This window comes from Micromonospora sp. NPDC126480 (assembly GCF_040302465.1).
Classification (GTDB): Bacteria; Actinomycetota; Actinomycetes; order Mycobacteriales; family Micromonosporaceae; genus Micromonospora.
The window spans coordinates 57,007-113,677 of sequence record NZ_JBEORU010000011.1 but is presented as its reverse complement, the minus strand read 5'-3'; the positions used below and the strand labels follow the sequence as shown (position 1 = coordinate 113,677).

General features: G+C 72.7%; 49 protein-coding genes and 3 pseudogenes (2 of these 52 running past the window's edge). 23 read left to right on the top strand and 29 right to left on the bottom strand.

The genetic code is table 11. The annotated features are described in order from the left end of the window. The 6 genes from ABTW87_RS13030 to ABTW87_RS13005 all read left to right on the top strand — a co-directional run. Positions 1 to 1,484, top strand: partial view of a Re/Si-specific NAD(P)(+) transhydrogenase subunit alpha gene (locus tag ABTW87_RS13030; RefSeq protein ID WP_350651018.1) — the 3' portion only. 67 nt of this gene lie to the left of the window's left edge; 1,484 of the gene's 1,551 nt are visible here — the last part of the coding sequence; its start codon lies beyond the left edge, outside the window; it ends in the stop codon at positions 1,482 to 1,484. 29 nt (positions 1,485 to 1,513) lie between these two features. Further along, positions 1,514 to 2,974 carry a Re/Si-specific NAD(P)(+) transhydrogenase subunit beta gene (gene pntB, locus ABTW87_RS13025; RefSeq protein WP_350651017.1) on the top strand — a complete coding sequence of 487 codons (1,461 nt, stop codon included), beginning with the start codon at positions 1,514 to 1,516 and terminating at the stop codon, positions 2,972 to 2,974. 26 nt (positions 2,975 to 3,000) lie between these two features. After that, entirely contained in the window at positions 3,001 to 5,625 is a 2,625-nt protein-coding gene (locus ABTW87_RS13020) for an ATP-binding protein (RefSeq protein WP_350651016.1), read from the top strand. 90 nt (positions 5,626 to 5,715) lie between these two features. Then, positions 5,716 to 6,528 carry a class I SAM-dependent methyltransferase gene (locus tag ABTW87_RS13015; protein WP_350651015.1) on the top strand — a complete coding sequence of 271 codons (813 nt, stop codon included), beginning with the start codon at positions 5,716 to 5,718 and terminating at the stop codon, positions 6,526 to 6,528. After that, positions 6,521 to 7,513, top strand: coding sequence for a carbon-nitrogen hydrolase family protein (locus ABTW87_RS13010; protein ID WP_350651014.1), 993 nt, complete (start codon positions 6,521 to 6,523; stop codon positions 7,511 to 7,513). Before ABTW87_RS13015 ends, ABTW87_RS13010 begins: the two co-directional genes overlap by 8 nt. 4 nt (positions 7,514 to 7,517) lie before the next feature. Further along, positions 7,518 to 7,868 carry a hypothetical protein gene (locus ABTW87_RS13005; RefSeq protein ID WP_350651013.1) on the top strand — a complete coding sequence of 117 codons (351 nt, stop codon included), beginning with the start codon at positions 7,518 to 7,520 and terminating at the stop codon, positions 7,866 to 7,868. A gap of 57 nt (positions 7,869 to 7,925) precedes the next feature. Here the strand turns inward: ABTW87_RS13005 and ABTW87_RS13000 are convergent, their stop codons facing one another. From ABTW87_RS13000 to ABTW87_RS12990, 3 genes are all read right to left on the bottom strand, one after another. Next, complete coding sequence (locus ABTW87_RS13000; protein WP_350651012.1) at positions 7,926 to 8,510, bottom strand: TIGR03086 family metal-binding protein; 585 nt, start codon at positions 8,508 to 8,510, stop codon at positions 7,926 to 7,928. Between the two features lie 80 nt (positions 8,511 to 8,590). Next, complete coding sequence (locus tag ABTW87_RS12995) at positions 8,591 to 9,499, bottom strand: DUF2470 domain-containing protein (RefSeq protein WP_350651011.1); 909 nt, start codon at positions 9,497 to 9,499, stop codon at positions 8,591 to 8,593. Positions 9,500 to 9,602: 103 nt separating this feature from the next. Further along, the gene (locus tag ABTW87_RS12990) at positions 9,603 to 9,899 is read right to left on the bottom strand and encodes a DUF1540 domain-containing protein (RefSeq protein WP_350651010.1); all 297 of its coding nucleotides are present in this window, start codon (positions 9,897 to 9,899) and stop codon (positions 9,603 to 9,605) included. A 427-nt stretch (positions 9,900 to 10,326) separates the two neighbouring features. On the opposite strand from ABTW87_RS12990, the gene ABTW87_RS12985 reads away from it, so the two are divergent. Continuing rightward, positions 10,327 to 10,902, top strand: a complete 576-nt coding sequence (locus ABTW87_RS12985) for a dihydrofolate reductase family protein (protein WP_350651009.1) — start codon at positions 10,327 to 10,329, stop codon at positions 10,900 to 10,902. Here ABTW87_RS12985 and ABTW87_RS12980 read toward each other — a convergent pair. The 8 genes from ABTW87_RS12980 to ABTW87_RS12945 form a co-directional block, all read right to left on the bottom strand. Next, complete coding sequence (locus ABTW87_RS12980) at positions 10,884 to 11,594, bottom strand: helix-turn-helix domain-containing protein (protein WP_350651008.1); 711 nt, start codon at positions 11,592 to 11,594, stop codon at positions 10,884 to 10,886. The genes ABTW87_RS12985 and ABTW87_RS12980 overlap by 19 nt on opposite strands. A 25-nt stretch (positions 11,595 to 11,619) precedes the next feature. Next, on the bottom strand, positions 11,620 to 13,272 hold the full coding sequence (locus ABTW87_RS12975; protein WP_350651007.1) for a hypothetical protein: 1,653 nt from the start codon (positions 13,270 to 13,272) through the stop codon (positions 11,620 to 11,622). Between the two features lie 46 nt (positions 13,273 to 13,318). Next, a complete protein-coding gene (locus ABTW87_RS12970) occupies positions 13,319 to 17,497 on the bottom strand; it encodes a hypothetical protein (RefSeq protein ID WP_350651006.1) in 4,179 nt (1,392 codons plus the stop codon). After that, entirely contained in the window at positions 17,494 to 20,280 is a 2,787-nt protein-coding gene (locus ABTW87_RS12965; protein WP_350651005.1) for a hypothetical protein, read from the bottom strand. The genes ABTW87_RS12970 and ABTW87_RS12965 overlap by 4 nt, the downstream gene beginning before the upstream one ends. Continuing rightward, complete coding sequence (locus ABTW87_RS12960; RefSeq protein WP_350651004.1) at positions 20,277 to 23,516, bottom strand: DUF6603 domain-containing protein; 3,240 nt, start codon at positions 23,514 to 23,516, stop codon at positions 20,277 to 20,279. Before ABTW87_RS12960 ends, ABTW87_RS12965 begins: the two co-directional genes overlap by 4 nt. Beyond that, positions 23,513 to 24,844 (bottom strand): hypothetical protein, encoded by a 1,332-nt coding sequence (locus ABTW87_RS12955; RefSeq protein WP_350651003.1) that lies wholly within the window; start codon positions 24,842 to 24,844, stop codon positions 23,513 to 23,515. The genes ABTW87_RS12960 and ABTW87_RS12955 overlap by 4 nt, the downstream gene beginning before the upstream one ends. After that, entirely contained in the window at positions 24,841 to 27,453 is a 2,613-nt protein-coding gene (locus tag ABTW87_RS12950) for a hypothetical protein (protein ID WP_350651002.1), read from the bottom strand. Before ABTW87_RS12950 ends, ABTW87_RS12955 begins: the two co-directional genes overlap by 4 nt. Before the next feature lie 122 nt (positions 27,454 to 27,575). Continuing rightward, positions 27,576 to 28,373 (bottom strand): pyridoxamine 5'-phosphate oxidase family protein, encoded by a 798-nt coding sequence (locus ABTW87_RS12945; protein WP_350651001.1) that lies wholly within the window; start codon positions 28,371 to 28,373, stop codon positions 27,576 to 27,578. Positions 28,374 to 28,487: 114 nt separating this feature from the next. Here ABTW87_RS12945 and ABTW87_RS12940 point away from each other — a divergent pair, with 114 nt between their 5' ends. The 3 genes from ABTW87_RS12940 to ABTW87_RS12930 all read left to right on the top strand — a co-directional run bounded on the left by ABTW87_RS12940 (position 28,488) and on the right by ABTW87_RS12930 (position 31,906). Then, positions 28,488 to 30,287: a carbon starvation CstA family protein gene (locus ABTW87_RS12940; protein WP_350651000.1), complete on the top strand. Its 1,800-nt coding sequence runs from the start codon at positions 28,488 to 28,490 to the stop codon at positions 30,285 to 30,287. Beyond that, positions 30,287 to 30,721, top strand: coding sequence for a hypothetical protein (locus ABTW87_RS12935; RefSeq protein ID WP_350650999.1), 435 nt, complete (start codon positions 30,287 to 30,289; stop codon positions 30,719 to 30,721). Before ABTW87_RS12940 ends, ABTW87_RS12935 begins: the two co-directional genes overlap by 1 nt. A 93-nt stretch (positions 30,722 to 30,814) precedes the next feature. After that, positions 30,815 to 31,906: a CapA family protein gene (locus tag ABTW87_RS12930; protein WP_350650998.1), complete on the top strand. Its 1,092-nt coding sequence runs from the start codon at positions 30,815 to 30,817 to the stop codon at positions 31,904 to 31,906. Positions 31,907 to 31,913: 7 nt separating this feature from the next. Here the strand turns inward: ABTW87_RS12930 and ABTW87_RS12925 are convergent, their stop codons facing one another. Next, entirely contained in the window at positions 31,914 to 32,477 is a 564-nt protein-coding gene (locus tag ABTW87_RS12925) for a PadR family transcriptional regulator (RefSeq protein WP_350650997.1), read from the bottom strand. Positions 32,478 to 32,555: 78 nt separating this feature from the next. On the opposite strand from ABTW87_RS12925, the gene ABTW87_RS12920 reads away from it, so the two are divergent. Both ABTW87_RS12920 and ABTW87_RS12915 read left to right on the top strand, forming a co-directional pair. Beyond that, complete coding sequence (locus tag ABTW87_RS12920) at positions 32,556 to 32,972, top strand: nuclear transport factor 2 family protein (protein ID WP_350650996.1); 417 nt, start codon at positions 32,556 to 32,558, stop codon at positions 32,970 to 32,972. A 16-nt stretch (positions 32,973 to 32,988) separates the two neighbouring features. After that, positions 32,989 to 34,014: an LLM class F420-dependent oxidoreductase gene (locus ABTW87_RS12915; protein ID WP_350650995.1), complete on the top strand. Its 1,026-nt coding sequence runs from the start codon at positions 32,989 to 32,991 to the stop codon at positions 34,012 to 34,014. Between the two features lie 62 nt (positions 34,015 to 34,076). Here the strand turns inward: ABTW87_RS12915 and ABTW87_RS12910 are convergent, their stop codons facing one another. Then, positions 34,077 to 35,156, bottom strand: coding sequence for an endonuclease/exonuclease/phosphatase family protein (locus tag ABTW87_RS12910; protein ID WP_350650994.1), 1,080 nt, complete (start codon positions 35,154 to 35,156; stop codon positions 34,077 to 34,079). 281 nt (positions 35,157 to 35,437) lie between these two features. Then, positions 35,438 to 36,100, bottom strand: a complete 663-nt coding sequence (locus tag ABTW87_RS12905) for a DUF4097 family beta strand repeat-containing protein (protein ID WP_350650993.1) — start codon at positions 36,098 to 36,100, stop codon at positions 35,438 to 35,440. A 223-nt stretch (positions 36,101 to 36,323) separates the two neighbouring features. Here ABTW87_RS12905 and ABTW87_RS12900 point away from each other — a divergent pair, with 223 nt between their 5' ends. Beyond that, entirely contained in the window at positions 36,324 to 37,079 is a 756-nt protein-coding gene (locus ABTW87_RS12900) for a helix-turn-helix domain-containing protein (RefSeq protein WP_350651096.1), read from the top strand. Positions 37,080 to 37,145: 66 nt separating this feature from the next. Here the strand turns inward: ABTW87_RS12900 and ABTW87_RS12895 are convergent, their stop codons facing one another. From ABTW87_RS12895 to ABTW87_RS12885, 3 genes are all read right to left on the bottom strand, one after another. Further along, positions 37,146 to 38,288, bottom strand: coding sequence for an RNA polymerase sigma factor (locus tag ABTW87_RS12895; protein ID WP_350650992.1), 1,143 nt, complete (start codon positions 38,286 to 38,288; stop codon positions 37,146 to 37,148). Between the two features lie 4 nt (positions 38,289 to 38,292). After that, positions 38,293 to 38,700, bottom strand: a complete 408-nt coding sequence (locus ABTW87_RS12890) for a YciI family protein (protein ID WP_350650991.1) — start codon at positions 38,698 to 38,700, stop codon at positions 38,293 to 38,295. 168 nt (positions 38,701 to 38,868) lie between these two features. Next, positions 38,869 to 39,540, bottom strand: a complete 672-nt coding sequence (locus ABTW87_RS12885) for a DNA alkylation repair protein (protein ID WP_350650990.1) — start codon at positions 39,538 to 39,540, stop codon at positions 38,869 to 38,871. A gap of 87 nt (positions 39,541 to 39,627) precedes the next feature. On the opposite strand from ABTW87_RS12885, the gene ABTW87_RS12880 reads away from it, so the two are divergent. Beyond that, positions 39,628 to 40,083: a pyridoxamine 5'-phosphate oxidase family protein gene (locus tag ABTW87_RS12880; RefSeq protein ID WP_350650989.1), complete on the top strand. Its 456-nt coding sequence runs from the start codon at positions 39,628 to 39,630 to the stop codon at positions 40,081 to 40,083. A 63-nt stretch (positions 40,084 to 40,146) separates the two neighbouring features. Here ABTW87_RS12880 and ABTW87_RS12875 read toward each other — a convergent pair whose 3' ends face one another. Beyond that, complete coding sequence (locus tag ABTW87_RS12875; RefSeq protein ID WP_350650988.1) at positions 40,147 to 41,031, bottom strand: sulfotransferase domain-containing protein; 885 nt, start codon at positions 41,029 to 41,031, stop codon at positions 40,147 to 40,149. Between the two features lie 358 nt (positions 41,032 to 41,389). On the opposite strand from ABTW87_RS12875, the gene ABTW87_RS12870 reads away from it, so the two are divergent. The 3 genes from ABTW87_RS12870 to ABTW87_RS12860 all read left to right on the top strand — a co-directional run bounded on the left by ABTW87_RS12870 (position 41,390) and on the right by ABTW87_RS12860 (position 43,411). Beyond that, the gene (locus ABTW87_RS12870) at positions 41,390 to 41,881 is read left to right on the top strand and encodes a levansucrase (RefSeq protein WP_350650987.1); all 492 of its coding nucleotides are present in this window, start codon (positions 41,390 to 41,392) and stop codon (positions 41,879 to 41,881) included. Between the two features lie 83 nt (positions 41,882 to 41,964). Beyond that, positions 41,965 to 42,612 carry a phosphotransferase gene (locus ABTW87_RS12865; RefSeq protein WP_350651095.1) on the top strand — a complete coding sequence of 216 codons (648 nt, stop codon included), beginning with the start codon at positions 41,965 to 41,967 and terminating at the stop codon, positions 42,610 to 42,612. A gap of 13 nt (positions 42,613 to 42,625) precedes the next feature. Continuing rightward, positions 42,626 to 43,411 carry an SIR2 family NAD-dependent protein deacylase gene (locus ABTW87_RS12860; RefSeq protein ID WP_350650986.1) on the top strand — a complete coding sequence of 262 codons (786 nt, stop codon included), beginning with the start codon at positions 42,626 to 42,628 and terminating at the stop codon, positions 43,409 to 43,411. Positions 43,412 to 43,447: 36 nt separating this feature from the next. Here the strand turns inward: ABTW87_RS12860 and ABTW87_RS12855 are convergent, their stop codons facing one another. From ABTW87_RS12855 to ABTW87_RS12820, 8 genes and pseudogenes are all read right to left on the bottom strand, one after another. Next, on the bottom strand, positions 43,448 to 44,230 hold the full coding sequence (locus ABTW87_RS12855; protein ID WP_350651094.1) for a protein phosphatase 2C domain-containing protein: 783 nt from the start codon (positions 44,228 to 44,230) through the stop codon (positions 43,448 to 43,450). Between the two features lie 130 nt (positions 44,231 to 44,360). Continuing rightward, positions 44,361 to 45,113 carry a zf-HC2 domain-containing protein gene (locus ABTW87_RS12850; RefSeq protein WP_350651093.1) on the bottom strand — a complete coding sequence of 251 codons (753 nt, stop codon included), beginning with the start codon at positions 45,111 to 45,113 and terminating at the stop codon, positions 44,361 to 44,363. Positions 45,114 to 45,222: 109 nt separating this feature from the next. Beyond that, on the bottom strand, positions 45,223 to 45,783 hold the full coding sequence (locus ABTW87_RS12845) for a sigma-70 family RNA polymerase sigma factor (protein WP_350651092.1): 561 nt from the start codon (positions 45,781 to 45,783) through the stop codon (positions 45,223 to 45,225). Positions 45,784 to 46,004: 221 nt separating this feature from the next. Continuing rightward, positions 46,005 to 46,484 carry a YcxB family protein gene (locus tag ABTW87_RS12840; RefSeq protein WP_350650985.1) on the bottom strand — a complete coding sequence of 160 codons (480 nt, stop codon included), beginning with the start codon at positions 46,482 to 46,484 and terminating at the stop codon, positions 46,005 to 46,007. A gap of 50 nt (positions 46,485 to 46,534) precedes the next feature. After that, a pseudogene (locus tag ABTW87_RS12835) lies at positions 46,535 to 47,358 on the bottom strand (alpha/beta fold hydrolase). Positions 47,359 to 47,412: 54 nt separating this feature from the next. Next, positions 47,413 to 47,814: an MmcQ/YjbR family DNA-binding protein gene (locus ABTW87_RS12830; protein ID WP_350650984.1), complete on the bottom strand. Its 402-nt coding sequence runs from the start codon at positions 47,812 to 47,814 to the stop codon at positions 47,413 to 47,415. A gap of 118 nt (positions 47,815 to 47,932) precedes the next feature. After that, positions 47,933 to 48,343 (bottom strand): annotated as a pseudogene (locus ABTW87_RS12825) (HD domain-containing protein); the annotation flags it as partial. Between the two features lie 184 nt (positions 48,344 to 48,527). Beyond that, positions 48,528 to 49,241, bottom strand: coding sequence for an MBL fold metallo-hydrolase (locus tag ABTW87_RS12820; protein WP_350650983.1), 714 nt, complete (start codon positions 49,239 to 49,241; stop codon positions 48,528 to 48,530). Positions 49,242 to 49,306: 65 nt separating this feature from the next. Between ABTW87_RS12820 and ABTW87_RS12815 the strand changes: the two genes are divergently transcribed. Further along, entirely contained in the window at positions 49,307 to 49,870 is a 564-nt protein-coding gene (locus tag ABTW87_RS12815) for a TetR/AcrR family transcriptional regulator (protein ID WP_350650982.1), read from the top strand. Between the two features lie 41 nt (positions 49,871 to 49,911). Here the strand turns inward: ABTW87_RS12815 and ABTW87_RS12810 are convergent, their stop codons facing one another. Beyond that, positions 49,912 to 50,955, bottom strand: a complete 1,044-nt coding sequence (locus ABTW87_RS12810) for a P1 family peptidase (protein WP_350650981.1) — start codon at positions 50,953 to 50,955, stop codon at positions 49,912 to 49,914. Continuing rightward, positions 50,952 to 52,052 (bottom strand): DNA glycosylase AlkZ-like family protein, encoded by a 1,101-nt coding sequence (locus ABTW87_RS12805; protein WP_350650980.1) that lies wholly within the window; start codon positions 52,050 to 52,052, stop codon positions 50,952 to 50,954. The genes ABTW87_RS12810 and ABTW87_RS12805 overlap by 4 nt, the downstream gene beginning before the upstream one ends. Before the next feature lie 94 nt (positions 52,053 to 52,146). Between ABTW87_RS12805 and ABTW87_RS12800 the strand changes: the two are divergent. Further along, a pseudogene (locus ABTW87_RS12800) lies at positions 52,147 to 52,533 on the top strand (hypothetical protein); the annotation flags it as partial. Positions 52,534 to 52,782: 249 nt separating this feature from the next. Then, positions 52,783 to 53,208 carry a VOC family protein gene (locus ABTW87_RS12795; RefSeq protein WP_350650979.1) on the top strand — a complete coding sequence of 142 codons (426 nt, stop codon included), beginning with the start codon at positions 52,783 to 52,785 and terminating at the stop codon, positions 53,206 to 53,208. Positions 53,209 to 53,221: 13 nt separating this feature from the next. Here ABTW87_RS12795 and ABTW87_RS12790 read toward each other — a convergent pair whose 3' ends face one another. Beyond that, positions 53,222 to 54,007, bottom strand: coding sequence for a FadR/GntR family transcriptional regulator (locus ABTW87_RS12790; protein ID WP_350650978.1), 786 nt, complete (start codon positions 54,005 to 54,007; stop codon positions 53,222 to 53,224). 137 nt (positions 54,008 to 54,144) lie between these two features. Here ABTW87_RS12790 and ABTW87_RS12785 point away from each other — a divergent pair, with 137 nt between their 5' ends. From ABTW87_RS12785 to ABTW87_RS12775, 3 genes are all read left to right on the top strand, one after another. Continuing rightward, positions 54,145 to 55,431, top strand: coding sequence for an ABC transporter substrate-binding protein (locus tag ABTW87_RS12785; RefSeq protein ID WP_350650977.1), 1,287 nt, complete (start codon positions 54,145 to 54,147; stop codon positions 55,429 to 55,431). A 93-nt stretch (positions 55,432 to 55,524) separates the two neighbouring features. Continuing rightward, entirely contained in the window at positions 55,525 to 56,472 is a 948-nt protein-coding gene (locus tag ABTW87_RS12780; protein WP_350650976.1) for a carbohydrate ABC transporter permease, read from the top strand. Further along, positions 56,469 to 56,671: the beginning of a carbohydrate ABC transporter permease gene (locus ABTW87_RS12775; protein WP_350650975.1), read on the top strand. The gene runs 613 nt beyond the window's last position; only the first 203 of its 816 coding nucleotides appear in the window; it begins with the start codon at positions 56,469 to 56,471; its stop codon lies off the right edge, out of view. The genes ABTW87_RS12780 and ABTW87_RS12775 overlap by 4 nt, the downstream gene beginning before the upstream one ends.

Here is a 56,671-nt window from a genome sequence, read left to right as displayed (position 1 = left end):
CGACCCCCGCGACCGTGGCTCAGCTGTTGAAGCTGGGCTACCAGGTGGTGGTGGAACCCGCAGCCGGGGAGCCGGCGAGCTTCCCGGACGAGGCGTACGCCGCCGCCGGTGCGTCCCTGGGGAATCCGCTCACCGCGGACATCGTGTTCGGGGTGAACCCGCCGTCGGTGGAGCTGCTCGACGCGCTCCGCCCGGGGGCGACGTGGGTCGGCCTGCTGGCTCCGGCGTCGAACCCCGAGCTGGTCGACGAGCTGGCGCGGCGCCCGATCACCGCGCTCGCGATGGACGCGGTGCCGCGGATCTCCCGAGCGCAGTCGCTGGACGTGCTGTCCTCGATGGCGAACATCGCGGGGTACCGGGCCGTGGTGGAGGCGGCACACGTCTTCGGCCGGTTCTTCACCGGCCAGGTGACCGCTGCCGGCAAGGTGCCACCGGCGAAGGTGCTGGTGGCGGGCGCGGGTGTCGCGGGGCTGGCGGCGATCGGCGCCGCCGGGAGCCTGGGGGCTGTCGTTCGCGCCACCGATCCCCGGCCGGAGGTGGCCGACCAGGTGCGTTCGCTGGGCGGGGAGTACCTCGCGGTGGAGGCGCCGGACGTGGAGGTCTCGGCCACCGGGTACGCCAAGGAGATGTCGGAGGACTACAACGTCCGGGCGGCCGCCCTGTACGCGGAGCAGTGCGAGGACGTGGACATCGTCATCACCACCGCACTGATCCCGGGGAAGCCGGCGCCCCTGCTGCTCACCAAGGAGATGGTCGCGAGCATGAAGCCGGGCAGCGTCATCGTCGACATGGCGGCGTCGAACGGCGGCAACGTGGAGGGCACGATCCCGGGCGAGGCGGTCGTCACCGAGAACGGTGTGACGATCCTGGGCTACACCGACCTGGCCGCTCGTCTGCCCGCACAGGCGTCGCAGCTGTACGGCACCAACCTCGTCAACCTGATGAAGCTGCTCACGCCCGCCAAGGACGGCCGGCTCGTGCTCGACTTCGACGACGTGGTGCAACGGTCGATGACCGTGGTCCGGGACGGCGAACTGACCTGGCCGCCACCGCCCGTCCAGGTCTCGGCGGCGCCGGCGGCGGCCACCGCGGCCCCCGCGCCGGAGAAGCAGGCGAAGCAGCCGGTGCCGGCGTCGCGCCGCATCGCGACGGTGACGGCCGGCGGGGCCGTGCTGTTCCTGGTCGCCGCGCTGGCGCCGCCGGCCCTGCTGGGTCACTTGACGGTGTTCGCGTTGGCGATCGTGGTCGGTTACTACGTGATCGGCCACGTGCACCACGCGCTGCACACACCGCTGATGTCGGTGACCAACGCGATCTCGGGGATCATCGTGGTCGGCGCGTTGCTGCAGATCGGTCACGGCGAATCGTCGAACCGGGCCCTGATCACCGGCCTGTCCTGCGCCGCGATCCTGCTGGCCAGCATCAACATCTTCGGCGGCTTCGCGGTGACCCGCCGCATGCTCGCGATGTTCTCCCGCAGCTGACGCCGTACCCGAGTCCTGGAGCTGTCCGAATGACTGTCGAGACCGCGGCTCAGTCCGCGTACATCGTGGCCGCGCTGTTGTTCATCCTGGCGCTGGCCGGCCTGTCCAAGCACGAGACCGCCAAGGCGGGCAATGCCCTGGGCATGGCCGGCATGGCGCTGGCCCTGGTCGCCACCATCGCGCTGGCCGTCGACCACGGCATCAGCGGCATCGGCGCCGCCCTGCTCGTCGGGGCCACCCTGATCGGGGCCGTGATCGGCCTGGCCCGGGCGAGGCGGGTGGAGATGACCGGCATGCCCGAGCTGATCGCGCTGCTGCACTCCTTCGTCGGCCTCGCCGCCGTGCTCGTGGGCTGGAACGGGTACCTCCACGTCGAAGGGGACCTCGACGGCGCCGAGGCCGGCGCGCTGCGGGCCGAGGGGATGCTGGGGATCCACCACGCCGAGGTCTTCATCGGCGTCTTCATCGGCGCGGTCACCTTCACCGGATCGGTTGTCGCGTTCGGGAAGCTGTCGGCACGGATGAAGTCCGCCCCGCTGATGCTGCCCGGCAAGAACGTGCTCAACGTCGGGGCCCTGGCCGCGTTCGTGTTGCTCACGGTGTGGTTCGTCCTGGACCCGCAGGTCTGGCTGCTCGTCGTGGTCACCGCGATCGCGCTGGCGCTGGGCTGGCACCTGGTCGCCTCCATCGGCGGCGGTGACATGCCGGTGGTGGTGTCCATGTTGAACAGCTACTCCGGCTGGGCCGCGGCCGCGTCCGGCTTCCTGCTGGAGAACAACCTGCTCATCATCACCGGCGCGCTCGTCGGCTCCTCCGGTGCCTACCTCTCCTACATCATGTGTCGTGCGATGAACCGGTCGTTCCTGTCCGTCATCGCCGGTGGCTTCGGTATCGAGAGCACCGCCGCCGGGGAGTCGGTGCAGGGTGAGCACCGCGAGGTGACCGCCGAGCAGGTCGCCGAGATGCTCGCGGAGGCGGACTCGGTCATCATCACCCCCGGCTACGGCATGGCGGTCGCCCAGGCGCAGCACGGCGTCGCCGAGCTCACCCGCAGGCTCCGCGAGCGGGGCATCGAGGTCCGCTTCGGCATCCACCCGGTAGCGGGACGGCTGCCCGGTCACATGAACGTCCTGCTGGCCGAGGCGAAGGTCCCCTACGACATCGTCCTGGAGCTGGACGAGATCAACGACGACTTCCCGCGTACCTCGGTGGTCCTGGTCATCGGCGCCAACGACACCGTCAACCCGGCTGCCACCGAGGATCCGGACAGCCCGATCGCCGGCATGCCGGTCCTGAGCGTCTGGGAGGCCGGCCAGGTCGTGGTGTTCAAGCGTTCGATGGCCACCGGGTACGCCGGTGTCCAGAACCCGCTCTTCTTCCGGGACAACACGTCGATGCTGTTCGGGGATGCCAAGCAGCGCGTCGAGGACATCCTCGTGGCGTTGCCGACGCCGAGCACGACCGGCCCGACCCTGACCGCCACCGGATAGCGCCGCTTTGGCGTTAGCGTCGTGCCGTGGTGGATCTGCTGGAGCGTGGCGCGCTACTGGACCAGCTCGGTGCCGTGCTCGAGGAAACCTCGGCGGCCGGGCGCGTGGTGCTGGTCGCGGGCGAGGCCGGTATCGGCAAGTCCGCGTTGGTGCGGGGGTTCGCCCGGCGCGACGCGGGTCGGGCGCGGTTCCTGTACGGGGCGTGCGACCCGCTGCTGACCCCGCGGGCGCTGGGTCCGCTGCACGACCTCGGGCGGGAGTTGGGGGGCCGGCTGGCCGAGCTGCTGGCCGGCGGGAGCCCTCGGGAACGGCTGTTCGCGACCCTGCTGGACGAGCTGGATCAACGGTCGCGATCGACGGTGGTGGTCATCGAGGACGCGCACTGGGCCGACGAGGCGACGCTGGACCTGCTGCTGTTTCTGGGGCGGCGCATCGAGCGGCTCCGCACGCTGCTGATCGTCACGTACCGGGACGACGAGTTGGGGGTCGACCATCCGTTGCGGGCGGTGGTCGGCCGGCTCTCGCCGGACGTGGTACGCCGGCTGCGGCCAGGCCCGCTGTCCGAGGTGGCCGTCGCGGAGCTGGCCGCACGGGCCGGGCGGCCGGCGGCCGGTCTGCACGCGCTGACCGGTGGTAACCCGCTGCTGCTGACCGAGGTGCTGGCGGCCGGTGACGCCGGCGTGCCGATGACGGTGCGGGATCTGGTCCTGGCGCGGTTCGGTGGCCTGCCGGTCGAGGCGCAGGAGGCGGTCCGGTTGGTGGCGGTGGTGCCGACGCGGGCCGAGCTGTGGCTGTTGGAGGGTGCGCTGGGGCCGGGTCTGGCGGCGGTCGACGCGGGCGTGTCGGCGGGGCTGCTGGTGACCGGCTCGGAGGTGGTCGGGTTCCGGCACGAGCTGCTGCGGCGGGCGGTGGAGGGTTCGCTGTCGGCGGTCGTCCGCCGGGAGCTGAACCGGCGCGTGCTGGCGGTCCTGTCGGAGGTCGACGGCCGGACCGTGGACGTGGCGCGGCTGGTGCACCACGCCCGCGAGGCGGGCGATGTCGAGGCGGTGCTGCGGTACGGGCCGACGGCGGCTCGGCAGGCGGCGGCGGTGGGCGCCCACCGGGAGGCGGTCGAGCAGTACCGCGCGGTGCTGGGGTACGCCGACCGGCTGGCGACGGCGGCGCACGCCGACCTGCTGGAGGCGTACTCGGTGGAGTGCTACCTGTCCGGGCTGTCGGTGGAGGCGGTCTCGGCCCGCCGGACGGCGGTGGAGCTTCGCGAGCGCACCGGCGACCGGGAGCGGGTCGGCGCGGGGCTGCGCTGGCTGTCGCGCCTGCACTGGTGGGACGGCAACCGGACGGAGGCGGAGGCGGCCGCCGCGCGCGCCGTCGCTGTGTTGGAGGACGTGGGGCCGGGCCACGAGCTGGCGATGGCGTACAGCAACCAGGCGCAGCTGGACATGCTCGACAACCGCCTCAGCGCGGCGGTCCACTGGGCCGAGCGGGCCATCGAGCTGGCGCAGCGGCTCGGTGACCAGCAGACACTCAGCCACGCGCTGACCAACATCGGTTCGGCGCGGATCCTGGCCGGCGACCCGGTGGGCCGGGCGGACCTGGAACGGGCCTTCGAGGTGGCGATGACCGTCGGGCTGGTGGACGACGCCGCCCGCGCGCTTGTCAACCTGTCCACCGACAGCGCGGTGATGCGCGACTACCGGCACGCCGGCCAGGATCTGGATCGGGCGCTCGCGTTCGTGCAGGCACACGACCTGTCCGGGTACGTCCAGCACGTGCAGGGGCACCGGGCGCGGCTGCGGTTGGAGCGGGGGGACTGGACCGGCGCGGAGCGGGACGCGCGGGAGGCGCTGGCCCTCGCGGTGGCGGGCGGCGCCCGGGTGGTGGACGCCCTGGTGCCGTTGGGGTTGGTGCAGGCCCGGCGGGGGGAGGCGGCCGCGGCGGCGACGCTGCAGGAGGCCACCGAGCGGGGGTTCGCCACGGTCGAGCTGCAGTGGACCGCGCCGGTGGCCGCGGCACGCGCTGAGTACGCCTGGTTGTACGGCAACGACGACCGGATCGCCGAGGAGGCGACAGCCGCGTTCGAAGGCGCGGCCCGGGCGGCTCATCCCTGGTTCGCCGGAGAGTTGGCGTTCTGGCTGTGGCAGGCCGGCGCGCTGCCGGAGACGCCGGCGGTGGTGGCCGAGCCCTATCGCCTGCTTCTGGCCGGGGACTGGCAGGCGTCCGCCGACGCGTGGCGTCAGCTGGGCTGTCCGTACCAGCGGGCACTGGCCCTGGCCTGCGGCGACCGGGACGAGGCGGCGCGGGAGGCGCTGAAGCTGCTCGACGGTCTGGGCGCCCGGCAGGCGGCGCTGCGGGTACGCCGGGACCTGCGGCGCCGCGGCCACCGGCGGGTGCCGCGCGGGCCGATACGCGCCACCACCGCCAACCCGGCCGGTCTCACCGCCCGGCAGGTCGACGTTCTCGCGCTGCTGGCCGAAGGGCTGACGGACGCGGCGATCGCCGCCCGGCTGTCGCTGTCGACGAGGACCGTCGGCCATCACGTCTCGGCGCTGCTGGGCAAGCTCGCCGTGGCGTCGAGGCACGAGGCCGCCGCCGAGGCCCGGCGGCTCGGGATGGTACCGGCCAAAGATAGGGAGCCGGACGGCCCGAGCTAGGCAGTCGTTCCCGATCCGCGCCCCGGGCCCCCGGTCCTAGCGTCGACCCTGACCGATCCCGCCCCGGTGGGTCGCGAAGGAGAGGACACCATGGACATCGCAACCATCAAGCAACGGCAGCAGGCCACCTGGGCCGCGGGAGACTACGCGGCCGTCGGCACCCGGCTGCTGCCGGTCGCCGAGCTGCTGTGTGAGGCCGTCGACCTACGCGCCGGCGAGCTGGTGCTCGACGTCGCCTGCGGCAACGGCAACGCCGCTCTCGCCGCGGCCCGCCGGTTCGGCAAGGTCATCGGCGTCGACTTCGTCCCCGCTCTGCTCGACCAGGCCCGCCGGCGCGCCGACGCCGACGGGCTCGACGTGACGTTCGAGGAGGCCGACGCCGAGTCGCTGCCATTCCCGGACGCCTCCTTCGACGTGGTGCTGTCGACCTGTGGCGCCATGTTCGCCCCCGACCAGGAGCAGACCGCTCGCGAGCTGCTGCGGGTCTGCCGGCCCGGCGGGCGTATCGGCATGGTCAACTGGACGCCGGACAGTTACGTCGGTGAGCTGTTCCGCACCATCGGCCGGTACGTGCCGCCGCCGCCCGGGCTCCGGCCGCCGGTGCTGTGGGGGAGCACGGACCGGCTGCGTGAGCTGTTCGGTCCCAGCGTGACCATCTCGGCCCCGCGGCGCAGCTTCGCCTGGCGGTTCCCGTCCGCCGAGCACCAGGTGGAGTTCTTCACCAGCTTCTACGGCCCGACCAACCGGGCCGCCGCCGCGGTGGCGCCCGACCGTGCCGCCGACCTGCGGTCCGACCTGCTCGACGCGGCCAAGCGGTTCAACGTGTCGGGTGACGACACGCTGGTGCTCCGGATGGACTACCTGGAGGCGGTCATCGGCAAGCCGGCGGGCGTCGATGGCTGAGTCGACGGTGCGGGTGGCCGCGATCCAGGCCGCGCCGGTGCTGCTGGACCTGGAGGCCAGCCTCCAGAAGGCGACGGAGCTGATCGGGATCGCGGCCGCGAACGGTGCCGAGCTGATTGTGTTTCCCGAGGCGTTCCTGCCCGGCCCGCCGGTCTGGGTCGACGAGGTGTTACCCGGCGAGGACGCGGCCTGGCACCTGCGACTGCTGGAACAGTCGGTGGTGGTGCCGGGGCCGGTCACCGACCGGCTGGGCGGGGTGGCCCGGGACGCGGGCGTGCACCTGGTGATGGGCGTCAACGAACGCGACGAGCACGGCGGCACCGTCTACAACACGATCCTCTACTTCGGTCCGGACGGGCGGCTGCTCGGCAAGCACCGCAAGCTGGTGCCGACACATGCCGAACGGCTGGTCTGGGGCATGGGCGACGGCTCCGACCTGCAGGCACACGACACCGCCGCCGGTCGTCTGGGCGGGCTGATCTGCTGGGAGAACTTCATGCCGCTGGCCCGGTTCACCCTCTACGCCCAGGGCGTCGACATCTGGGTCGCACCGACCCTGGCCACCCACGAGCCGTGGGTGGCCAGCATGCGGCACATCGCCCGGGAAGGCGTCTGCCACGTCATCGCGGTCGGCCCCACCCTCCGCTTCGCCGACATCCCGGACGGCGTCCCCGACCGGGAACGGCTGCGACGGCCCGACCATCCGCGCGGGGAGTGGCTGCTGGAGGGTTATTCGGTGATCGTCGCTCCGGACACCAGCGTGCTGGCCGGTCCGCTGGTCCGCGAGGAAGGCATCCTCCACGCCACCCTCGACCTGTCCGCCGCTCGGGCCCGCCGCCGCTTGTTCGATCCTGCCGGCCACTACAACCGGCCCGACGTCTTCCGGTTGACCGTCGACGACCGCCCGAAACCGCACCTCGCCTCGACGGCGTACCCGGCCGGCGACACCGCATTGCCGCTGCCCCCGGGGGTGCTCCTAGGCTGAGCTGATGATCGGTCGGGGGCCCTCGTCACGGCTCAGCGGCTTCTGGGCCTGCCTCATCGGCGGCGCGGTCATCGCATCACTGCTGATGGTCCTCGACCCGATCACGCGCGCCGAGGACTGCCCCAATTACGGTGGGAACGGAAACGCGAGCGCGTTCGACAACGCTGCCTGGGATCTCTGGTTCCCGCTCGTACTGCTCGGCTGGCTGGTCCTCGTGCTTCTGGAACAGACGTTGCCCGTGACCCGGCGTCATCGTGGCGGCACCGACATCGCCGTACGGGCGGCGTCCGCGCTGAGCCTGTCCGTCGTGATCTCGTGTTGCCTTGTCCTCAACGTGTCTGTCGTGTGTCGCTGACGCTTCGGTGTCGGCCGTTCCTCGGACTCGCCGGCGTTGATCCTGGTCGATGGAACGCTACGACTTCCACCGGGGGTCGCGGCCGGTGAGCCCGAGGACCCGGTCGAGCAGGGGAGCGCCGGCGGGCAGAGCGATCGACGGCCCGAACAGGCCGGGGGTGCCGTCACTGCTCGCCTGTTGGGACACCAGGCGGTGGATCGTCTCAACGGTCCGGTCATCGACGTCGTAGGGCTGCCCGGTCGCGCTGGCCAGATCCCATCCGTGGACGACCAGCTCGTTCAGCGCGACGACGCCCATGACCTCGGCCGGCAGCACCACCCCGCCGGCCGAGGTCTCGCCCGTCCAGGCGGCCGGCTCGCCCCAGGCGGCCACCAACTCGTCGAGCCGCACCGGCAGCCGGCTGCGCCACTGCGGGTCGAGCTCGCCGGGATCGCCCGGGCCGGCCGGCGCGGCGTCGGGCCCCTTCTCGGCAGCTGTCCTGAACGCGACCGTCACCCCCATCAGGTGGTCGAGCAGGTCGGCGACCGTCCAGCTCGCACACGGGGTGGGACGGGTGAGCTGGTCGTCGGTCACCCCGTGCAGCAGCGTCTTGAGCGAGCCGGCCGCAGGCCCGAAGACCGGGGTGCCATTACTGTCGATCATCTGGCTCATCCTCCATCGCGGATCGCCTCAGCACGTTACCCGCGGGGACCGACAGAACGGTTCGACCTCGACCGGCACCGTCACACCGAGGGCAGGTCGCGCGCATCCTCGCACAGGCCGCACCCAGCCGCCGGGGACTGCGCCACGTCGGCCCCGGCGCGGGCTGGACCGGCGGATCCGGGCCCTGTCGTCCCGGCCAGCAGCAGCCGCAGTCCGTCGGCGAGGCCGGCGTTCCGGGTGACTCGACGGGGGAACGGCAGCCGGACGTCGGTGTGTCGGTCCGGTGCCTCGGCGCGGAACACGATGCCGTCGGCGTCGACCGCGACCGGTACGACCCGCGTCGACCCGGCGGTCACCGCCGGGTCGACGAGCGTGGCGAGTCGGTCGAGCAGAACGCGGTGATGCCGGGTCAGGTGCTGCAGATGTGCGGCTTCGTCGGCGGCGAGCGGGTCCGGGCGTGCGGCACGCCAGGCGCTGATGTCCACCGCGGCTTCGCCGGTGTCGCGGGCGAGGCCGACCTCGACCGGCTCGACCGCCCACAGCGCGACGGGAGGCAGGTCGAGCAGGGCCATGACGGTGTCGCCGTCGCACTGTTCGAGGATGACCGGATCGAACCGGCGTGCGGTGCCCGACATCCACACCTTGGCCCGGATCCGGGAACGGACGGCGACCGGGACGAGTTGCGTCACGTCGAGGCGCACCGCACCCGGCCGGCCCCGCGCGGCGACCAGCAGGCCGCCGGTCCGGGACATCGCGTCGACCGCGAGGACCACCGTGCCGTCGGGCAGGACGGCGTGCGACCCGACAAGATCGACGGCGGCCTCGCCGAGCCGGAGCCGCAGGGAAGGGCTGGCGGACAGCGCGGATCGTGCCGTCACGGCATCCGGTCCAGCCGGTACAACCTGCGCGCCGGCCACCGACGCGGTCGCGCCGACGTCGGTGGCGGGCGCGGCCAACTCCGCCGGCCGCCCGGCTCGATGGAACGCCATGTCAGTCCCCTTGGCCATGAGTGAAGGTGAGCTCGGCCCAGGGGAGACGTTAGTAGGTTAGGCTTACCTTTGCCAAGGCGGAGTGAGTCAGGCCGCCCGGCGGTCAGGCGGGCTGGTAGGTGAGGCAGTCGCTGGCGGTGGCGCCGGGACCGACGGTGATCGACTCCGCGGTGCAGGCGAGGTTGGTGTTGTAGACGCACTCGGAACGCGCGCAGGCACCCACGGCACCGGTGACGTCGGCCATCCCGCCCTGCATCGATGACTCCACGAACGTCGCGCAGGACGCCGCGTCGCCGGTCGATGCCACGGTGATCGCCGGAGCGTGACAGCCGTTGGCGTTGAAACTGCACGCCGTGGCGGCGCATTCGCGTACCGGAGGCGTCTGAAGCAGGGTTTTCATGGAGCCCTCCATTCGGCGTACTCGTCTGTCAGTCATATTTGCCGCGCTGGTGGAGGGCAAACCCCGCCACCGGCCGGCGTCCTGAATTCGTTGTCGACAAGCGCCACTCTAACAGTGGAAATGGTGCCCGCGTCGAACTCGTCGCCGTTCTCGTGAAGGTCGCGCCGGAAATGCAAGTTAGCCTTACTTGAGTTAGGCCAGCCTTGCTTTCCAAGCCGCGACGACAATCGTCCGGAGCATTTCCGGTGACGATTTCATGCCCTGGCGGCCCTGCCGTCGACGGTGCCGTCGTTTTCGTACAAGACGGCGCCGGTGGCCGATCTCTAACCTGGGCAGCGGCGTTGCGGCGTCTTCGTGACGCTTCGGCTGGCATGTCGACCCACCTCGGCAGGAGGTGGTCGCCTGGCACATGAGGAGAGAACGACCCATGCGTGATCTGGTCTACACCGCGTTCATGTCGCTCGACGGCGTCGTGGACTCCCCAGGTGGACCGAGCGAGGGGCACCGCAGCGGTGGTTGGGTCTTCAAGGACATCGAGTTCGTGCCCGACGCCTTCTCGCTCAAGGGGGACGAACTCGCGGACACCACGGCGCTGATGTTCGGCCGCCGGAGCTACGAGGCCTTCGCGCCAACCTGGCGCGACTCGGAGGATCACGCCGCCTACAAGGAACTGCCGAAGTACGTGGTCTCGAGCACGCTGTCCGAGGACGCCCTCGTCGACGGATGGGGGCCGACGAGGATCCTGCGGTCGGTCGACGACGTCCTCGAGCTCAAGAAGAGCGAGGGTGGGTCGATCTTCATCCACGGCAGCGCGGAACTCGCCCGGCGTCTGTCGGACGCGGGTCTGATCGACCGGTACCACCTGCTCGTCTTCCCGGTGCTGCTCGGAGCCGGGAAGAGCCTGTTCAGCCAGGCGGACAAGGACAGGCAGGTGCTGAGCCTGCGGGATTCCGCCACCTACTCCAACGGCATCGTCAAGCTGATCTACGACGTCGTCGGCTGAACCGAACCCAGGCCGATCGCGCCGCCGGCGCCCTCGCGCAGTTGCCGTGCCGTACGTCCGATGAACCGTTGCAGCGAACGGGCCAGGTGGGGCTCGTCGAAGTACGCGAGCCGGGCGACGACATCGGCGACGGGGACGCCGGCGGCCAGCAGCGCCGAGGCCTCGCGGGCGCGTTCGATCTGTCGTACGGCACCCTGGGTGAGCCCGGTCGCCGCCCGGAACCGGCGTTCCACGGTGCGTGGCGAGACCGCGGGCCGGTGACCTCGGCGGACCTCGGTGACCAACGGGTCACGGATCACGGCCCCGGAGCGGACGAGACGGTCGACAAGGGCCTCGGCGTCGTCGGGGCCGGGCGTCTGCCAGCGGGCACCGTCCAGCCAGAAGGCCCTGCGGGTGGTGTCGGACAGTTCCGCGCCACCGTCGACAAGTGCCGGCGTGGGAATGTTCCGCAGCGACGTGCCCACGGCGAACTCGATGCCGACGAAGGTCGCCTCCTCCGGCACCGGTGCGGTGCCGGTCCCGGTCTCGGGCCCGGAGATGGCGGCGTACGCCGTGCCGCCGCGCTGCCAGAACACCAGGCCCCAACACGCCGTCGCCACCGCGGTCATCTCCGCGACGCTCCCGCTCGTGCAGGTCCACACGGTGTCGACCCACGGCGAGTCGGACTCGCGCGTCGTGAATCGCAATCCCACGCGACGAGGATACGGGTGCCGAAGGCTACGCCAGCAGATCCCAGCGCACGCCGCTGGCCGGATCCCCCCGGCCGGGCCGCTTGCGGCGCTGCAGCCAGACGTGCACCGAGCCGTCGTGCCAGCGGGCGAGCTGCCAGGACCGTTCCACCCGCACCCCGCCGGCGGGTACCTCCTCCTCGTACAGCCAGACGGGTCGGCGCGGGTCGAGCAGGACGCTGCGCGGGCCGACCGGCTGGCCGTCGAGGCCGGCCCAGGCCCGCATCCGGGCGCGACGCAGCCGGACCTGCGGGGTGTCGTCGGCGAGCCGTTCGGCGACGAACGGGACCCACCACGGCGGCGCGGTGGCCGCCAACCGGTAGCGCCAGACCTCGCCGCGCCGCTGCGCCGGCGGGCGCGGCCCGGTCCGCTCGACCGCTCGACCCAACGGCCCTTCGATCAGCTGCTCGATGCCCCAGGCGAGGTTGGCCGCCTCGTCGCGGGTCAGGGTGACCCGCTCCAGCACCGGGCCGGCCAGGGCGCCGCCGGTCGGGGGTACGAACAGCCACGGTGCCGGATGGCTGTCGCTCACCTCGTCGCCGGTCAACTCGAACATCCGCCACACCCGTCCGGCACCCGCCCGGTCGACGTCGGTCTTCGCGGCGGACGGCACCCTCGTCCGCCCGCCGAACGTGTCGACCACCTCGACCGATTCGACCTCGGTCAGCGAACCGACCGGCACCGGTACCGGCACCACGAAGTGGTCGTCGGCGTACACCGTCGCGAACTCGGCGACCAGCAGCCGGGCCAGGTCCGCGGGGCCGGCCTCGATGTCCCCGAAGTGCACGGCGCCGTCCTCGAACTCCCACCAGCGGGACGCCGGCATCCCGGGATACCGGATCGGCGTCGGCACGGCGACGGTGGTGCGCCGGGGCAGGTCGACCGGGTCCAGTGCGTGCCGGGCCGCCTCGTCACGGCTGACGTCCACGGTGTACCAGTCGAGGTGCCCTCCGTCGTGCTCCGGCGCGTCGAGGACCACCTCGCCGGTGTCGGTCGCGGCGGCGAGCGAGAACGAGTGCTCGAGACGGTGCTCGTCCCAGGCCGGCGAGCCGGCCCGTGTCTCCGTCGCGGCCTGCCAGGCGGCCACGAGCCCGACGGCCCGGTCCCGCGCGTCGGGGCCGAGCCCGGTGAGCGCCGCTCGGAGGTCGGCCTCCGGTGCGACGCCGAGCCGGGCCACGTCGAGTGACCAGCGGGCGAGCAGCTCGGCGGCGGCCCGTCCGGCCGCGCCGACGTCGGTGACCGGTTCGGCCGGTGGGGGTGGGAACGCCTTGCGCAGCAGCGGCACGGCGGTGGCCAGCCGGGCGTCGCGCAGCGCCCGGATCAGCCGGCGCGCGGCCCGCGCCGCGGCGTACCGGCCGGCCGTGCCGAGGTCCGGCTCGGCCGCGGCCTCCACGACCAGCTCGAGCGGACGGTCGGTCGGGTAGGGTTCCGCCGGCCCTGCGCCGGGCCGGTAGCTGGCGATCCGCGCGGTACGCGTGACGACCCGCGCGGCGGCGGGCTGCGCCGCGTCGTCGCCGGTGAACTCGCCGACCTGCAGCTGCCGGGCGAGCATCCACAGCGGATCGGCGACCCGGGCGGCCAGACCGTCGGTGAGCCCGGTGCTGTGGACCATCGACTCCAACCGGTCCCATCGTGCGCTCACCGAACCTCCTCGATCGCTCCGGCAATCGCTTTCGCGGCTGCCGCCGTCATGTGCTGCCCCGCTCGCGGGACCGCTCCCGCCCCGCCGACCCGCTGCCGGAGGTTCCGCCGGCCCACGGAAGGATCCCGCCGGGGGCGTAGACCGTCGGTACGGCCCGGCCGTAGTCGAGCAGGTCCTCGGTGCCGACCGCGCGGATGGCGGCCCAGTCGAGGGTCTCGGTAAGCGTGTCGAGCACCAGTTGTTCGCTCCACCGCTCGCCGTCGGGAGTGACGGCGAGCAGCCACGCCTGGGGTGGCCGGTTGCTTGGCGCGTCGAACTGCAGCGCCACCCCGGTCTGCTGGGCGGCCCGGGGGACCCGCTCCGGCCAGCCGTCGACCACGAGCCCGCACGCGGCGCCCGCCCCGGGCGCGAGCGACGGCGTACCGATCACGACGATCGACAGCCGCCCGCCGGCACCGGCCGGCACCGGGTGGACCGCCGCCCACCGTTCGCCGTCGACCGCCGGCAGTTGCCGGGCGCCGGCGCGTAGCCCGCCGTCGGGCACCAGCAGTTCGCTGAGCAGGCCGGCACCGACCAGCCGGCCCACGTCGGGCCGGACCCGGGCGACCTTGTCCAGCCAGCCGTCCACCACGGCGGGCCCGGCCGCCGCCGGAACGGCCGCCGCGAACCCGGCCGGCAGCGGAAACCGGCCGAGCAGCGGCACCGCGCCTCCGACCAGGGCGGCCAGCCGCCGGCGCAGGCCGGGCCGGCGATCGGCCGGGTCGACCTCGATGGCCAGCACGGTCGCCAGCCGCCGGGCGGCCACCTCGGCGAGCGGCACCCGGTCGTCGCCGACCACCCCGTACCGGGCCAGCACATCGGGGTCGGTGAGCCCGGCGAACCCGTCGACGAGCGCTGCCACGGCCTCCAGCGCCGCCGCGTCGTCCAGGTCCGGTTCGCCCGCCTCGTGACCCGGCCGCACGTCCCGGGCCGTGGCCACCCGCAGCGCCTCGACGGACCGGCGCAGCTCGATCGCGAGTACGGCGAACTCGCTGAGCGCCACCGCCGCGCCACCGCGCTCGGCCGGCTCGACCTGGCCGGTGGCGGCCGTGCCGAGCTGTCCGGCGGCCAGCGTACGCAGCGCCGGGGTGACCACCGCCGGGTCGTCGCCGACCAGGTGGATCGCGTCGAGCGCGGACAACCGGAGGTCCGCGAGGGTCATCGGGGTGCCGGCGGCGGTGAACCCGACGGCGTCGGCCCGGGGAAGCAGGCCGGCCACCCAGGCGTCGAGCGCCGGCGCCACGGTGTCGCGTACGCCGGGCACCCAGCCCCGCCCGGGGCGCGGCGCGTCGGGATCGAGCAGCACCAGCACCCGGTGCTCGACCGAGCCGCCCGCCCGGTGGGTACGCGGGGCACGCAGCTCGGGCGGGGCGTGCGTACCGGCGAGCGCGCCGAGGGTGGCGGTCGCCCGCTCGGTGTTGCCCGCGGCCAGTTGGTGGACCGCCTCGACCAGGGCCACGTCGTGCGTGGCGTCGAAGGCGTCCTCGATCACGGCGAGCGCCGCGGCCGTGTCCGGATCGACCGGGTCCAGCCGGCCGGACCGGTACAGGTCGAGCAGTTCGATCCCGTCGACCGGCTGGTCCGGCTCCCGGTCCGGGTGGCCGGTGAGGTCGAGGACCCGCTCGCGGACCGGCCGGATCCGCGCGTCGGCACCCCGGTCGTGCAGCGCCCGTTCGAACCGGTAGCCGAGCAGCGCGCCCAGCTCCTGCCCCTGCCGTACCCCGTCGAGCAGCCACGACGCGGCCCGGACCCGCGCCGAGGTGTATCCGACGGCGGCCGGCGACAGCGGATCGTCGCTGCCGTGCGCCAGCCAGCCGGAGCGCAGCAGCGCGGCCGTGCCGGCCTGCGCCATCGACGGCGCGTGCACGAAGCCCGCGCTCTCGGCGCCCCGGTCGCGTGGGGCGAGCCCGGTCACCCAGCCGTACGCGCCGACCTGCAGGCCGCGCGGCCGCGCGGCGCGCAGTCGCTGCAGCCGCTCGGTGGCCAGCGAGGTGGCCCACGCGTCGAGGCGGTGCCCGCCGAGCCCCAGGCTCTCCCGCATCAGCCATGCGAGCTCTTCGGGCGTACGCCCGGCCAGCCCGCTCAGGGCCGCGGGCAGCGCCGGGTCGTCCGGCATCAGCGACAGCGTGTTGTCCAGCAGCTGGTACAGCAGCGGTTGCGCGGCGAGGAACGCCGGATCCAGCGCGGAGGGCGGGTTGTCCGCCCGGGCCGGGTACCGGCCGCGCAGGTCGGCGAGGTAGTCGGCGGCGGTGTGCCCGGCCGGCGCGTCCGGCGCCTGGACCAGCCCGACATCGCCCCACTCGGTCGACGACGACCACAGGACGCCCGAGATCAGCTCGGTGTTCGGCTCGCCCAGTACGCCGGAGAAGCGTGGCAGACCCAGCTCGCGAACCGGGTTCTGGCGGGACCGGTAGGTCGCGAGTGCCGTCAACATGGTGTCGACCTGGCCGATGCCGTCGTCGACCACGGTCTGGCTCTGGCCGCTCAGGAAGCTCGGCAGCTGCGCACGGACCGCCTCCCAGATCGCGATCTGCTCGTCGATGTCGTCGATCGTCACGTTCATCGTCAGCAGCGCGTACAGCGCGGCGATCTCGCGGAACGGTGTCTCCAGGTCGGGGTCGGCGAGGTTGTAGCTGTGCTGCATCACCAGCTCGTACCAGGTGTTGATGGTGAGCGCCCGCTCGAAGACGTTCAGGTCGGCGTACATGTCGAGGTTGCGCACGAAGAACCGGGCCGCGTGCGGCTGGTTCGCCAGCACCGCGACGATGTCGCTCTCCGGACCGTCGGCGCGGTTCGGGTCCAGCCGCGGCAGCGTACCGGCGGCCCGCCGCCACTCGCCGACCAGCAGATTCACCACCTGCTGGACGCGTTCGGCCGGGCTGGACGGGTCGGTGGGGGAGGTGCCGCGGCGTACCGGCAACAGCCCGTAGGGCTGCGCGCCGATCCGCAGGCAGGGGTACGGCGCGCCGCCGGTCACGTGCGCCACGCACCAGTCGCGCAGCGAGTCGACCGCTGTCGGGCTGAGCGCGTCCTCGCCGTCCACCCGCAGTACCTGCCGGACGAACGTGCCCAGAATCGCCTCGAACAGCGCGCGCACCATCCACCGTGACCGGTCGCGCTCCCGGTCCGGACCGTACGGCGCCCGGGCCAGGGTGTCGGCGTCGGCGAGGCCCAGCGCGTCGGCCAGCCGGTGGGCGTTCTCACTGCGGAGCCACGGCGTCGGCACCGGGAGCGGGCCGGGCGGGGCCGGCCGGGGATCGATCGGGTCGAGTTCCCGGGCGAGCTGGGCGATCTCGTCGGCCGGCACCGGCGTGCCGGCCACGGTCGAGTCGGTGTTGTTCGTCGGCGTGCCCTGCGGCACGAACGCGAGGCCGTCGGTGCGCGCGTGCGCGGCCAGCAGCCGATCCAGTTCGTCGGCGGCGGCGAGGGGCTCGTACCGTTCGGCGACGCCGACCACGAGCAGCGTCTCGACGCGCTCCAGCGCGCCCGCCGCGTCGCCGGTGAGCGGTACGGTCACCGCCATCCCGGCGGCCAGCGCCCGCTCGTAGTCGAACATCCACGCCATCGCCTCGTCGACGTGCAGGCCACTGGCCGGCACCCGCCACAGTGCCGCGGCCGGGTCGGGTGCCGTCCGCAGGCCGGCGGCGACCGGCAGGCTGGTGCGCCGGAACAGCTCGCCGGTCGCCGAGTACCCGACGGCGAGCCAGTGGTCGGGCAGCAGCACGGGGCCGGCCGGGGTGCGCCCGGCCTCCTCGTCCACCGTGGGGAACAGCGGCTCGCCGCGCCGGCCGGTGCGCGGGCGCAGCAGGCGGGCCAGGTGGCCGGCGCGACCCGGCCCGACCCGCTGGACGTGTGCCTGCCAGGCCTGCTGCCGACCGGTGTCGCCGGTCGCGGCGTGCCACTCACGCCAGAACAGGGTGGTCAGCTCGATCTCTCCAAGGCTGGCGCCGGGCCGGTCGGCGTCGATGTGGATCTGGTCGGGGTAGATCCGGATGCGCAGCTCCGGTGGATCGGCCCGCAGCACGTACCGGGTCTCGATCCGTACCGGCAGCAGCAGCAGCGGCAGGCCGGCGTCGAGCCCGGCGAACGGGTCGACCGGCGGTACCCGGGGCCCGTCGTGGATCGGACCGCCGGGTACCGGCTCCGCGGTGGTCCGCGGCCCGGCGGCGCGCTCGTCGGGGCTCATCGCCGCCCGCCCGGGATCGGGCCCGGCGGCGCGGGCGGACCGGTCGGCAGGTCGTCGAGGATGTCGCCGGGAGTCCAGCCCGGCGGCCAGGACGGCGGGTCGGGCAGCATCGAGTCGGCGTGGGTGAGGATCCGGACCGGGCGTTGCAGGGTGATCCGGGCCATCGCCGCGGCGTCCGCACCCCACTCGTCGGGGCCGCCGTTGCCGCGCAGCGCCCCGGCGCCGACGAGCCACTGCGGCCCGGAGATGTCCACGAAGGACGGCAGCGGTGCGCCGGCGCCGGCCAGGTGCGCCCAGGACAGCGCCGACCAGCGGGCCGGCGCGGTGCCGCGGAACCGGTCGCGGGGGGCGTCCAGGCCGAATCGGGGCGCCCGTGGTCGCTCCTCGAGCACGAAGAACCAGCCCGGGTGGTCCGCCTCGACGGTACTGCCGCGCGCCTCGGTGACGGTGAGCGCGAACCCGTAGAAGTACGCGTCGCGCTGCAGCCGACCGGCGAACACGGGCAGCGCCACCGCGCCGCCGGCCTTCTCCCGCCGCCGGCCGTCGACCCACTCGGCCTCGACCGCGTACACCCGCAGGTCGGGGTACCGGCGAGGGAGCGCACCCTTGACCAGCAGCACGAGGTCGGCCGACGGAGCCTCCTGCGGGCGGTGGCCGCCGAGGCCGGTGGCGGGGTCCCAGCCGCGGATGACGGCGATGTCGGCCGGCCCGCCCGGCCCGGTGTCGAAGAACTGCCGGCACCACGTCGCCGACGGCCGCGCCGGGTACTCCCGCCACACCAGCTCGCGGCCCAGCTCGTGGTTCATCCCGGCGAGGAACGCCTCGACGAAGCTCTGGTTGGCCCGCAGCAGTCCGAGCGAGTCGTCCGGAACCGCACCGATTCCGGGCACCAGGTACTCCACGGACAGCGCCAGCAGCCGCTGGTACATCGGGGTGGTGAACTCCGGCCGTACCCAGATCCGGTCCGGTACCGCGTGGTCGCGCCCGGCGGGCAGGCCGGCCACGCGGGCCTCGACCATCGCGACGATCGCGGCCGGACCGTCGAGCGCCGAGCGCACGTCGGCGGCGAGCGACCCGGCGGCCGGCACCACGACGGGCCCGGGAACATCGACCGGCTCCGCGCCCGGCAGGGCCCCGGAGCCGGTGGCCCGCCCGCCCGCCGCCGGCGGCGTCGCCCCGCTGCTCGCCTGCAGGTCGGCGCCGGCCGGCGGGCGCACCGTCGTCCAGGCCGCCGCGAACCCGGCCGGGTCGGCCAGCGCGGACCGGATCACCGCGTCGGTACGGGCCAGGCCGCGGGTGGTCCGGGTGAGCCGCCGGAACGCGCCGCTGAGCAGGCCGGCCGGGAGCCCGCTGGTACGGAGCGAACCGAGCACGGTTCCGCCGTCCGGGAGCCGTAGCCGGGCCATCGCCGGCGCGGCGACCTGCAGCAGGGTGGCGTCGTCGAGCCGGCCGACCTTCGGCTGTGCCGTGCTGGCCAGCTCCCAGCCCAGCCGCGCGCGGGCCAGCACGCCGTTGACGTCGACCTGCTCCGCGGCGTAGCGCCAGGCGGCCGCGACCATCTCCTCCTGGTCGGCGCGGACCACCTCGGCGCCGAGCCCGGCGACCACCCGCCGTGGCGGCTCGGTGTTCAGCTCCTCGAACCAGACCGGGGGCTGCTCCGGCCCGGGGACCCGCCGGCGGCCGGCCTGGGACGCCGCGTACGCGGGCGGGCCGACGACCGGGTCGTCACGGAGCGCGTCGTACGACTGGCCCGGATCACCCGGTGCCGCAGGTCGGAGGCTGCCGTTCAACGTCCGGCGCAGCGCCGCCTTGGTCTCGCCGCGATGCGGCTCCGGCCACGGCCGGACGCCACCGAGGGCCGGTGACACAAGTGCCCCCTCGTACGTGACAAGCGTGCCCGGGGCCCGGGGCAGCCCGCCGCCCGGCTCGCCGATGTCGAGGTCCCGCCGCCCGACGCCGGCCGGCAGCTCGACCGGGCGCAGCCGCCGTACCAGTGACTCGAAGTCACCGGCCGCGCCGGTGCGGAACCGCCACCAGTCGTACACCGGCAGCTCGACATCCACACCGGACGGCTCCCAGGCCGGGCCGAGGTCGCTGCCGCCCAGCTCGCCGAGCGCGGCGCGCCGGCCGGCCTCGAACGTCGGTACCAGGCAGGCGATCCACGACCGGTCCGGCGGCAGCCGGCGCGGGCACATCAGCCGGGCGCGGAACGCCTCCGGCGTCTCGGCCAGGGCCGCGGCCACGCCACCGGTGAGGTCGTGCTCGGCCTGTACGTGCGCCCAGGCCCAGCACTGGGCCAGGTCCGGTAGCTCGGCCTCGACGCGGTCCACGTGCAGCACCGGGCAGCGCGCCGGGCCGCGCTCGACAAGCGTGACGCCGGCCCGATCCTCGACGACGACGAGCGCGAGCCACGGCTGCAGCCGGCCGTCCGCGTCCGGCGCCGCCGGCGTGTACCGCCACGGCAGGTCCGGCGCGGCCAGCTCGACAATCGCGAAGTAGTTCGCCTCGGCGTCGGTCGCGCCCGGCTCCGGGTGCCGGCGCAGGATCTGCGCCGGGTCGAGGCCCACCACGTCGGCCGGGCCGCGGAGCCGTACCGGCGGACCGGTGATGGGGTCGACCCGGTCGCCGCCGTCGCCGGTGGCGCGCAGCTGGACGGCGACGGTGGCCGAGACGGTGTCGTGGACGGACAGCCCGGCCCGCGCCGGTTCGGTGATCGCCGTCGCCAGGCCGGTGCGCAGCCAGGGCAGGAACTGAGGGGCCGGTGTCGTGGACGCTTCGGTCATGACGGCAACTCCCAGGTCGGCACGACGGTGGTGGTGCGCCGCCGGCCGGCGTCACTCTGGTGCGCCCGCGACCAGGAGCTGTCGCGGGCCCGGAGGTCGCCGGTGACGCGATCGGTCACCGCGTATCCGGTCCGGCGCGGCGTCACCGCGTCGGGGTCGGCGGCGATCGTGAAACCGCGCGCCCGTACGCTGCCCGGCCCGCCGGCGATGACCAGCGCGGTGCGGTCGACCACGCCGAGGTCGACGCGGTCCTCGGCGAGTTCCGGGTCACGCAGGATCTCCTCGAAGTCCAGCGAGATCCGCCGCGCCGGGCCGGCCACCGGGTCGCCGCCGCCGAACCGCACCCCCGCCGGGAGCCACTCGAACGACGGCGACGACAGCCGTTCGGCGCCGGCCAGCTCCACGTAGTACCCGGGGGCGAACCAGTCGTGGGCCGGGCCGGTGTCGTTGACGCTGCCGGCCGCCGGCTCGACGTTGAACGTGTGGTACGCCCCGATCGGGGCGTCGCCGACCTTGTCCAGCCGCATCCCCAGCGGGGCCACCTTCTGCCGCACCTCGACCGTGCCGTCCGGCAGTGCCACGCACTCGTCGTCGGTGGCGTCGGTGAGGATCACGCCGGTGGACGTACCGGCGATCGCCGCCCACGACTCGGGCCGGGCCAGGGCGGCGCCGATCTCGTCACGCGGGTCCGTCGCCGGCGGCGCGGGATCGGCGCGGGTCTGGCCGATCCGCTCGTCGATGTGGATCGACTCGCGGATGCCGAGCACGGTGAACCGGGCGTCGCCGATCACACGCCACGGGTTCGGCCCCGAGACGGTGGCGTCGAGCCACACGCCCATCAGGTCGAAACCGGCGGCGGTCACCGAGACGTAGTAACCGACCCGGGTGGTGACCCGGAACGGGCTGAACGAGACCAGCGCGTCGAAGCCGGTGCCGCCCGCGACGCCGAAACCGGCCACCTCGGCGGTCATCTCGAACTCGGCGCCGAACTGCACGGTGTTCGAGGTGAGCGCGAAGTAGCACTCGAAGGAGATGTCCAGCACCGGTGGCGCGCCGATCGCGAGCCGCAGCCGGTCGACCGGCGGGAACGCGGGCGGCGCCTCGAAGCCGGGGTGGAACCCGCCGAGCGCGAGCAGGAACGACGGCTCCTCGGTGAAGTCGGCGCGCAACTCCATCGCGCCGCTGAGCGCGAAGCAGGCGATGTGCGAGTCGTGCAGGCTCGCGCTCACCGACAGCGTGCCGGCCGCGAAGTCGACCACGCCGGCCACGTCCAGGTGCAGCGCCACCAGATCGAGGTCCGGGGTGGGCAGCACCGAGGTGACCGAGCCGAGCACGGCGACGACCACCGGGTCGGGCAGCGAGACGACGATCCCGATCCGCGCCTCGATCAGCGTCGGGGTGCCCCAGCCGATCTTGACCACCGGGCCGAACACGTACTGCCCGTCGTCCGGCGGAAACATCGACCGCAGCTGCTCGATGACGAATGGCGCCTCGGCCACCGGGTCGGCCGGGAAGAGGACGCTGTCCAGCGCGCCGGAGCGTACCGCCGCCTCCAGCGCCGGGGTGTCCAGCCGCCGGTTGATCCCGGCCAGCCCGCCGACGCCGGTGAGCGTGAAGCCGAATCCGAGCTGGATCGCCGGGATGTCGAGGAACAGTGCCAGGAACAGGGACCAGCCGTCGACGTCGGGTGCGTCCGTGTCGATGATGACGAACGCGCTGATCCCGACCTCGACCAGGCGTAGCTCGATGACCCCGGCGTACCGCCCCTGGTCCGGGTCGAGGTACAGGTAGCCGCCACCGGCCGCGACACCGGCGTCGACGCCCAGGCCGACGCCGTCCGGCGGCTTGACCGCCAGGACGGCGCCGACCGGGCCGAGCGGTATCCCGTCGCTCTGGGCGGCCGGTGCGAGGGCCAGCCGCAGCCCGGCTCCGGCGATCGCTGCCGAGACCGGCCCGATCGTGCCGCTCACCTCGGCGGTCAGCTCCACGGTGAGTACGCCGTCGGCGATCAGCAGCGCGATCGTCAGGCCGTTGACGGTGACCGGCCCGACCGCCACGCTGGTGTCGATCCGGATCTCCAGCCCGGCCGCGCCGTCGACGTCCAGCCCGTCGGCCGGTGACCACCGGCCGGCGAGCCGCATCGACGCGCCGATCTCGGCCGGGCCGAGGATCGTGGCGAGGAACGAGTCCGCCTCACCGGGGCTGAGGACCAGCCGCAGCCCCTCGGTGGCGAAGGTGATCGCGAACTCCGGTGTGCCGCCGAGCTTCTCGCCGGTCAGGGCGACCTCGGCGGCGGCGAGTTCGAGGCGGGTGCCGGTTGCGGAACCGAGCAGGACCCACGGCTCGGCCGGTCGGCCGGCCAGTGTCACCGCCGCGGAGTCCAGGGTGGACCCGTCGAGCGGTTCCGTGCCGTCGGCAAGTACCACCAGGCCGGCGGTGCCCTCGCCGCCGGCGGCGGTGAGCGTCCAGCCGGCCGCGATCTCCACCCCGCCGGCCGCCCGCTCCAGGCCGCCGACCGACACCGCCAGCCCACCCCGGCCGGAGACCGCGGGTACGACCTGCACGGTCAGCGGTCCGGGTCGGGCGGACACGCCGTCGACGTCGCCGAACGCCCCGTCGCCGGACACCGCCCGCGCGCCCTCGTACTCGACCGTCCCGCCGTACCGGGCGCCGGCGCCGCGCCCGTCGACGAACCGGCGCAGCGGCTCGACGAGCACGGCGAGATCCGCGCCGAGGACGGCGCCGAACTGCCCGCCGGGGTCGCCGGCGACCTCCACCAGCCGGCCGAAGTCGAACGTGCCCGGGCCGACCACGCCGGCGAGCGCCAGCAGGTCGAAGATCTCGCCGTGCGCCTCCGCCAGCCACCGGTTCAGCAGGTACGCGGGCAGGCGCTCGGCGAGCACCGACCAGAACCGCGGCGCGTCGAACGGCGCGCCGAGGTCACCGGTTGGCACGGCGCGCAGGTCGTCGACCGCCGCGAACAGGCCACCGAGGCTCGCCGCGAGGCCGGCCACCCGCTCGGCCAGGGGAACCGCCGGGTCGTCGAGCGCGGCCAACGCCTCGATCGTGTCCGTCGCGGTCCCGGCGAGGGCGACCAGTTCGGCCGGTACGGGCGGCAGGGACTGGCGGGCGTCGGCCATGCCGAGGTCGCGCAGCAGCGCGTCGAGCCGCGCGGGATCGGCGCCGATCCCGGTCAGCGGGGCGACAAGCGCGGCGAACTCCCCGGCGGCGCTCACCAGATCACCTCGTGGGTACGCAGGAAGGCCTCCAGCCGTTCCGGCTCGTGCGAGCCGATCAGGTAGACGTCGGTGTCCCGGCCGATCGCGGCGGCCACGTCGGGGCGGGCCAGCTCGCTGTTGGCGAACTCCTCGAGCACCGGCAGCCGGGCGGTGTAGTAGTCCTCGATGTCCGCCCACATCTCCAGCTCGTGCATGTCGAGCCGCAGGATGCTGCCGTGGCCGGCGAACACGTCGCGGATCAACTGCGCCCGCTCGGGCGTGGTGGCCAGGTCGGTGCCGAGGTCGATCCGGGTCCGGCCGGTCCGCCGGAACGCCTCCAGCACGGTCTCGATGATCTGGTTGCCGACGAACTGGGTGTCGCAGATGTAGAGCGTGGTCTCGCCGAGCGGGTGCCAGCCGGTGAGGTTCGTCGGGGGAATCGAGGTGAACGGCGCGGCGTTCGGCCCGGGCACCATGAAGCCGGTCCGTTTCCAGCGCAGCGCGTCGCTGACCGCCTGTTTGACCATGTTCGGCCCGGTCACCTTCTTCACCTGGCCGGAGCTGTCGCGGACGAGGTTCACCCGGCCGAGGGCGAGCGTGTCCGGCAGCGAGTACGCCTTGTACTGGCCACCGATCGCGTACTGCGTGCCGTACAGCAGGGAGTCGAAGCTGGCGGCCAGGTCGCTGCCGTAGAGGAGCGGCCCGCGCACCTGGTGTACCGTCGCCAGCCCGCTGCGGGACGGGAACCGGGACATGACGTCGGCGTAGCGCAGCTCGAACCGCAGCCCGTGCTCGTAGCCGTACCGGTTGACGAACCCACGGGTGAACCCGACCATCGTCGACAGCAGGGTGCTGTACAGCGGCGTCAGCTCGCCGGTGCTGGTCAGCATCTCCGCGGCGGCGGCGAGCTGGGCCTCGGCGATCCGCCGGATCCGCTCGTCCGCGGAGATCAGCCGCTTGTGCTTGGTGAGCCGGTCGTTGCCGGCGACGAGGCGCCGGGCCGCCGCCGGGGCCAGGCCGAATGTCCTGACGTGATCGAGCTGGGCCTGCACCCCGTCGGCGAAGAAGTCCTGCGGCCGGTCGAGGCCGGCGAGGGCGCGGTCCGCGCGCAGCAGGGTGCCCGCGGCATGCACCCTGATTCTGGGAAGCTGGGTGCGGACGATGTCGAAGACGCCGTCGACGATCTGCTCGTCGGAGATCTCCGACACGAACCGCACCGGTCCGGGGATGCGCGCCCGGTTCGGCCCGCCGGTCTGGTACCGCCGCGCCTGCTGGGCCAGCCGCCGGGCCAGCGCCTGCGCGCTGTGCACGAGGGCTCCCGACGTCGCCCGGACCTTGCCGGTCATTGGAGACCCTCGATGTAGACGGTCGGCCGGAGCCCCGGGTCGCGGCGCAGCGCGCGCAGGTAGGGAATCTCCAGCGAGCTGGTGACGAAGCCGTACGCCTGGTCGTCGGTGAGCAGGTCGGCGGTGGTCAGCCAGCCGCGGTACCGCCCGGCGAGCAGGTCGTCGGCGAGGCCGGGAATCGGCCCCAGGTCGGCGGCGAGCGTCTGGGCCAGTTCCCGGGACAGCTCCCGGCGGGCCGGGGAGACACCCAGGTCACCCGCCGCGCCGACCGCGCGCAGCGGGCTCGGCTCACCCATCGCCGCGTGTACCTGCTCGATGGGCAGGTCGTCGTGCCAGTCGGCGCCGCGGCCCAGGGGGGCCAGCTCGGCGACGGTCACCGGCCGGGCCAGCTCCTGCGGTGGCGCGGCACGCAGCAGGCCGGCCAGGGTCTCCCCGACGCGTACCACGAACCGGCTCGACACCACCGGCACGGCCGCGCCGACGAGCATCAGCGCCAACTGGAACCGGGTCACCGGCCGCCCCCACCGGTCCAGCCCGGTCTGGTACGCGTACGCGGCCTCGCCGACGTCGGCGATGTCGCCGACGTACGGCACGAAACCGAGCGCGATGTCGGCGGCGTCCATCAGCAGCGAGTCGAGGTAGCCGTACTGCCGGTAGCTGTGCGGTGCCGGGGTCAGCCCGACGAACTCCTGCGCCGTCTCGTCGAACCAGTCGGCCCGGCGCAGGTCGGTGTCGTACTCGAGCGGCTCCGGTTCCGGCTCGGCGAACGGATGGTCCCGGTCACCCGGGAAGAGGTCCTGCACCGACTCCGGCGCCAGCCCGCCCCACATCTCCTGGAAGACCGCGGTCCAGAAGGTCGGCGGCGCGGCCACCGCCCACGGAGTGAGCGGCAGGTCCGCCCGCCACGGCCGGGGCAGCGCGTCCGGCCGGTCGGTCACGTGCAGCTCGACGACGAACAGGTGACCGTCGACGGTTCCGGACAGCACCGACGGGTTGCCGGCGGCCGGCGTGTCGTTGTCGCTGAGGTTCGAGGTGATCGTGACGCCCTCGGTGACCCAGACCGTGACGTGCGCGCCGCCCCGGAACGGGCCGCCGAGCGCCATGTCCATGAACCGGCCCGTGAAGTACCGGACGTCGACGGCGTACGCGTGCGTACCACTTCCGGGCTCGACGGTCAGCTCGACGACGGCCGGCACGAAGCCGGTCGTCGGGCCGCCGACCGTGTCCGGGATGACGTCCGGCGAGGTCGGGTAGACCAGCAGCACCCCGTCCGGCTTCGGCTTCACGAACAGTTGCGGGTAGCCCGCCAGGTACTCGTCGGTGACCGGGCCGACGCACTCCTCGTCGTACGGCTCGATCTGGGTGCCGGCGAGCAGCAGCGCGGTGTCGATCATCGAGCCGAGCGGCGGGACGAGCGCGTCGTCCTGCACCCGGTGGACCCGCAGGTCCCACGGCCGGCGCACGGCCGGGTCGATCCGGTGCTCGATCGCCACGCCACGCCCGGCGACCAGCAGCACGGTCGGCCTGACCTGGCTGTCGCCGGGCACGTAGTCCCACGCGACGCTCGACTCCAGCCCCGGCCCGCCCTGCTCCGGGAACACGGTCCTGCGGCGCAGCGTGACCGGCGTGTCGCCCCAGATCCACAGCCGGACCGCGTCGACCGCGTCGCCGCTGGCCGCCAGTTGCTCGGCGGCGATCGGCTCCGGCGGCTCGCCGGGGTCGACGAGGCCGTCGATGAGGATCACGCCGCGCAGGACGAGGTCGAGCACCACGTCGAGCCAGACCGGCGCGCTCGCGCCCCGGTAGAGCCGCCGCTCGGCCTCGAACAGCCGGGTCGCCGCGCCGGTGACCTGCAGGTGCCAGGTCAGGGCGCTCCAGACCCCCCGGTGCATGGAGCCGGCGTCGAACGCGGGCTCGGCGGCGGCACCGCCCATGAGGAACAGCAGGTTCGGCGGACCGGCGCCGGCGCCGGGCGCGTGCAGGTCCCGGTCGGCGTACACCTGGCCGCGGAGGAAGCCGGTCGGGTTCGCGTACATCTGGTTGAGCGCGAGCTGGATCCAGAACTGGAGCATCGCGTCGGTGGGGTGCCAGTGCCGTGCGTCGAAGACCCACAGCAGCCCGCCGCCGTCGTCACGGGGCACGCCCCCGGAGTCGGGCACCCGCGACGTCAGGTCCGCGATCGCCGCGTCGACGAACGCGGCGATGTCCGACCGGATCTCCGGCGGCACCGAGTGGTCATCGGTGTACCCACCGGCGAACAGCGGGAAATCCAACCCGGTCGCGTAGCCGGCGGCGACCTGCCCGGCCAGGTCGTCGATCTCGGCGACGTCCAGCCAGATCCCCGGCCCTTCGTCGGGCAGGTCGGGGGAGACCGATGCGCCGGGCAGCAGCTCCAGCGTGTCCAGGTCGATGCTCTGCCAGTCGCCGTGGACCACCGGCCCGGGACCGAAGCCGATGTTGATCGCGTCCACCGAGTAGCCGTGCAGCGCGGCGACGCGCAACACCGGGCGCAGGGAGCTGACCAACTCGCCGTACGTCGGTCCGTCGAGCCACGCCGCCTCGGCCCACCAGGGCTGCCGAGCGAGGGTGGTGTCGTCCGGCCAGAACATAGTCCGGCACGCTAAGGATCGATGAACAGCGACACAACGGCTCCGCGCTAAGCCGACAGTGGGCGGCCGGCGTCGACCACGACCGGGACCGCACCGCCTCCGTGCGCGCCGCGGGGAAGGGGCTACGGCGCGGCGGCTCCGGTGTCGAGGGCGTCGCGGCAATCCCGGGCCAGCCGCCGCTGGCGGGTCAGCCGCTGCCACAACCCGAGCGGTGGCGCCAGGCCGGTGCGGGCAGGTGCCTCCTCGACGGTCAGCCGCGCGCCGGCCAGCCGGCCCCGGGTGGTCCACGGCGTCCAGCGTTCGAGGTCCGGCGCGGAGAAGTCGTGCCCGAGCAGCACCGCCGGGCCGGTCGCCGGTGACCGCCCGGCGAGGCTCGCCAACCGGATCGTGCCGTTCCCGTCGCCGAGCCGGCGCACCGTGTCCACGTGCAGGCACTGATCACCGGCGGCGACCGCCAGCACCTCGCCGGCCCCGCCGGCGCGAACGCCCACCGGGGCCGCCGCCACGACGTCGAGCACCAGGACGAGTCGCGGCAGGTACCACCAGTGCTCGCGGCGCAGCAGCGGTGAGTCGATGAGCGCGCGCGCCGGCGGGTACTTGCGCAGTTCCTGGGTGAGCAGCTCGGTTGCGAACAGGGTGCCGTCGCGGTCCTCGATCAGGCGGGGCCGGCCGGTCACCGCGACCGGTCGCCAGCCGCGCCCGGTGAGCCGGTCGTCGGAGGCGACAAGCGCGGCGACCGGTGCCGCGGCCACCCGGCGGGCCAGCGCCGCTTGGGCGTACGGAAACGCGACCGCGGGTTGGTCGCCGAGCAGTAGTGGGGTGACCGGGTGGGCGTGCGGCCGACCGCTGCCGTCCAACCAGGCCAGTTCGCCGACGGTGGCGGCCCGGATCGCGTGACGGGTGTCTGAGTCGACGTCCATGAGAACCCAGCCGATCGATTGCCATGGGATGTGATCCTCGTTACATTACCGGTCAAGGTTTTTCCCGATCAGCGTGGCGAGCGCCCGCCCCGGGCGGGCTGCAGGGAGGCAGCTATGCCCGCCATCGTCGTCGTCGCCGTGGTCATGGCGATGTTCGCGCTCGGCTACCGCTACTACTCGCGCTACCTCGCCGACCGGGTGTACGGGCTGGACCCCGCATACGTCACCCCGGCACACCGGTTCACCGACGGGGTGGACTTCGTTCCCACGAACAAGCACGTGCTCTTCGGCCACCACTTCACCTCGATCGCCGGAGCCGCGCCGATCGTCGGTCCGGCCATCGCCGTGTTCTGGGGTTGGGGGCCAGCGCTGGCCTGGGTGGTGCTCGGCACCATCTTCGCGGCCGGCGTGCACGATTTCGGGGCGCTCGCGGTCTCGGTGCGGCACCGGGCCCGCAACATCGGGACCCTCGCCTCGGACGTGATCAGCAAGCGGGCCCGTACCCTCTTCCTGCTCATCATCTTCTTCCTGCTCACGCTGGTGAACGCGGTCTTCGCGGTGGTGATCGGCAACCTGCTCGTGGCGTACCCGGGCGCGGTCATCCCGATCTTCGTGGAGATCCCGCTCGCCATCGCGATCGGGCAACACATCTACCGCACCCGCAGCGCCGCGCTGGTGCCCTCGATCGTCGGCGTGATCGCCCTCTACTTCCTGATCTGGGTGGGCAACATCTGGCCGATCGAGATCACCGGGCTGGCCGACACCCTCGGCTTCGAGCAGCCGCGGAACCTCTGGGTGATCATCCTCTTCGCGTACACCTTCATCGCCTCGCGCCTGCCGGTCTGGCTGCTGCTGCAGCCACGCGACTACATCAACTCCCACCAGTTGTTCATCGCCCTGGCGATCATCTTCGCCGGCCTGCTGGTCGGCATGGACCGGATCGTGGCGCCGCTGGTCAACGACGTGCCGGCCGGGTCGCCGAGCATCTTCCCGTTCCTGTTCATCACCGTCGCCTGTGGAGCGATATCCGGCTTCCACTCGCTTGTGTCGTCCGGCACCACCTCCAAACAGCTGGACAAGGAGACCGACGCGCGGTACGTGGGCTACGCCGGCGCGATCGGCGAGGGCAGCCTGGCGCTGGGGTCGATCGTCGCGGTCACGGCCGGCGTCGCCGCCAGCCGGGCCGAGTGGGAAGGCCTGTACGCCACCTACGCCGACGCGTCGGGCGGGGCGACCCGCAACTTCGTCAACGGCATAGCCGGCTTCGCCGAGAACCTGGGCGTCGACTTCCAGCTCGCGACCGTCTTCGCGGCGGTGGTGGTGATCTCGTTCGCCGCCACCACGATGGACACCGGCGTCCGGTTGCAGCGCTACATCGTCCAGGAGATCGCCGAACTGGCCCGCTGGCGGATGGCGTCGCGGAACCTGACCGTCGCCGGCCTGCTGGCCGTGGCCGCGCCACTCGCGCTCGCGTTGCTGCCCGGCGGCGGGGACGCCGGCTACACCTTCGGCGTGCTGTGGCGCCTGTTCGGCACCACCAACCAGCTCACCGCCGGCCTGGCCCTCGCGGTGATCGCGGTCTGGGTGCTACGCCGCCGGCGCAACCCGGCCGCGGTCGTCGTGCCGCTGGTCTTCCTGCTGGTGATGACCACCTGGGCGCTGATCGTGCAGTTGCGCGAGTTCATCGAGGCCGAGGAGTGGGTGCTGGCGCCGCTGGACGCGATCATCTTCGTTCTCGCGGTCTGGCTGATCGTCGAGGCGGTGCTGGCGCTGCGCCGCGCCAGCGGACAGACCGCCGACGCCGAACCGGTGCCGGGTCCGCGCCCGGCGGCGGACGGCGCGGAGCCCGAGCAGGGGGTCGGTGCCGGGTCCGGCGCCGGAGCCGAGACCGGTCCGGCCGACAACCGCCGCTGATGAGCCGGCACCGGGTCCTGCTGGTCCGCCCGTGGGACACGGCCCGGGCCGGCTCCGGCTGCTGCACCGGCGCGACCGAAATCTGCGCCGAGGGCTGGCACGAGGATCCCGCGGTGGCCCGCCGGCGCGCCGGCCAGCGCCCGTTGGGCGAGGTCTACCTGGCGGTACGTGCCGGCCTACCGCCCGAGGTCGAGGTGGAGATCGTCGACCCGCACAACACCCTGTTCCTGCTACCGGCAATGCTGCGGGACGGGCGCCGGCACCGCCGGCCGTGGCGGGCGCTCCTGCGGGACCTGGCACGCGCCCCCGGGTACGCGGCGATCATCGTGAACGGCCGGGTGCTGAGCGACGCCGGGCTACCCGCTCCGGAGCAGGCGCTGCGCCTCATCCGTCAGGCGCTCGACGCGCCACCACGCGAGGCCGGCCTCGGCTGAGCCCGCCCTCAGCGCCGGGGGCTGGTCGAGAGGCGCAGACCCGCAGGTGGTGCCCGGGTCATGGTTGTCGCCCGCTGCGCGTACCCTGACCGGGTGATCAGCAGGACGGCGCGTGCCTCGCTGGCGGCGCTGACGGCGGTCGTGGTCGGCGTCGGGGTGGCCGGGTGCGGTGCCGGGTCGGCCGACGCGGCGCCGGTGTGGCACGGGCCCGCGCCGGGGCCGACGTCGTCCGCCGCCGGGCCGCCGGCGCCGAGCGCGCCGGTCGAGGTGCGGCTGGCCTTCGCCGGTGACGTGCACTTCACCGGTCGCACCCTGCGCCTGCTGGACGATCCGGAGACGGCCTTCGGGCCGATCGCGTCGACGCTGCGCGACGCCGACGTCACGCTGCTCAACCTGGAGACGGCGGTGACCGACCGGGGCACCCCGCAGCCGAAGACGTACCATTTCCGGGCTCCGCGGACGGCGTTCGCGGCACTGCGCGCGGCCGGCGTGGACGCGGTGTCGATCGCCAACAACCACATCCTCGACTACGGCCGGCTGGGGCTTACCGACACGCTCGACGCCGCGGCGGAGGCCCGGTTCCCGGTGTTCGGTGCGGGCCGGGACGCCGACGCGGCGTACGCACCCTGGCTGACCACTGTGCGCGGGCTGCGGATCGCGGTGCTCGGCATGTCCCAGGTGCACGACCTGGCCGGGCCGTGGCGGGCGACGGACACCCGGCCGGGGGTGGCGATGGCGTTCGATTCCGCCCGGACCACCGCCGCGGTACGGGCGGCGCGGGAGCAGGCCGACCTGGTCATCGTCTTCATGCACTGGGGTGTCGAGGGCAGGTCGTGCCCGAGCGGGGAGATGAGGACGTTCGCCGGGAAGCTGTCCGCGGCCGGCGCCGACATCGTGGTCGGCACGCACGCGCACACGCTGCTGGCCGACGGCTGGCTGGGCCGCACCTACGTGCACTACGGGCTGGGCAACTTCCTCTGGTACGGCAACTCGCACAGCACCGACTCCGGGGTGCTGAACCTGGTCGTACGCGGCCGGACGGTGGTGGACAGCCGGTTCGTCCCGGCGACGGTCTCCGGCAGCGGCCAGCCGGTGCCGGCCACCGGCGCCGGCAGGCAGCGCATCCTCGACAAGCTCAGCACCGCCCAGCGGTGCACCGGCCTGGCGGCGAAGCGCCCGGCATAGCGACCGGTCAACGGGGCAGCGGCGCCCGGGTGCGCAGCAGCGCCGCGACCTGCTCGCACCACTCGCGGTTCTCCTGCTCGAACCGGCGGCCGCGCAGGCAGGTCAGGTACGGCCCGACGCGGTCGCTCGTCCGCAGGAACGTCTCCTCGTCCAGGTCGCCCCGGAGCCGCTGGAGCATCCGATCGAACAGCTCCACCTTCGCCGCCGCCGTGCCGGCCCGCTCGTCGAGTTGGGCGATGACCGGGGCCGGGTCCAGCCGGTCGACGGCCTGGACCATGACGAGCAGGTCCTCCCGGATGGACGTGGGCTTCGACGGCGTCGTGGTGAACGCGGCCAGCTCGGCGAGGCCGGCGTCGGTGACCGTGAACAACCGCTTGTTGGGCCGGTCCCGCTGGATGACCTGCCGCCCGGAGATCAACCCTTCGCGCTCCAGCCTGGTCAGCTCGGCGTAGAGCTGCTGGGGCACCGCGTACCAGAAGTTCGACAGCGACACGTCGAAGATCTTGGCGAGCTGGTACCCGCTGTACTCGCCGTCGAGCAGCGCCGCAAGCACCGCGTGACGCAACGCCATCGGAGCGCACCTCCCACTTCCCTCGGGGACATAGTCAATGATATGACTACTCCTGTTGTTGACTATAGGGAGGTCGCCGTGACGACCGTTGAGCGGTTCCGTGCCGCCGTCGAAGCCCGCGATCTGGCCGCGTTCGACGGGCTGTTCAACCCGGACGTCCGCTTCTTCAGCCCGGTGAAGTTCACGCCGTTCGAGGGAGCGCCGGCCGTCCACGGACTCCTCCGCGTGCTCCTGCGCACGTTCGAGGATTTCCGGTACGTCGGGCAGTTGGCCGGCGAGGCCGAGGCCGGCCCCGCAGACCGCCCGGTCGAATCGCACCTCCTGATCTTCCGCGCGACCGTGCGGGGCAGGCAGATCCACGGCATCGACCTGCTCCAGCTCGGCGACGACGGCCTGATCGAGCAGTTCACGGTCATGGTCCGCCCCCTGTCCGCCGTCACCACGTTGAGCGAGGCGGTCCTCGCCGGCCTCGCCGCCGACGGCATCGCCCCCTGACCCGGAAGGCCGCGCCATGAAACTCGGGTACACCACCGGCTACTGGTCCTCCGGCCCACCCGCCGGCGTCGCGGAGGCGGTGGCGGAGGCCGACCGCCTCGGCTTCGACTCCGTCTGGGCCGCCGAGGCGTACGGGTCGGACTGCCTGACCCCGCTCGCCTGGTGGGGCGCCAGCACCTCCCGCGTACGGCTGGGCACCAACATCATGCAGATGTCGGCCCGCACGCCGACCGCGGCCGCGATGGCGGCGCTCACCCTCGACCACCTGTCCGGCGGCCGGTTCGTCCTCGGGCTCGGCGCGTCCGGTCCGCAGGTCGTCGAAGGATGGTACGGCCAGCCCTACCCCCGGCCGCTCGCCCGCACCCGGGAGTACATCGAGATCATCCGGTCCGTCCTGGCCCGCACCGGCCCGGTCGAGTACGAGGGCGCCTTCTACCAGCTGCCGCACCGGGGCGGCACCGGGCTGGGCAAGCCGCTCAAGTCCACAGTCCATCCGCTGCGCACCGACATCCCGATCTTCCTCGCCGCCGAAGGGCCGAAGAACGTGGCGCTGGCCGCCGAACTCGCCGACGGCTGGCTGCCGCTGTTCTTCTCCCCGAAGGCGGACGGCTTCTACCGGGCCGCGCTGGCCGAGGGCTTCGCCCGATCCGGCGCCCGCCGCGGCCCCGACGATTTCGAGGTCGCCGCGACCGTGCCGATCGTCGTCGACGACGACGTGGAGCGGGCGGCCGACCGGATCCGGCCGTTCGTCGCCCTGTACGTCGGCGGCATGGGCGCCAAGTCGGCCAACTTCCACCGGGACGTCATCGCCCGCCTCGGCTACGAGCGGGAGTGCGACGCCATCACCGAGGCCTACCTGGCCGGCCGCAAACCGGAGGCGGCGGCCGCCGTGCCGACGGCGCTGGTGGAGGACATCGCGCTGATCGGGCCGGCCGCGAAGATCAAGGACGAGCTGCCGCGATGGCGCGAGACCGTGATCACCACCCTGCTGGTCCAGGGTGGTCCGCGACAGCTGCGCCAGATCGCCGAGCTGGTCAGCTGACGGAGCGCCGCCGGGCCGGCTGCCCGTCCGGCGGGCCGGCCGTCGTGGTCGCGCCGCGGCGACTACGGCAGCGCGACCGTGGCGACGAGACCCAGGTGGTCGGACGGCCAGCGGCCGTCGGGGGTGCGCCGCTCGGTGCCGAAGACCTCACTCGCCACCGGTACGACGGCGCCACGCACCAGCACCATGTCGATCCGGTGCTCGACGTCGTCGGCGGGTTCGGTCAGGTCGTCGCCCAGGCCGGCGGTGTAGCCCGGCTCGCCGGGATGCAGGACGGGCCAGGTGTCCACCAGGCCGCCGGCCACCAGGGTGAAGTACGCCAGCCGGTTGGCCGGCACGGGCAGTTCGGGCCCGGTGTTGAGGTCCCCGACGAGGATGACGCGCCCGTCGTGCCGCAGCGGGCCGGCCAGCAACTCCTCGGCCTGCCGTACCCGCACCAGGGGGTGAAACGCCTCCAGGTGGGTGTTCACGACCCGGAAGGACCGTCGACCGTGGACCACGTCCACCGCGGTCCATCCCCGGGTGCTCGTCACTGCGGGCAGCGGGGCCGGAAGCTGGATCTGCATGTTTTCGGCGAAGGTGCCCGACGACGTTCCGGTCACCTTCACCCGGCCGCCGTGCCGGACCAGGATGACATCGCGCATGGTGAGCCGGGCGTCCACGTTGTGCGGCGACCCGGCGGGGGCCTCCAGGTCCGCCTGCTCCTGGACCACCGCCACGCCGTACGGGTGGCCGGCGGTCGCCAACTCCCGCATCAGCAATGCGAGGTAGTCGTACCGGACCGTGGTGGCCGGCGCCGGGTCGAGGAAGGTCCCGGTGCGCCAGAGCGCCACCTCCTGCAGGCCGACCACGTCGGGTTTGTGTTCGCGGATCTCCTGCGCGAGCAGCTTCGCCCGGGCGGGGAAGTCGACCAGGTCCACATGGCTGAGCAGCGCCGCGTTCGCGGTCAGGAACGCCGGCAGGTTCGGCGCGGTCATCGACGGGGTTAGGTCGCCGCCGAGGTAGAGGTTGCGGGTCATCACGGTGATCTTGGGGCCCGCCTGGGCGGAGGCCGGCGGAGCGGCCAGCCCCAGGGTGCCCGCTACCAGAGCGGCGGCGGTGACCAGTCTGGCCAGTCGATGCAGGCGAGCCGTACCGTTCATGGCCCGGTCCTCTCCGTCGAGGGATCCACCGGAATCTCCCGTACGGTAGGGCCGGGACGTCCGCTCCGGGTACCAGCCGTTCGGGCGGTTACCGGCCCTCCGGCCTGGCCGGCCCGCGGAGAGGCTCGCCCTCGGCGCACACTGCGTCCCCGTCGCCGAGCCGCCGGTCGTTCCTCCTCGGTGCCGTTGCCTTCACTGTGGTGAATCGCGGGCCGCCCGGTCCGGGCGGCCCGCTTCGTCGGTGCCGGCCGCGAGCATCCTCGATCGGCCGTTCTGCTCCCTCAGAGACTGCGAGCGGTGATGTCGCCGTGGGAGGTGGTGGCGTGGATGGCGAGGTCGGCCGCGCCACTGTTCTTGAGGGCGTTGCTGACGCGGCCGTAGCTGGTGCCCGCGTCCAGGGTGGCCGAGACGCCGGCCGCGGCGGCGACCGAGATGTCGCCGGACCGGGTGGTGAGCACGACCGTGCCGCGCCGGGCCTCGGCGATCCGGATGTCGCCCCTCGGGGTGGTGATCTCCGCCGAGCCGTTGAGTCGCCCGACCTCGACGTCGCCGTCGATCGCGGTCAGGCGGACGCTCGCGGCCTCGTCGATCTTGATCTGGCGGTACGCGCCTTCGACGGCGACGTCACCGAGGCGCCCGACACCGCGGAACTCGGCGCCGGCAGCCTTGGCCTCGACCCGGGAGCCGGCGGGCAACTGGACGGTGACTTCCACGCACCCGGAGGGGCCGACGAGCCGGTTGGCGGTCGGGGCTGTGACCCGCAGGACGCCGTCGGTGCAGGCGACTGTGGTCTGCTCGGCGGCCTTCGTGTCCCGGCTCCTGGCGGGGTCGGCGGGCCGGACCTCGACGGTGGTGTCGGGACGGTCCGCGGCGATGAACTGGATGCGCCCGGCGGGGATGTCCAGGATGGCCCGGATCGGAGCGGGGGTGTCGAACTGCTGCATCGTGCTCTCCGTTCGTCGTTTTCTATATCGGAAACGCTACGTTGCTTCGCGATTGCCGGCAACTGGTTCGTTGCGTTGTATTGGCAAAATCCCAGCTCAAACAAGTTAATTCATTGCAACTATCTACGAGGTAATGCAACGGTTTCGCGTCGGGGCGTTGCAATGAACTGGGCTGAACGCTACTGTGTCAGCAAGAGCGGCCATGAAAATCAAGGAGATCTCGATGCCGGGAGGCAGGCTCACCCAACCGGAACGCCAGCAGATCGCGCTGGGGCTGGCCGACAGCCTTCCCTACGCCGAGATCGCCCGACGGCTCGGCCGTCCGACGTCGACGGTCACACGGGAGGTCATGCGCAACGGCGGCCCCACCGCCTACCGCGCCGACCTGGCCCACCGGGCCACCGAGCGCCGTGCCCGCCGACGCAGGCCCGCACCTTCCAGAGCGGCGGAGTCGGTCGCCCTGCCGCACGGACGCGACGCCGAGGCCGTGGCCGAGTACGAGGAGAGCTTCACCACCGTCCTCATGACCTCGGGCCTGCCCAAGATGGCAGCCCGGGTGCTCACCTGCCTGTCCACCACCGATTCGGGTAGCCTCACCGCGTCCCAACTCGCGCAGCGCCTGCAGGTCAGCCCGGCGTCCATCTCCAAGGCGATCGCCTTTCTGGAGAGCCAGAGCCTCGTCCGCCGCGAGCGCGACGAACGCCGCCGCGACCGCTACGTCGTCGACGACGAACTCTTCTACCAGGCGACGATCGCCAGTGCCCGAGCCAACGACCAGCTCGTCGAGACCGCACGCCAGGGCGTCGCCATACTCGGCTCCCACACTCCCGCCGCCGCCCGCCTGGAGAACATCGCCCGCTTCCTCGACTTCATCAGCGAGAGCATCATCCGCGCTGCCGGACAGGCCCGCGAGATCCTCCACACCAGGCCCGCCACGACCTCGAACGACACCGCTCGGGTGAGCGCCCGCAGACGCTGACCCGTGCCGCGCTCGTCCAGGCCGCACTCGCGATCCGGGACAGCGGTTGACGTACGACGTGGGCGGTCAGCGGTCCCGGGTGTTGAGCCGGGCGGCCTGCCGCGTCAGGTGGTCGCGCTCGGCGAGGTTCGGGGCCGCTCGGGCCGCCTCGGCGTACAGGCGGGCGGCCGTCGCCAGGTTGCCGTCGCGTTCGTGCAGGTACGCGGCCACCGCCGGGTAGCGCGGCAGCGAGTCGTCCAGCGCTGCGAGCGCCGCCAGCCCGGCGCGCGGACCGTCGGCCTCGCCGACGGCGACCGCCCGGTTCAGCCGGACGACAGGGCTGTCGGTCAGGCGCGTGAGTTCGTCGTACCACTCGACGATCTGCACCCAGTCGGTCTCCTCGGCGGTGGGCGCGTCGGCGTGCAGCGCCGCGATGGCGGCCTGGGCCTGGAACTCGCCCAGCCGGTCACGGGCCAGGGCCGCCTGCAGGATCTCGATGCCCTCGGCGATCGATGTGGTGTCCCAGCGGCGACGGTCCTGCTCGGCGAGCGGCACCAGGCTGCCGTCGGACGCGATCCGGGTGGCGCGGCGGGCGTGGTGCAGCAGCATCAGGGCGAGCAACCCCGCCACCTCGGGGTGGTCGATCACGGCCGCGAGCTGCCGGGTGAGCCGGATGGCCTCGGCGGCGAGGTCGATGTCGCCGGAGTAGCCCTCGTTGAAGACGAGGTACAGCACGCGCAGCACGGTGGCGACGTCGCCGGGCCGGTCGAAGCGTGCGCCGGAGACGGTGCGCTTGGCCCGGCTGATGCGCTGCGCCATCGTCGCCTCGGGTACGAGGTAGGCCTGGGCGATCTGGCGCGTGGTCAGACCGCCGACCGCGCGCAGCGTGAGCGCGACCGCGGACGACGGCGTCAGGGACGGGTGGGCGCACCGGAAGTAGAGCTGGAGCGTGTCGTCGACCGCGGGCGCGGGCCCGGGCGGCGGCTCCTCGTCGACGAGGTTCTCACGCCGGCGGCGGGCGGCATCGGCCCGGGCCGCGTCGAGGAACTTCCGCCAGGCCACCGTGACCAGCCAGCCCTTCGGGTCCCGTGGCGGATCGGTCGGCCACCCGCGGAGCGCCTCGACCAGCGCGTCCTGCACGGCATCCTCGGCCGCCGCGAAGTCGGCTCCGCGGCGGACGAGGATGCCGAGCACGGTCGGCGTGAGGCTCCGGAGCAGGGCCTCGTCCATCAGGTCACTCCGTGATGGTGGGCGGCGCGGTCAGGAAGGGCCGCAGCTCGAGCCACTCGTGGATGGGCTTCCCGCCCGCCCCGGGAGCGGCCGACAGCTCGCCGGCCAGCTCGAGGGCACGCTCGTAGCTGTCGACGTCGATCACCATCCAGCCGGCGATGAGGTCCTTGGTCTCCGCGAACGGGCCGTCGGTGACCGGTGGGCGTCCGTCACCGTCGTACCGGACGAACGTCCCCTCCGGTGCGAGCGCCTGACCGTCGACGAACTCGCCGGTCTTCTCGAGCCGGGCGGCGAAGTCGTGCATGTACTGCACGTGCGCCGAGATCTCCTCCGGCGTCCACCGGTCCATCGGCACGTCGTTGACCGCAGCCGGAGCGCCCCGGTAGTGCTTGAGCAGCAGGTACTTGGCCATCCTGGTTCTCCTCGTGCTGGTGCGACCCGATCGGGTCACGTTCAACCCGGGGACGGAGCTGGATCCGCGTTCTCGACATCCCTGCCCGACCTTTTTTTCGCGATCTCGAAGGCGGCACCGGAGCAGGGCGGCGCGGTCTGCGGCGCTCCCGCCGCGTCCGGCATCGGGCTAGTTGCCGTGCTGGCGGCGCACCATCTCGTTGATCCAGACGGGTGCGAACGGTGACGTGCAGCCGGGAGAGGTCGGGTAGTCCTTGAGCACCGCCAGACGCTCGCCGATGTCGATCGCCCGCGCCCGGTGCTCGGCGTGTTCGATCCCGATCTGCGCCAGGCAGTTGTTCATCGCCCACTGCAGGCGATTAGGGGCGCCCTTCATCTCCGCCTCGATGACGTCGAGCAGGCCCGCGAGGTCGAGGCCCTCCGGCTTCCGCGCCACGCGCTCGGCCGTCAGCGCCCAGCCGGCACTCGCGACCACCGGATCCGGATCGGCGGACCAGGCCCGGCGCAGCTCCTCGGCGTGCGGGTTCTTCCTGACCACATAGTTGACGAGCCAGTCCTGCACCTTCGGGGCGCGTGCCGCGCGCAACATCCCGTCCAGCTCGTCACGCCCGAACGCCTTCGGACGGCAGATCAGGATCGCCAGCAGCCGCGCCGCCGTGTCGCCGGTCTCCCAGAGCTGGCACGCGAGGTCCTGCTGCGTCTTCAACCGCTTCGCGACCGCGCGCAGCCGGCTGAGATTCACCCCGTGATCGTCGCCGTGTCGCTCGTTGACCTCGCGTGCCCGCGGATCCTCCAGCCCGGCCAGCTCGACCATCACCTCGGCCAGCGTCGTCTCGGCCACCTCGACCTCCCGCCCGTCACCTGCCTGATGCAGCCTACGACCGCTGTCGGCTGCCGGTCGTGCTCGGGCTGGTGCCACCATGTGCGTATGACGGCATGGCGGGACGTCGAACGGGCAGAACCGGAGTTCGCGCAGCGCGTACGGGCGCTTTTTGACGCTCACCGGCACAAGACCATCGCCACCCTGCGGGCCGACGGGTCGCCGCGGATCTCCGGAATCGAGGCGGTGTTCGAGGACGGTGAAATCCTCTTCGGTTCGATGCCGAACGCGCGCAAGGGCGCGGATCTGCTTCGGGATCCACGCTTCGCCCTGCACAGCGCCACGGTGGACCCGGTCGAGGGCTCGGAGGCGACCTGGCCGGGAGAGGCGAAGATCTCCGGTCGGGCGACGGCTGCCGGACCAGCCACCGGGGGACCGGACGGCGACCGCTTCCGGGCCGACATCGCCGAGGTCGTGCACACCCACCTCAACCAGGAGGCGACGATGCTCGTCGTCGAGTGGTGGACCCCGGCGCGCGGGCTGCGGAGGATCGAGCGCGGCTGACAGCGACGCGCTCGGGTGCCGTCGTCCGGCCGGACGACGGCACCCGAGGCCGGTGAGTGGCTGCTATCCCCCGAGCGCGCCGGGAGACTGGTCGCGTGCGGGGTAGCCGAGGACCTCCACGAGATCGCCCGTCGTCGCGGCGAAGGCCTCGTAGATGTCATCGTCGAAGTGATTGCGCCAGTCGCCGGCCTTGCCCTTGCGGTAGTGGGAGATCTGGCCTGAACTTTCCCGGTCCTTCCGCATTTTCGAGAAGCTGTAGCGGGAGAGGAGCGCCTCCAGCTCGGACGGCGGCAGGGCGATCCCGCAGTGCCGCATCAGCTGGTCCATTTCCTTCAGCTGGTGTTCGCCGGTCAGGTTCTCGTACCGAAAGAGGCGGACCTTCTCGGAACTCGGCGCAACTGCCCACGATCGGAGCTGCTTGAAGGTGTATCGCTCGGAGAGGCGGTTGATGACGTACAACAGCCCTTCCTTCTTCGGCTTCTCCTGGAGGATCTTCCGCACCTGGGGGATGTCTCCCATCGGTGCGTGGGAGTTGCGAAGGGAGTAGTAGCTGGAAACGACGATGTCGCGCGGGTCCCGAATGACGAAGAAAGCGCGATGGTTGTCGGGCTTGACGATCTGCTGAAAGCGCGGATACGAGTGGAAGAGCGCCAACGCCGCCCGGCCACGCGGGACGAGCGGGAGGGGGCGCCGCTTGTAGAAGCGCGGGTCGAAGGGCAACAGCCCGGAATAGCGATAGACGACAGGATCGCTGAACAAGGCCTTGATCCACTGGCTGCCGGTCTTGTGGACCGTGCAGTGGTAGACGTTGTCGAACTCGCACCGGGCGACCACCGGAACGGTGAGCCGCATTCTTGCGTTGTGCGTTTCGAGTTGTGCGCGCCGTGCCAATCTGCGAATGTCGTTGGGCGAGTGGTGCTTGACGAACCCGACGGCTCGATTGATCATCGTCCAAACCTTATCCGTGGCCTGCGAAGCAGGGAGATCTCCGCCTCTTGTTCACGTGGACCGTGTCGGTGAAAGATCCAGGCTTCGCCTTCTCCATCCGGTACGCCGACATGCCGCTAGGAATATCGCGTATGGTCCTATTAATGTCAATCCTTGCGGTGCGTAGCTGGCCGGTAGCGCGTCGACCCGCGACGTCCCGCCCCGTTGGTACCACCGATCGCCCCCGCGCCGAAGGCGCTGCCGAAGTTGGCGTCGGGATCGGCGCGGCCCGACGGTCGCTGCGGCAGTGGTCCGGGTGGTGTTAGATGAGCGGCCAGGACTGGCGGGACGAAGGGCGCGGGGGCGGATGGACACCACGGTGACGGAGCCGGTGCGGGCGTACGTCGAGGCGACCGGACAGCGGTTGCAGGGCGACGGCTGCGAGGTGAAGACCGAGGACTGGGGCGGCGTGCCGGTGCTGGTCGGTTACCGCAGCGACTTCAAGCTCAGATGGATGGCCACCAAGCTGCACCTGTTCACCATCGCCGCACCGGCGGCGCTCATCACGGCCAGCGCGGTGGAGACATTCACCAACTCGGCGCTGGACTATGTGCTGGCCCGCAAAGGGCAGCTGCGCGGCCTGCAGAACGGGGTCGCCGTGTTCCCGGCGCTGGTGGGCACCCAGATCGAGCCGCCGGCGTCGGCCTGGGCGCAGGAGAATCAGCGGGTGCGGTTCGCGGCGCTGGCGCGCCCGGTCGTGGTGGACGCCAGCACCGGGACGGCTGCCTGCTTCCGTGGCAACGCGGCGCTCGGCTTCGTCTTCGCCGCCCACCTCCGCCGCAAGCTGGACACCTACTTCCCGGCTACCTGATTCCCTGATCCGGCAGAATCGTGAACCTTCCCGATGACCACGGCGAACGCCGAGGCGGGGGTCGCCGATACCGTCGTGGGGTGATGATCCCGCTGGCGTCCGGTCGAGAGGCAGACGTCTTCGCCATCGACGAGCAGCGGGTTCTTCGTCGCTACCGCGACGGCGGCGACGTCGCGGCCGAGGCGCGGATCATGGCGTACGTGGGCGGCTTCGGCTTCCCGGTGCCGGCGGTGTACGACGCGCACGGCAGCGACCTCGTGATGGAGCGGCTCCACGGGCGCACCATGCTGGCGGCGTTCCTCGCCGGTGAGCTCGACGCGGTGGCCGGGGCCGTCTGCCTGGCCGATCTGCACCGCCGACTCCACGCGTTGCCGCCGCTGCGGGGCCGACGCGGGGACGTCGCGATCCTGCACCTCGACCTGCATCCGGAGAACGTCATCTTGACGTCACGAGGACCGGTCGTCATCGATTGGCGCAACGCCACCGAGGGGCCTCCGGACCTCGATGTGGCGATCTCCGCGGTCATCCTCGCCGAGGTGGCCACCGAGGTTGCGAACCCCCTGGCTCCGGCGGCCGCCACGCTGCTGCACGCCTTCCTCGACCGCGTCGATGGTGATCCGCTCACCGCCCTCGACCAGGCTGTGGCGATGCGACGCGACAACCCGACGCTGACCGGGAGCGAGCGGGAGCGACTCGGAGCCGCCGCCGCCCTGATCAGTGGTCGTCGATAGGAGGGAGTCTCGCATGGATGCTCTGTGGCGTCGTGCCGCCGACCTTCTCGGCGACGCCCGGCGGGTCGTCGTCTTCACCGGCGCCGGGATCTCCGCCGAGAGCGGTGTGCCCACCTTCCGGGACGATCTCACCGGTTTGTGGGCGCGCTTCGACGCCGCGCGGCTCGCCACCACGGAGGCGTTCCACGCCAACCCGGACCTGGTCTGGGGGTGGTACGAGTGGCGGCGCGCCCGGGTGCGGTGCGCCGAACCCAACCCGGGGCATCGGGCCATCGCCGCCATCGCGGACCGGGTGCCCGGCAGCACGGTCGTCACCCAGAACGTCGACGACCTGCACGAGCGGGCCGGCACCCGGGACGTCATCCACCTGCACGGCAGCCTCTTCACGCCGCGCTGTGCGGCGGCGGGTCACCCGGCGAGGTTCGAGGACGTTCCGGCCGGCGAGGCTGCGCAGCCCGACGAGGGCCGGCGGATCCCGCCGCCGCGATGCGCGTTCTGCGGGTCGCCCGTCCGCCCGGGTGTGGTGTGGTTCGGGGAGGCGTTGCCGGAGGCGGCGCTGGCCGCCGCGGTCGAAGCCGCCGCGGCCTGTGACCTGCTCCTGACGGTCGGCACCTCCGGGGTCGTTTACCCGGCCGCGGAGATTCCCCGGATCGCGGCCCGCTCCGGCGCCACCGTGATTCAGGTGAACCCGGAGCCGACCCCGCTCGACCGGGTCTGCGCCGTCAACCTGCGGGGCACCGCGGCAGGTGTGCTTCCGTCCCTGGTCGCGGCTGCTTGGCGGACAGCCCGGGGGAGCTGACGGTCGTCCCGCGAGCGGGCCGGAGGACCGCGCCGGTCAGGCCCCGTCGAGGTCGGTGCAGTACGCGACGGACGCGTCGTCCGCGCGCACCCCGGTCCGCGCCTCCGCCTGCCGGACCCGCCGGATGACCTCGGCGGGGCCGCTCGACGCCAGCACGGCCAGCGCCCCGGGCCAGTCGGTCAGCCCGAACCGGTCCACGATGCGGCTGGCCCCGTTGCTGAGCAGGGCGGCGCCGGCCAGCTCGGCGACCGGGCAGCTTCCGGTGGTCGCCTCGTCCGCCGCTCGGGGGTCGTCCTTGGCCAGCCAGAAGCCGCCCGGACGGTTCCGGTTGGCGCGCAGATCTCGCAGGAGCCGGTGGTACTCGTCGCTGCCCGCGACGGTGGCCTCGACGGCCGCCTGGTACGACCGGCTGATGACCACCTCGCGGGGGTCGGTGACGACGAGCGGATCGCCGTCCGTCCGGTCCAGCACGACGAACGAGTCACCGAGCACCAGGTAGTCGACGAGTGCGCCGCACCGGCGCAGAACGGCCACGGTGGCCGACGGGCTGACCGGGTTGGTGACGTCGCAGGTGTCCCGGTGATCGTCGGTCACCCGGTCGATGGCCTCGGCGAGCAGCGCCGGCAGGCTGCGGTCGGGCGTGAGCGACAGGAGGCCGAGGAGGGTGCCGCCCAGCCGGGTGGCGTACCAGGCCACGCCGTGCCGGCAGATCGCCTCGGTGCCGGGGATGCCGGCGCCGTCGACCAGCACCACTGCCGTAGGCACGGCGCCGGTGAAGTCCTCGTTCACGCGGCCGGGCCGGGCCGCGGCGCTCGCCATCGTCACCCGCACGGCACACCTCCCGAACCGAACGCGTCGATGCTGTCACATGATCGAACTGTCCTCCGGCCATGACTGCGACTCGTCGAGCGGGCGCGACACGGTAGGGAGGGTCGGCGAGCGGTCAGGCTCAGGCGGCTGTGCGGTCCCGGTGGTGGGCCGAACCCGGGTACGGCGGGGGCAGCAGCCGCAGGGCGGGTGCCGTCGTCTCCTCCTCCGCCGGGATACGCCAGCGGGGTCCGTCGGGGCGGGCCCGGGTGGCGGGGCCGCCCGGGCGCAGGCCCGGCCGGGACATGGCGACCACGATCGCGTAACCGGCGAGCAGGATCGCGTGGCTGACCAGGCGTGCGGTGTCCACGCGGCCGGTCACCAGGTCGTTGATCGACAGCAGCACCAGCGTGCCGACGAACGCGCTCAGCGTCGGCACCAGCCCGGTCGGCGGGGTCCGGCGGGCCGCCACGAACAGGAAGCCGGCACCGACGGCCACGTTCCAGGCGGCCGCCTCGTGCCACAGGTGCCCGGACGCCAGCGGGCCGCCGGCGTGGATGTGCGGGCCGGCAGCACCCCGGCCGATCTGCACGAGACCCAGGACCACCTGCAACGCCCCGATGAGCCCGAGCGCCGCTCGCAGGGTCAGCGCCAGGCGCTCCCGCCACGGCCGCCGCGCCCGCTCGGGCAGCGCGGCCAGGATCACGTCGGTGAGGTCGGGGCCGGTCACGCTTACCGACAGCCGGGCCCGGCGGGTCACCGCCGCCGCCTGGTCGAACCACGCCCGGCACTCGCCGCAGCCGGCCAGGTGGGACTCGGCCGCCGTACGCTCGGCGGGCGTCTCCTCGCCGTCCAGCTGCGCCGACAGCACCTCACGCCACTGCTCACACCCCATGTACCGGTAGTCGTACCGGCGGCGGCGTTGGTTCCCGCGACCGGTGCGGCACTCGTCACGCCGCCGCAGGTCGCGGGCCCTCGGCGGGACGGCGGTGTCCCTCGACGGCTCAGCCGGCGGCGCCACCCCGGGTCCGCGGGCCGGGTCGCGCGTTCACGGCGGCGACCAGGTCCTCGCGGGCGCGGGCCACCCGGGACCGGATCGTCCCCACCGGGCACCCGCACACCTCCGCCGCCTCGGCGTAGGACAGCCCGAGGACCTGGGTGGCGACGAAGGCCTCCCGCCGGTCGGCCGGCAGCCCGGCGACGAGCCGCTCCAGCGCGACCTGCCGGTCGAAGCCGCTGCGAGCCGGGTCCGCGGCGTCGTACGAGTCCGACATCGGCACCGTCCGTGGACGCGACGTCGCTGCCCGGACGTGGTCGACGGCGACCCGGCGGGCGATGCTGAGCAGCCACGTGCGCGCCGAGGAGCGCCCCGCGAACGACGGAAGTGACCGCGTCGCGCGCAGGTAGGTCTCCTGCGCCAGGTCGTCGGCCTCGGCCGGTGAGATCAACGTGGCGAGGAAGCGGCGGACCTGCTGTTGCGTCGCCCGGACGAACGAGGCGGCGGCGTCCCGGTCACCCCGGCCCGCGTCGAGCGCCCACGCGGTGACCTGCGCGTCGTCTACCACCTGGGGCACCTCCCGATCGTCGTCCTACTACCTCCAGTAGTAGTCCCGACCGTAGCCTACGGCACTCGTAGGTCGCTGGTCACCGGACAGATACGGAATGCACCCGGCCCCGGATCATTCACAGCGGCCGCACATTCACCGCACAGCCGTTCCGGCGCCGACAGCGGTGACGGCAGCCGCAGGCACGATCGGCGCGCCGCACTGATCGGCGTACCGACTCGTCAGCCGGCGGCGGGCTGCAGACCGCTGACGAACGCGGCGAACGTGGCCCGCTGCTCCTCGGTCATCAGATCCTTCGGGATGGTGACGGCCTGCATCTTGCCGAACATGACGTACCAGGCCTCAGGGGTCTCGGTGGCACGGTCGAGGCCGCTCCACCGGAGTCGCGACTCAGCGAGCGGATTGGTCAGAGTGACCCACTCGTCGTCCAGCGTCAGGTGGAACCCCTTCCGGATCACGTCCGACTGCATGCGCATCGACTGAGCCACCGTGATCGGTTCGATCGTGAACGCGAACAGCAGCCCGAGGACCAGCGGAACGTAGGGCAGCGCCGACGACGGGTCCAGCGCCACCAAGGCCAGACCGACGACGGCCAGCACCCCACCCAGGATGCGGAGGGGCTTCATCTGCGGACGGAGAATGAACTGGAGGGTGCGCCGGAGCTGCTTCTCGTCGTAGGGGACCCACATGGAGATCTGCACCGGCGAATCCTAGGCCGTCACGGGTGTCCCTGTGTGTGCCAGACGGGGAGTCACATCGTGGCCGGCGAGGTGAGCCACCGGTGCAGCGTCGTGGCCAGTCGTACGGGCTGGTCCAGGTGGACCAGGTGGCCCGCTCCGCCGATCAGCGCGAGCCGAGCGCCCGGGATGAGCTGGGTCAGGCGGTGGGCGCGGTCGACCGGTATCCACGTGTCGTTCTCACCCCACACCACCAGGACCGGCAGGTCCAGACGTGGATAGAGCCCTTCGATCTCATCGGTGTGGACCTGGTCCGCCTGCGCGATCTGCCGGTAGAACGCCGCCTGCCCGTCGGCGCCGAGCCAGGGCGAGACGAGGGCCTGCATCTGCTCCGGGGTCAGGCCGACGTGACTGGCTCCCGCGAGGTAGGCGCGGAGCGCCCCTTCGTGCACGGCGCTCGGGAGCGCGCCGAAGACCTCGGCGTTGTCGCGGACGAGACGGAAGAAGTCCGAACCCCAGGGGGCCAACGCCACGACGTCGACAAGCGCCAGCGACGCGAATGCAGCCCCGTGCAGGAGATGGGCCCGCAACGCGACGGCGCCGCCGTAGTCGTGCGCCACCACGTGCGGGGACCGCAGCTCCCAGTACGCGAGGAGATCGGCCAGCAGCTCACCCTGGAGATCCAGCGACACCCGTGATCGGGATTCTTGGAGGACCGTCCGTAGCCGGGCATGTCCCAGAGGTGGACCGTGAACTCGTCGCTCAGCGCCTCGGCGAACGGGCCCCACAACTGCGAGGACCACGGCGTCCCATGGCAGAACACGACGTCGGGCCCGGAGCCCGTGCGACGCCACCGCACTTCCCGCCCGCGCCACTCGAACACATCCGTCAGATCCATCCGGCCAACCCTGCCAGACGCGACCGGGGCACCGCGCCGATGCGCTACGTGGGCCTACTGCTCGGCCCGGCTCAGACCCGCGGGCAACGTGCTGTCGTCGACGTCACCGACGAGGGATTCCGGGGCGCGCATTCGCCAGGCGTCGGTGACCAGCTCGGTCAGGCGAGCCACGCCCACCCGCTCCAACCGCACCATGACCAGGGGCAGCCCGTCGTACGCGGGCGTGGTGAAGAACAGCTCCGGCTCGCCGAGGAGCAGCGCCTGCTTCTCCGCCTCGTCGCCGACGTACAGCACCGCGATGTCGGTCCGGATGCGGCGCGGCTTGCCGGGGACGCGCTCGGGATAGGACCAGACGAAGCCCTTGTCGCCGACCCGGAAGTCGAAGCCCTCGCTGTCGATCTCGACCACGTGCGGCAGCGCCAGCGCCAGCCGGCGAACGTCGTCGGCGTCAGCCATCGAGATCACTCCCGGAAACCGCGCCCTGCATGGCCACAGCCTATCCGCCGCACCGCCGCTGACGGCGCGCACAGCCGACGACGACCGGACGGTCACCGGCTACCGAAGGGCGAACGGCCTACTGCGGCGGCGGGGGAGTCAGCCAGGCGAGGGGTTGCCCGTTGAGGGCGGCGTCGGCGAGTCGGTGGGCGCTGGCGGTCTTGAGCGCCGCTCGTGAGCTGTCGATCCAGCGCTGGACGTTGTCGATGCCCTGATGCCGGTACTCGACTGCTTGGACGAGGCATTCCAGCTTGTCGGCGTCACGCGCGACGACGGCTTCGAGCGTCTCGCCGGCTTCGTACTCCGCGACGGCGGCGGTGATGACGTCGACGACGGCGGGCGGGCAGCCGGCGACCTGGTCGGCGGTGACGGCGGTGTTGGGTACGGCGGTGAGGTAGCGCTTGGCGATGTGCGGGATGTCGGTGATCCGGGTTTCCTGGGTGTCGTGCAGGACGCACAGCATCGACACCCGGGCTGGGTCAGCACCTTCCGACCAGGAGGACCCAGCGGGGTGCGCGATCCGTGAAGTCGAGGAGGAGACGGGCTGGCGACCGACCGAGCCGTCACCGCCGTCCTCCAAGCAGGTCCGCCAGCACAAGCAGGCCCACCTGAGAACGAGCAGCCCCGGGTCCGGGTCCGCCGGCTGCCGCTGTGACGGTAGGGGAGGCGCGTGGTCAGTTGGCCGCGGCGCGGTACGCGGCGAGCAGCGCCGGCACCCCTCCGGTCCACGGCGCGCCGTGCCCCGGAACGACCCAGTCGGCTTCGATGTTCTCCACTCGGGTCAGCGCTTCGGCGGCGGCGGTCGGGTCGTCGGTGAACGGTGCGGGCTGCGGTCCGGTCGTCCCGGTGAGCACGTGCCGGGTGGTGAGTGCGTCGCCGACGAACAGCGCGCGTACGGCGGGCACGTGCACGGCGACGCTTCCGGGGGAGTGCCCGGGCAGGCTGATGATGCGCGGGGCGCCGGGCAGGGGCAGCACGTCGCCGTCGCGGAAGACGTTCACCTCGGTCGGGTGCCGGGTCTTCAGGCCGCCCTTGCCGGCCGCGTACGCGAGGAACCGAATGGTTGGCGCGAGCCGGACCTTTCCCCAGGCGGGCTTGGTGCTCTCCGCGCCGCGCGCGCGGGCGGCGTCGGCCTCGTGCACGTACACCGGGACGCCGTTCTCGGCGCGCAGCCGCTCGGCGAACCCCAGGTGGTCGGTGTCGCCGTGGGTCAGGACGATGCCCCGCACGTCGTCGAGGTCGCGGCCGGCGGCGCGGAGTTCGGCGCGCAGCTCCTTGTAGTGGCCGGCGAGGCCGGCGTCGATGATCGTGACGCCGTCGGGAGTGATGATCAGGTGGACGGCGACGATGTCGTTGCCGATGCGGTGGAGGCCGGGTGTAAGTTCCATGATGGCTACTATAGTTAGCCATCATGGCTACGAGCAATAGCCATGGGATCCGGAGGGAGGTGTCGGTGCCCACACCCGAGCGCACCACGACCGAGGCGATCATCGCCGCGGGCCGGGCGATCGTCGAGGACGGAGGGCTGGACGCGCTCACCATGCAGGCCGTCGCGGCCCGCGTCGGCGTGCGCGCCCCGTCGCTCTACAAGCGCGTACGCGACCGGGACGAACTCGTCCGGCGAATCGTCGAGGCGACCGTCGAGGATCTTGGCGCCCGGCTCCGGGCCGCCGCCGAAAGCACGGGCAACGACCCCGGCGAGGCGCTCGTCCGGCTCGCGCTCGAGCTGCGCTCGTTCGCCCACGAGCGGCCCCACGGCTACCGGCTCGTCTTCGGCCCACTACCGCCCGGCGCACGCGCCGAACCCGACCTGCTCGCTCGGGCGAGCGCCCCGGTGCTGGACGCCGCGCGGCGACTGGCCGGTGCGGAGCACGCGCTGGAGGCGGCACGCACGGTGACGGCGTGGGCGAACGGGTTCCTGTTCATGGAACTCGCCGACGCGTTCCGGCTCGGCGGCGACGTGGACCGGGCGTACGCCTGGGGTGCCGCACGGATCGTCGACGCGATCGCCCGCTGACGGCGCGCGACCGGCTCCGCCGCCGGGCGCCCCGGCCGCGATCAGGCCGGCGCGGTCAGCCGGCCGGCCGCGGCCAAGCGGCGGACCACGGCCGCGTGCGGTACGGCGTGGCTGGTGCGCCCGCCCGGGCCGCGCGTGGTCGTGGCGGTGACCAGCGAGTTGAGCAGCGCCTCCTCGACCGAGTCGAGAACGGCGGCGAAGATGGGGTTGATCTGCGAGTCGGGAATCAGGGGCCGGTCCGGTGGTGCCGTGCTGAACGCGATCGCATAGTCGCCGCTGCCGTTGCTGTACGACGCGCCGACCCGGCCCATGGCGAAGATGGCCCGCCGGGCGAGGCGACCGAGCTGCCGGGCGTCCAGGGGCGCGTCGGTGGCCACCACGATCATGCAGGAGTTGCCGGCCGGCTCGGCCCGGTCGGCGGCCGGGATCAACTCCGCGACCGGCATCGGGACACCGAGCACGGTCAGCACGCCGCCGAAGTTGGACTGGGTGAGGGCACCCACCGTCACCGGGTCACCGGCTCCCGGCACCACCCGGGACGCGGTGCCGATCCCGCCCTTGTACCCCAGGGCGGTGGTGCCGGTCCCGGCGCCGACGCAGCCCTCCGCCGGCGGATCGGCGGACGCGCCGTCGACGGCGTCGAGCACGTGCCCCTCGGTGATCGGACGCCGGCGGATGTCCGAGAGGTGCCCGTCGTTGGTCTCGCCCACCAGAGGGTTGAACGACACGCGGTCGGGCCGGCGCTCCATCAGCCAGGTGAGCAGCGCGTCCGCCGCCCGGAACACCGACAGCGTGGCGGTGAGGACGATCGGCGACTCCAGCACGCCCAGCTCGTCCACCTGGGTCGAGCCCACCAGCTTCCCGTAACCGTTGCCCGCGTACACGGCGGCGGGCAGGGACCAGCGCCCCGGACCGAGCTGGCTCGGCACCACCGCCGTGACCCCGGTGTGCAGGCCACCACCGTCGTCCACGGTGGTGTGACCGACCAGGACGCCGGGGACGTCTGTGACGGCGTTGTGCGGCCCGGTGGGCAGCGGCCCGACGACGATGCCGAGGTCGCGGGCGCGGCGGAGCCGCTGCGTCATCGCGTTGCCCTCGTGGCCCACCGCACCTCGAGGCGGAGCCATCGGGCGAGGTCCTCGACCTCGGCGCGGACCGCGTCGGCCAGGTCGGAGGAGAAGGGCACGTCCTCGTGCACGGCATTGACGACCAGGGCACCGGCCTTGCGGTCGGCGGTCGCGTCCAGCTTGCCGACGAGCCGGTCGTCGTGGACGACGGGGAGCGCGAAGTAGCCCCACCGGCGCTTGGCCGCCGGCTTGTACATCTCCAGGACGTACTCGAAACCGAAGAGCTGCTCCGCGCGGACCCGGTCGTGGATCAGCCGGTCGAAGGGCGAGAGCAGCGCGGTCCGCCCCTGGAACGGCAGCCCGACGTACGCCGGGTCAACCCGCCAGGTGCCCGGCGTGCCCTCGACGACGACCTCCTCGCCGGCGTCCCCGACGTACGGTGACTCGCCGGGGATCTGCGGGCCGGCTGCCCGGGCGATGCCGAGCGCCGCGAGCCGACGCTCGTTGCGGAGCCGGACGGCGACGTCGTGATCGAGGACCGGCAGGTCGGCCGGGTGGACGCGCTCCGGAAGGTCCCAGTAGCGCTCCCGCCCCTTGCGGCCGGAGATCGCGACGTGCCCGCGCAGTGCCATGGCTTCGAGCATCCGGGTGACGTTGCGGTTGTTGTTCCAGCCCGACGACGGCCACGGCACGACGCTGGTGTCCGGGATGTCGCGGGACAGCAGCGGCCCGTCGCGCGCCAGCAATTCCAGGACGTCGCGGCGGAAGGGCTCGTTCGCCTCCAGCCACGCCCGTGTGGACGGGTGCGCCGGGGTGCCACGGGCCTCCGCGATCACGGCCGGCAGGTCGCGCGGGGACCGGATGTAGGCGACGGTCTCGACGAGCGTGCGGTCGGTCTCGACGGCCCGGATCAGGGCCGCCGGCTCGTACGTCGAGCCGAGCCGGCTCCACAGCACGAGGTCGGCGCTCGGCGCGACGGCGGCGGTGGGGTCGATCTGCAGCAGGGTCAGGCGCTCGACGACGTCGACGAGGCCGGTCGGGCGGGGCGCGTCGAGCAGTTGCGCGTGGAGCGCAACGCGACGGGCCTCGTCCTTCGTCAAGCGCGGGACGGCCATCCGCAGACCCTAGCGCCCCGCGCCGACGGAAACCGACCGCCGGTGCCGCGCAGGGCACGAGGTTTCCGCATCCGGCGCCCGGGAAGCCAGCGGCATGGCCGAGACCTTCGCGGATCAGGACCTCGCGACGCTGCGGTCCATCGCACGTGGCGCCGGGATACCGGACACCGAGCGCATGCCGCACGACGAGCTTGTCGACATGCTGCGCCGGGCCGGACTGGCCGAGCCGGACGGCCGGCCGATCGACGCCGAACCGGCCGGGACCGGCGGATACCACGCACGAGGGGTTGGACGCCGTGAGTCCGCCGGCGGACCCGCCGCGCAGACCGGAGCTGTGAACGTGGAACAGCCGACCCAGGACCCGGCCGGGCTCTCCGGGCTGCCCCGCAGCGACCTCTCGCTTGGCGACCGGAGCACGGGTGGCCGCGCCGCCGAGGAGGCGGCCGGCGCCCGGCGCGGCGAGACGACGATCGACGACCGGGCCCAGGACGCACGGGGTGTGCTGGGCGAGAACCAGGATCCGGCCCGGTTGTCCGAGATGCCCCGCAGCGGCCTGGACCTCGGTGACGAGAGCACCGGCGGGCGGGCGGCCGAGGAGGCGATCGGCGCCCGGCCCGGCGAGTCCGGCACCGAGATCGACGACCGCACCCAACGCTGATCCGCCGGTCGGCTCTCAGACGGCGCGCGGTGGGCGGAGGCGGTAATCTCACGCGGTCTGGAGGTGACCGTCGTGGTCGATCGGGAGCGGGTGCCGACGCTGTGCCAGGTGGTGCTCGACTGCACCGATGCCCGGGCTCTCGCGGAGTTCTACCGGTCCCTGCTGGGCCTGGTCTACCGGCCCGGTGACGAGCCGCCGGAGACGGGCGTCGACGAGCGTGGGCGCGACTGGCTCGTGCTGAGGACGCCCGGCGGCGGGCCCCAGTTGGCGTTCCAGCAGGTCGACGAGTTGCCGGAAGCGACGTGGCCGGACCATCGGGTGCCGCAGCAACTGCACCTGGATCTGACCGTGTCGTCCGTCGCGGAGCTCGAGGAGCAGCACGAGCGCGTCCTGCGCCTCGGCGGTCGGCTGCGCTACGACCGGATCGACGACCCGGAGGAGCCGCTGCGCGTGTACGCGGACCCGGCCGGCCACCCGTTCTGCGTCTTCGTCGGGTAGCAAGCGGCGCGGCTCAGGGCCGCAGCAGGACCTCGCTGTCGCCCACCGTCGGGTCGGTGGCCTGCTCCCAGATCGCCTTCATCTCGTCGAAGGCGTGCTCCATGATCTCCACCATGGCGCTGCGGGCTCGCTCGCCGTCGCGCCGCTGGATCGCCTGGGCCACGTCGGCGTGCAGTTGGAGCGCCTGCTCGTGCGGGTGGTGTGGCATCAGGTTGTAGTGGTGCCGGCCGCTGAGCACCTCGGCCACCAGGTCCTGGAGCCGGACGAACATCTCGTTGCCGGACGCGGCCAGGATCCGCCGGTGGAACTCGATGTCCAGGCGCAGGAACCGCTCCTCGTCGCCGGCCTTGCCGGCGGCCCACATCTTGGCGGCGAGGCCGACCAGCTCGCTCGCCTCGTCGTGGCCGATCCGCTCGGCGGCCAGCCAAGCGGCGTGCGGCTCCACCGCCGTCCGCAGCTCGGTGATCGAGCGGATCTGCGCGATGCGGCCGGCCGAGGCGAGCCGCCAGCGGATCACCTGCGGGTCGAAGACGTTCCAGGCGTCCGACGCGCGGATCATCACGCCGACGCGGCGACGCGTCTCGATGAACCCGATCGACGCGAGCACCCGCAGCACCTCGCGGACCACCGAGCGGGACACCGCGTACCGGTCGACCAGCTCGTCGATGTTGAGGATCGAGCCGGGTGGGAGCTCGCCACCGCAGATGGCGGTGCCGAGGTGATCGAGGACGCGTGCGTGCAGCCCGGCCTCGGCAGGGGCGTTCTGGGCGGCTGCGCCCCCGGAGGAGTACCGTTCCACGCCTCGGAGCATATCAGTTAGATCAACCTCTTGAATAAGTCTGCTTTTTCGCCCTAGCATCCGGACGTTAAGCGGATGTAAACACCGAGGTAGCGCCCTCACCAGGGGCAGCGACCGGGACCGAAGGAGAGACAAGCGTGCGACGTCGATTGATATTCGGCACTTCTCTGGCCGTGGTCGCCGCCATGGGCCTGGCCGCCTGCGGTGGCGGGGACGGCGGCAGCGGCTCCGACACGCTCCGCGTGACGCTGGTCAACCACGTCTGGACGGAGAACATCAAGAAGGCCCTGCCGGAGTTCGAGAAGCAGACCGGCCTCAAGATCGAGGTCACCCAGCTCGGTGAGGACCAGCTGTCGGACCAGTACAACGTCAAGCTGAACGCCGGGTCCAGCGACATCGACGTGATGATGTACCGGCCGCTGCAGGAGGGGAAGCTGTTCGCCAAGAACAGGTACCTCGCCGACCTGACCGACAAGGCCAAGTCGGACAGCGCCTTCGAGATCGGCGACTTCCAGTCCGGTCCGGTCGACGCGACCACCTACGAGGACAAGCTCGTCGGCGTGCCGATCATCACCGAGCAGGAGGTCCTCTACTACCGCAAGGACCTGCTGGAGAAGTCCGCCTTCACCGCCCCGCCGAAGACGCTCGACGAGCTGAAGGCGCAGGCGGCAAAGGTCGAGGCGGACAACCCGGGCGTGGCCGGCTTCGTGGCCCGCACCGGCAAGTCGGCCGCGGTAACCCAGTTCTCCAGCTTCCTGTACAGCTTCGGCGGTGACTTCGTCGACGCCGGCGGCAAGGCGTCGGTCAACACCGAGCAGGCCAAGCAGGCGTACGCCTACTACGGCGGCCTGCTGCGCGACCACGGCCCGGAGAACATCAGCACCGACATGAGCTGGTCCGAGGCGATGGCGATCTTCACCCAGGGCAAGGCCGCCTTCTACACCGAGGCCAACTCGCTCTACAAGAACGCCACCGACCCCGCCAAGTCGAAGGTCTCCGAGACCGTCGGCTTCGCCACCTTCCCGGCCGGCCCCGCCGGCTCGAAGCCGTACAACGTCCCGTCCTGGGCGCTCGGCGTCAACGACGCGTCCAAGAACAAGGACAACGCCTGGAAGTTCATCCAGTGGGCGGCCGGCAAGGAGCAGGCGCTGGAGCAGCAGAAGGCCGGCGTCCCCGGCGCCCGTACCTCGGTCTGGGAGAACCCGGAGGGCACCGCGACCTACCCGGCGGACCTCGCCGAGGCCACCAAGGTCAGCACCGCCAACGGCATCGGCCACGACCGCCCGCTGGTCGTGAAGGTCGCCGAGGCGCGCGAGATCGTCGGCCAGCCGATCGTCGACGCGATCACCGGCAAGGACGCGGCCGCCTCCGCGGACACCGCGAACGAGGCGTTCCAGAAGTTCCTCGACGACGAGGCGAAGTAACCCGACCGCGGGTGGCGGGGCCGGCCGGCCCCGCCACCCGCGCCGGACCCTGGCCGCACTGAGACCTGGCCGCCCTGAGACCCCGGAGACCTCATGTCAGCCGTCACCACACCAGTCACCAGATCGCCGGAGGCCCGTCCGACGCCGACGGAACCGGCCTGGTCGCGCTGGGCCAACGCGCACCGCAAGTGGCTCTTCGCGGCACCCGCCATGGCGTTCGTCGCCGTGCTGATCGTCTTCCCGGTGGCGTGGACGGGGTGGCTGAGCCTCACCGACGCCGAGGGCTCGGTCCGCGCCGAGAGCGAGTTCATCGGCTTCCAGAACTACCTGGACGTGCTCACCGACACCGACCGGTTCTGGCCGGCGGTGTGGCGCACCGCCCTCTTCACCGGCGTCGTGCTCCTCGTCGAGGTCGTGCTCGGCATGGCGATCGCCCTGCTGCTGTGGCGGCCGTTCCGGGGCGAGAAGTGGGTCCGGGTCGCCATCCTGCTGCCGCTCGTGGCCACCCCGGTCGCGGTCGGCATGATGTGGCGGCTGATCTTCGACCCCAACATCGGCATGGCGAACCAGCTGCTCAGCTACGTCGGGATCGGCCCGCAGCCGTGGCTGTCCGGGCAGAGCTCGGCGCTGCCGACGACGATGTTCATCGACATCTGGCAGTGGACCCCGATGGTCGTGCTGATCCTGCTCGCCGGCCTGACCTCGCTCTCCGACGAGCCGCAGGAGGCGGCGCTGATCGACGGCGCCAGCACCTGGCAGCGGTTCCGGCACGTCACCCTGCCGCTGCTGATGCCCACCGTGATCGTGGCGATCCTGCTGCGCGGCATCGACGCCCTGAAGACGTTCGACATCCTCTACGCCACAAAGGGCCGCGGCGGCGGGTCCTTCCACGAGGTCGAGACCCTCAACGTGTACGCGTACGGACTGAGCTTCGACTACAACGACTACGGCGTCTCATCGACGGTCCTCATCATCTTCTTCCTGATCATCATCGGGGTGATGTGGGCCCTGACCTACCGCAAGAAGGGGCTGGACCGATGAAGCCGAGCAGGCCGTTCAGGGTCTTCCGGGCGGTGGCCCTCGTCGTCGTGGTGTTCGCGCTGGTCGCGCCGCTGCTCTGGATGGTCGCCGCGTCGCTCAAGACCAACGTCGACATCTACGACCCGGCGAAGACGTTCGCCTTCTCGCCCACGCTCACCAACTACGACACCGTCCTCCAGCGGGCGAACTACGTCCAGTT

Bases quoted from the DNA above. Each gene is read 5' to 3' on its own strand.
- pntB (WP_350651017.1), top strand. From the start codon at position 1,514: ATGACTGTCGAGACCGCGGCTCAGTCCGCGTACATCGTGGCCGCGCTG.
- ABTW87_RS13015 (WP_350651015.1), top strand. From the start codon at position 5,716: ATGGACATCGCAACCATCAAGCAACGGCAGCAGGCCACCTGGGCCGCG.
- ABTW87_RS13010 (WP_350651014.1), top strand. From the start codon at position 6,521: ATGGCTGAGTCGACGGTGCGGGTGGCCGCGATCCAGGCCGCGCCGGTG.
- ABTW87_RS13005 (WP_350651013.1), top strand. From the start codon at position 7,518: ATGATCGGTCGGGGGCCCTCGTCACGGCTCAGCGGCTTCTGGGCCTGC.
- ABTW87_RS13000 (WP_350651012.1), bottom strand. From the start codon at position 8,510: ATGATCGACAGTAATGGCACCCCGGTCTTCGGGCCTGCGGCCGGCTCG.
- ABTW87_RS12995 (WP_350651011.1), bottom strand. From the start codon at position 9,499: ATGGCGTTCCATCGAGCCGGGCGGCCGGCGGAGTTGGCCGCGCCCGCC.
- ABTW87_RS12990 (WP_350651010.1), bottom strand. From the start codon at position 9,899: ATGAAAACCCTGCTTCAGACGCCTCCGGTACGCGAATGCGCCGCCACG.
- ABTW87_RS12985 (WP_350651009.1), top strand. From the start codon at position 10,327: ATGCGTGATCTGGTCTACACCGCGTTCATGTCGCTCGACGGCGTCGTG.
- ABTW87_RS12970 (WP_350651006.1), bottom strand. From the start codon at position 17,497: ATGAGCCCCGACGAGCGCGCCGCCGGGCCGCGGACCACCGCGGAGCCG.
- ABTW87_RS12965 (WP_350651005.1), bottom strand. From the start codon at position 20,280: ATGACCGAAGCGTCCACGACACCGGCCCCTCAGTTCCTGCCCTGGCTG.
- ABTW87_RS12955 (WP_350651003.1), bottom strand. From the start codon at position 24,844: ATGACCGGCAAGGTCCGGGCGACGTCGGGAGCCCTCGTGCACAGCGCG.
- ABTW87_RS12950 (WP_350651002.1), bottom strand. From the start codon at position 27,453: ATGTTCTGGCCGGACGACACCACCCTCGCTCGGCAGCCCTGGTGGGCC.
- ABTW87_RS12945 (WP_350651001.1), bottom strand. From the start codon at position 28,373: ATGGACGTCGACTCAGACACCCGTCACGCGATCCGGGCCGCCACCGTC.
- ABTW87_RS12940 (WP_350651000.1), top strand. From the start codon at position 28,488: ATGCCCGCCATCGTCGTCGTCGCCGTGGTCATGGCGATGTTCGCGCTC.
- ABTW87_RS12935 (WP_350650999.1), top strand. From the start codon at position 30,287: ATGAGCCGGCACCGGGTCCTGCTGGTCCGCCCGTGGGACACGGCCCGG.
- ABTW87_RS12925 (WP_350650997.1), bottom strand. From the start codon at position 32,477: ATGGCGTTGCGTCACGCGGTGCTTGCGGCGCTGCTCGACGGCGAGTAC.
- ABTW87_RS12915 (WP_350650995.1), top strand. From the start codon at position 32,989: ATGAAACTCGGGTACACCACCGGCTACTGGTCCTCCGGCCCACCCGCC.
- ABTW87_RS12910 (WP_350650994.1), bottom strand. From the start codon at position 35,156: ATGAACGGTACGGCTCGCCTGCATCGACTGGCCAGACTGGTCACCGCC.
- ABTW87_RS12905 (WP_350650993.1), bottom strand. From the start codon at position 36,100: ATGCAGCAGTTCGACACCCCCGCTCCGATCCGGGCCATCCTGGACATC.
- ABTW87_RS12900 (WP_350651096.1), top strand. From the start codon at position 36,324: ATGCCGGGAGGCAGGCTCACCCAACCGGAACGCCAGCAGATCGCGCTG.
- ABTW87_RS12895 (WP_350650992.1), bottom strand. From the start codon at position 38,288: ATGGACGAGGCCCTGCTCCGGAGCCTCACGCCGACCGTGCTCGGCATC.
- ABTW87_RS12890 (WP_350650991.1), bottom strand. From the start codon at position 38,700: ATGGCCAAGTACCTGCTGCTCAAGCACTACCGGGGCGCTCCGGCTGCG.
- ABTW87_RS12880 (WP_350650989.1), top strand. From the start codon at position 39,628: ATGACGGCATGGCGGGACGTCGAACGGGCAGAACCGGAGTTCGCGCAG.
- ABTW87_RS12875 (WP_350650988.1), bottom strand. From the start codon at position 41,031: ATGATCAATCGAGCCGTCGGGTTCGTCAAGCACCACTCGCCCAACGAC.
- ABTW87_RS12865 (WP_350651095.1), top strand. From the start codon at position 41,965: ATGATCCCGCTGGCGTCCGGTCGAGAGGCAGACGTCTTCGCCATCGAC.
- ABTW87_RS12860 (WP_350650986.1), top strand. From the start codon at position 42,626: ATGGATGCTCTGTGGCGTCGTGCCGCCGACCTTCTCGGCGACGCCCGG.
- ABTW87_RS12855 (WP_350651094.1), bottom strand. From the start codon at position 44,230: ATGGCGAGCGCCGCGGCCCGGCCCGGCCGCGTGAACGAGGACTTCACC.
- ABTW87_RS12850 (WP_350651093.1), bottom strand. From the start codon at position 45,113: ATGGGGTGTGAGCAGTGGCGTGAGGTGCTGTCGGCGCAGCTGGACGGC.
- ABTW87_RS12830 (WP_350650984.1), bottom strand. From the start codon at position 47,814: ATGGCTGACGCCGACGACGTTCGCCGGCTGGCGCTGGCGCTGCCGCAC.
- ABTW87_RS12820 (WP_350650983.1), bottom strand. From the start codon at position 49,241: ATGGAACTTACACCCGGCCTCCACCGCATCGGCAACGACATCGTCGCC.
- ABTW87_RS12810 (WP_350650981.1), bottom strand. From the start codon at position 50,955: ATGACGCAGCGGCTCCGCCGCGCCCGCGACCTCGGCATCGTCGTCGGG.
- ABTW87_RS12805 (WP_350650980.1), bottom strand. From the start codon at position 52,052: ATGGCCGTCCCGCGCTTGACGAAGGACGAGGCCCGTCGCGTTGCGCTC.
- ABTW87_RS12780 (WP_350650976.1), top strand. From the start codon at position 55,525: ATGTCAGCCGTCACCACACCAGTCACCAGATCGCCGGAGGCCCGTCCG.